Origin of the sequence: Enterococcus sp. CWB-B31 (assembly GCF_020567645.1) — a bacterium.
In the GTDB taxonomy this organism is placed as follows: domain Bacteria; phylum Bacillota; class Bacilli; order Lactobacillales; family Enterococcaceae; genus Enterococcus_L.
In genome coordinates, this window is the sequence record NZ_JAJDJW010000015.1 from 1 (window position 1) to 57,671 (window position 57,671).

The 57,671-nt window shown below is 38.1% G+C and carries 54 protein-coding genes and 2 tRNA genes (1 of these 56 running past the window's edge); 50 read left to right on the top strand and 6 right to left on the bottom strand.

All coding sequences use genetic code 11. The annotated features are described in order from the left end of the window. The first annotated feature begins 403 nt into the window (after positions 1–403). The 4 genes from LI954_RS12350 (at position 404) to LI954_RS12365 (ending at position 6,262) form a co-directional block, all read left to right on the top strand. On the top strand, positions 404–904 hold the full coding sequence (locus LI954_RS12350; RefSeq protein ID WP_202067171.1) for an RNA polymerase sigma factor: 501 nt from the start codon (positions 404–406) through the stop codon (positions 902–904). Further along, positions 901–1,461 (top strand): hypothetical protein, encoded by a 561-nt coding sequence (locus tag LI954_RS12355; protein ID WP_229444630.1) that lies wholly within the window; start codon positions 901–903, stop codon positions 1,459–1,461. The genes LI954_RS12350 and LI954_RS12355 overlap by 4 nt, the downstream gene beginning before the upstream one ends. Positions 1,462–1,531: 70 nt before the next feature. Beyond that, entirely contained in the window at positions 1,532–3,904 is a 2,373-nt protein-coding gene (locus LI954_RS12360) for a transglutaminase domain-containing protein (protein WP_229444631.1), read from the top strand. A 1,050-nt stretch (positions 3,905–4,954) separates the two neighbouring features. Beyond that, complete coding sequence (locus tag LI954_RS12365) at positions 4,955–6,262, top strand: MFS transporter (protein ID WP_229444632.1); 1,308 nt, start codon at positions 4,955–4,957, stop codon at positions 6,260–6,262. 1,488 nt (positions 6,263–7,750) lie between these two features. Here LI954_RS12365 and LI954_RS12370 read toward each other — a convergent pair. Then, the gene (locus LI954_RS12370) at positions 7,751–8,782 is read right to left on the bottom strand and encodes a lactonase family protein (protein ID WP_202067167.1); all 1,032 of its coding nucleotides are present in this window, start codon (positions 8,780–8,782) and stop codon (positions 7,751–7,753) included. Positions 8,783–8,975: 193 nt separating this feature from the next. On the opposite strand from LI954_RS12370, the gene clpX reads away from it, so the two are divergent. Together clpX and yihA are read left to right on the top strand one after the other, a co-directional pair. Beyond that, a complete protein-coding gene (gene clpX, locus LI954_RS12375) occupies positions 8,976–10,226 on the top strand; it encodes an ATP-dependent Clp protease ATP-binding subunit ClpX (RefSeq protein ID WP_202067166.1) in 1,251 nt (416 codons plus the stop codon). Between the two features lie 220 nt (positions 10,227–10,446). Further along, entirely contained in the window at positions 10,447–11,028 is a 582-nt protein-coding gene (gene yihA, locus LI954_RS12380) for a ribosome biogenesis GTP-binding protein YihA/YsxC (protein ID WP_202067165.1), read from the top strand. 51 nt (positions 11,029–11,079) lie between these two features. Here yihA and LI954_RS16125 read toward each other — a convergent pair whose 3' ends face one another. Further along, complete coding sequence (locus LI954_RS16125) at positions 11,080–11,214, bottom strand: SPJ_0845 family protein (protein ID WP_267491492.1); 135 nt, start codon at positions 11,212–11,214, stop codon at positions 11,080–11,082. 186 nt (positions 11,215–11,400) lie between these two features. Between LI954_RS16125 and yidD the strand changes: the two genes are divergently transcribed. From yidD to LI954_RS12455, 15 genes are all read left to right on the top strand, one after another. After that, entirely contained in the window at positions 11,401–11,685 is a 285-nt protein-coding gene (gene yidD / locus LI954_RS12385; protein WP_229441642.1) for a membrane protein insertion efficiency factor YidD, read from the top strand. Between the two features lie 19 nt (positions 11,686–11,704). Beyond that, positions 11,705–12,580 (top strand): ROK family protein, encoded by an 876-nt coding sequence (locus LI954_RS12390; protein WP_229444633.1) that lies wholly within the window; start codon positions 11,705–11,707, stop codon positions 12,578–12,580. A 457-nt stretch (positions 12,581–13,037) separates the two neighbouring features. Continuing rightward, entirely contained in the window at positions 13,038–14,207 is a 1,170-nt protein-coding gene (locus LI954_RS12395; protein ID WP_229444634.1) for an ABC transporter substrate-binding protein, read from the top strand. A 195-nt stretch (positions 14,208–14,402) separates the two neighbouring features. Continuing rightward, positions 14,403–15,281, top strand: coding sequence for a branched-chain amino acid ABC transporter permease (locus LI954_RS12400; RefSeq protein ID WP_202067209.1), 879 nt, complete (start codon positions 14,403–14,405; stop codon positions 15,279–15,281). Positions 15,282–15,290: 9 nt separating this feature from the next. Then, a complete protein-coding gene (locus LI954_RS12405) occupies positions 15,291–16,259 on the top strand; it encodes a branched-chain amino acid ABC transporter permease (RefSeq protein WP_202067161.1) in 969 nt (322 codons plus the stop codon). After that, entirely contained in the window at positions 16,240–17,016 is a 777-nt protein-coding gene (locus LI954_RS12410) for an ABC transporter ATP-binding protein (protein ID WP_202067160.1), read from the top strand. Before LI954_RS12405 ends, LI954_RS12410 begins: the two co-directional genes overlap by 20 nt. Next, a complete protein-coding gene (locus tag LI954_RS12415) occupies positions 17,016–17,717 on the top strand; it encodes an ABC transporter ATP-binding protein (protein WP_202067159.1) in 702 nt (233 codons plus the stop codon). The genes LI954_RS12410 and LI954_RS12415 overlap by 1 nt, the downstream gene beginning before the upstream one ends. A 3-nt stretch (positions 17,718–17,720) precedes the next feature. Beyond that, a complete protein-coding gene (locus LI954_RS12420) occupies positions 17,721–18,377 on the top strand; it encodes a CBS domain-containing protein (RefSeq protein ID WP_202067158.1) in 657 nt (218 codons plus the stop codon). Positions 18,378–18,691: 314 nt separating this feature from the next. After that, positions 18,692–19,270, top strand: coding sequence for a hypothetical protein (locus LI954_RS12425; RefSeq protein WP_202067157.1), 579 nt, complete (start codon positions 18,692–18,694; stop codon positions 19,268–19,270). 34 nt (positions 19,271–19,304) lie between these two features. Further along, complete coding sequence (locus LI954_RS12430; RefSeq protein WP_229444635.1) at positions 19,305–19,952, top strand: class D sortase; 648 nt, start codon at positions 19,305–19,307, stop codon at positions 19,950–19,952. A gap of 1 nt (position 19,953) precedes the next feature. Beyond that, positions 19,954–20,826 carry a hypothetical protein gene (locus LI954_RS12435; protein ID WP_229444636.1) on the top strand — a complete coding sequence of 291 codons (873 nt, stop codon included), beginning with the start codon at positions 19,954–19,956 and terminating at the stop codon, positions 20,824–20,826. Between the two features lie 78 nt (positions 20,827–20,904). After that, on the top strand, positions 20,905–21,138 hold the full coding sequence (locus LI954_RS12440) for a DUF2969 domain-containing protein (RefSeq protein ID WP_202067156.1): 234 nt from the start codon (positions 20,905–20,907) through the stop codon (positions 21,136–21,138). 85 nt (positions 21,139–21,223) lie between these two features. Beyond that, positions 21,224–21,304 (top strand) — tRNA-Tyr (locus LI954_RS12445). Positions 21,305–21,315: 11 nt separating this feature from the next. Then, positions 21,316–21,387, top strand: a tRNA-Gln gene (locus tag LI954_RS12450). A gap of 93 nt (positions 21,388–21,480) precedes the next feature. Beyond that, a complete protein-coding gene (locus LI954_RS12455) occupies positions 21,481–21,633 on the top strand; it encodes a hypothetical protein (protein WP_202067155.1) in 153 nt (50 codons plus the stop codon). A 169-nt stretch (positions 21,634–21,802) separates the two neighbouring features. Here LI954_RS12455 and LI954_RS12460 read toward each other — a convergent pair whose 3' ends face one another. Further along, positions 21,803–22,408 carry a TetR/AcrR family transcriptional regulator gene (locus LI954_RS12460; RefSeq protein WP_202067154.1) on the bottom strand — a complete coding sequence of 202 codons (606 nt, stop codon included), beginning with the start codon at positions 22,406–22,408 and terminating at the stop codon, positions 21,803–21,805. A gap of 195 nt (positions 22,409–22,603) precedes the next feature. Here LI954_RS12460 and LI954_RS12465 point away from each other — a divergent pair, with 195 nt between their 5' ends. The 4 genes from LI954_RS12465 to LI954_RS12475 all read left to right on the top strand — a co-directional run bounded on the left by LI954_RS12465 (position 22,604) and on the right by LI954_RS12475 (position 28,322). Then, positions 22,604–26,851 carry an acyl-CoA dehydratase activase-related protein gene (locus LI954_RS12465; protein ID WP_229444657.1) on the top strand — a complete coding sequence of 1,416 codons (4,248 nt, stop codon included), beginning with the start codon at positions 22,604–22,606 and terminating at the stop codon, positions 26,849–26,851. 243 nt (positions 26,852–27,094) lie between these two features. Beyond that, positions 27,095–27,802, top strand: coding sequence for a GntR family transcriptional regulator (locus LI954_RS12470; protein WP_202067153.1), 708 nt, complete (start codon positions 27,095–27,097; stop codon positions 27,800–27,802). 129 nt (positions 27,803–27,931) lie between these two features. Beyond that, positions 27,932–28,063 carry a hypothetical protein gene (locus tag LI954_RS16130; RefSeq protein WP_267491494.1) on the top strand — a complete coding sequence of 44 codons (132 nt, stop codon included), beginning with the start codon at positions 27,932–27,934 and terminating at the stop codon, positions 28,061–28,063. Further along, positions 28,047–28,322 carry a GNAT family N-acetyltransferase gene (locus tag LI954_RS12475; RefSeq protein ID WP_229441718.1) on the top strand — a complete coding sequence of 92 codons (276 nt, stop codon included), beginning with the start codon at positions 28,047–28,049 and terminating at the stop codon, positions 28,320–28,322. Before LI954_RS16130 ends, LI954_RS12475 begins: the two co-directional genes overlap by 17 nt. Before the next feature lie 123 nt (positions 28,323–28,445). Here the strand turns inward: LI954_RS12475 and LI954_RS12480 are convergent, their stop codons facing one another. Then, complete coding sequence (locus LI954_RS12480; protein WP_229444637.1) at positions 28,446–29,081, bottom strand: YigZ family protein; 636 nt, start codon at positions 29,079–29,081, stop codon at positions 28,446–28,448. Positions 29,082–29,213: 132 nt separating this feature from the next. Here LI954_RS12480 and LI954_RS12485 point away from each other — a divergent pair, with 132 nt between their 5' ends. From LI954_RS12485 to LI954_RS12570, 18 genes are all read left to right on the top strand, one after another. Then, on the top strand, positions 29,214–29,516 hold the full coding sequence (locus tag LI954_RS12485; protein WP_202067150.1) for a DUF7662 domain-containing protein: 303 nt from the start codon (positions 29,214–29,216) through the stop codon (positions 29,514–29,516). Between the two features lie 508 nt (positions 29,517–30,024). Continuing rightward, on the top strand, positions 30,025–31,356 hold the full coding sequence (locus tag LI954_RS12490; protein WP_229444638.1) for a DEAD/DEAH box helicase: 1,332 nt from the start codon (positions 30,025–30,027) through the stop codon (positions 31,354–31,356). 235 nt (positions 31,357–31,591) lie between these two features. Next, entirely contained in the window at positions 31,592–32,023 is a 432-nt protein-coding gene (locus LI954_RS12495) for a ComF family protein (RefSeq protein WP_229441635.1), read from the top strand. A gap of 141 nt (positions 32,024–32,164) precedes the next feature. Continuing rightward, the gene (hpf, locus tag LI954_RS12500; protein WP_202067147.1) at positions 32,165–32,719 is read left to right on the top strand and encodes a ribosome hibernation-promoting factor, HPF/YfiA family; all 555 of its coding nucleotides are present in this window, start codon (positions 32,165–32,167) and stop codon (positions 32,717–32,719) included. Between the two features lie 246 nt (positions 32,720–32,965). Beyond that, on the top strand, positions 32,966–35,497 hold the full coding sequence (gene secA, locus LI954_RS12505; protein WP_229441634.1) for a preprotein translocase subunit SecA: 2,532 nt from the start codon (positions 32,966–32,968) through the stop codon (positions 35,495–35,497). Between the two features lie 444 nt (positions 35,498–35,941). Continuing rightward, a protein-coding gene (gene prfB / locus LI954_RS12510; RefSeq protein ID WP_202067145.1) for a peptide chain release factor 2 occupies positions 35,942–37,043 on the top strand; the annotation gives its coding sequence in 2 pieces (ribosomal slippage) (positions 35,942–36,013 and positions 36,015–37,043; 1,101 coding nt in all). A gap of 105 nt (positions 37,044–37,148) precedes the next feature. Then, positions 37,149–37,835, top strand: coding sequence for a cell division ATP-binding protein FtsE (ftsE, locus tag LI954_RS12515; RefSeq protein WP_202067144.1), 687 nt, complete (start codon positions 37,149–37,151; stop codon positions 37,833–37,835). Then, the gene (gene ftsX / locus LI954_RS12520) at positions 37,828–38,712 is read left to right on the top strand and encodes a permease-like cell division protein FtsX (protein WP_202067143.1); all 885 of its coding nucleotides are present in this window, start codon (positions 37,828–37,830) and stop codon (positions 38,710–38,712) included. The genes ftsE and ftsX overlap by 8 nt, the downstream gene beginning before the upstream one ends. A 125-nt stretch (positions 38,713–38,837) precedes the next feature. Further along, on the top strand, positions 38,838–40,286 hold the full coding sequence (gene cls, locus LI954_RS12525; protein ID WP_202067142.1) for a cardiolipin synthase: 1,449 nt from the start codon (positions 38,838–38,840) through the stop codon (positions 40,284–40,286). A 214-nt stretch (positions 40,287–40,500) separates the two neighbouring features. Beyond that, positions 40,501–41,355, top strand: a complete 855-nt coding sequence (locus tag LI954_RS12530) for a phosphate ABC transporter substrate-binding protein PstS (RefSeq protein ID WP_202067141.1) — start codon at positions 40,501–40,503, stop codon at positions 41,353–41,355. A 114-nt stretch (positions 41,356–41,469) separates the two neighbouring features. Continuing rightward, the gene (pstC, locus tag LI954_RS12535) at positions 41,470–42,390 is read left to right on the top strand and encodes a phosphate ABC transporter permease subunit PstC (protein WP_202067140.1); all 921 of its coding nucleotides are present in this window, start codon (positions 41,470–41,472) and stop codon (positions 42,388–42,390) included. Next, positions 42,390–43,274, top strand: coding sequence for a phosphate ABC transporter permease PstA (gene pstA / locus LI954_RS12540; RefSeq protein WP_229444639.1), 885 nt, complete (start codon positions 42,390–42,392; stop codon positions 43,272–43,274). The genes pstC and pstA overlap by 1 nt, the downstream gene beginning before the upstream one ends. A 16-nt stretch (positions 43,275–43,290) precedes the next feature. Beyond that, on the top strand, positions 43,291–44,100 hold the full coding sequence (gene pstB / locus LI954_RS12545) for a phosphate ABC transporter ATP-binding protein PstB (RefSeq protein WP_229444640.1): 810 nt from the start codon (positions 43,291–43,293) through the stop codon (positions 44,098–44,100). A 10-nt stretch (positions 44,101–44,110) separates the two neighbouring features. Beyond that, positions 44,111–44,869, top strand: a complete 759-nt coding sequence (gene pstB / locus LI954_RS12550) for a phosphate ABC transporter ATP-binding protein PstB (protein WP_229444641.1) — start codon at positions 44,111–44,113, stop codon at positions 44,867–44,869. A gap of 126 nt (positions 44,870–44,995) precedes the next feature. Continuing rightward, positions 44,996–45,667: a phosphate signaling complex protein PhoU gene (phoU, locus tag LI954_RS12555; RefSeq protein ID WP_202067136.1), complete on the top strand. Its 672-nt coding sequence runs from the start codon at positions 44,996–44,998 to the stop codon at positions 45,665–45,667. 1,419 nt (positions 45,668–47,086) lie between these two features. Beyond that, positions 47,087–48,697, top strand: coding sequence for a daptomycin-sensing surface protein LiaX (gene liaX / locus LI954_RS12560; protein ID WP_202067135.1), 1,611 nt, complete (start codon positions 47,087–47,089; stop codon positions 48,695–48,697). A 117-nt stretch (positions 48,698–48,814) separates the two neighbouring features. Beyond that, on the top strand, positions 48,815–49,120 hold the full coding sequence (locus LI954_RS12565; protein WP_202067134.1) for a PspC domain-containing protein: 306 nt from the start codon (positions 48,815–48,817) through the stop codon (positions 49,118–49,120). Further along, the gene (locus LI954_RS12570) at positions 49,120–49,479 is read left to right on the top strand and encodes a phage holin family protein (RefSeq protein ID WP_202067133.1); all 360 of its coding nucleotides are present in this window, start codon (positions 49,120–49,122) and stop codon (positions 49,477–49,479) included. The genes LI954_RS12565 and LI954_RS12570 overlap by 1 nt, the downstream gene beginning before the upstream one ends. A 20-nt stretch (positions 49,480–49,499) precedes the next feature. Here LI954_RS12570 and LI954_RS12575 read toward each other — a convergent pair whose 3' ends face one another. Next, on the bottom strand, positions 49,500–50,477 hold the full coding sequence (locus LI954_RS12575) for a GIY-YIG nuclease family protein (RefSeq protein ID WP_229444642.1): 978 nt from the start codon (positions 50,475–50,477) through the stop codon (positions 49,500–49,502). A gap of 166 nt (positions 50,478–50,643) precedes the next feature. Between LI954_RS12575 and hprK the strand changes: the two genes are divergently transcribed. The 6 genes from hprK (at position 50,644) to LI954_RS12605 (ending at position 55,661) form a co-directional block, all read left to right on the top strand. Then, entirely contained in the window at positions 50,644–51,579 is a 936-nt protein-coding gene (hprK, locus tag LI954_RS12580; protein ID WP_202067131.1) for an HPr(Ser) kinase/phosphatase, read from the top strand. Between the two features lie 11 nt (positions 51,580–51,590). Next, positions 51,591–52,421, top strand: coding sequence for a prolipoprotein diacylglyceryl transferase (gene lgt / locus LI954_RS12585; RefSeq protein WP_202067130.1), 831 nt, complete (start codon positions 51,591–51,593; stop codon positions 52,419–52,421). 58 nt (positions 52,422–52,479) lie between these two features. Next, complete coding sequence (locus LI954_RS12590) at positions 52,480–53,490, top strand: NAD(P)H-dependent glycerol-3-phosphate dehydrogenase (RefSeq protein WP_202067129.1); 1,011 nt, start codon at positions 52,480–52,482, stop codon at positions 53,488–53,490. 20 nt (positions 53,491–53,510) lie between these two features. After that, the gene (galU, locus tag LI954_RS12595; protein WP_202067128.1) at positions 53,511–54,416 is read left to right on the top strand and encodes a UTP--glucose-1-phosphate uridylyltransferase GalU; all 906 of its coding nucleotides are present in this window, start codon (positions 53,511–53,513) and stop codon (positions 54,414–54,416) included. A 216-nt stretch (positions 54,417–54,632) separates the two neighbouring features. After that, the gene (locus LI954_RS12600) at positions 54,633–55,052 is read left to right on the top strand and encodes a DUF948 domain-containing protein (protein WP_229444643.1); all 420 of its coding nucleotides are present in this window, start codon (positions 54,633–54,635) and stop codon (positions 55,050–55,052) included. 33 nt (positions 55,053–55,085) lie between these two features. Then, positions 55,086–55,661: a YtxH domain-containing protein gene (locus LI954_RS12605; RefSeq protein ID WP_229444644.1), complete on the top strand. Its 576-nt coding sequence runs from the start codon at positions 55,086–55,088 to the stop codon at positions 55,659–55,661. Positions 55,662–55,910: 249 nt separating this feature from the next. On the opposite strand, the gene LI954_RS12610 is transcribed toward LI954_RS12605, so the two are convergent. Continuing rightward, positions 55,911–57,011 (bottom strand): M24 family metallopeptidase, encoded by a 1,101-nt coding sequence (locus tag LI954_RS12610; RefSeq protein ID WP_229444645.1) that lies wholly within the window; start codon positions 57,009–57,011, stop codon positions 55,911–55,913. Between the two features lie 209 nt (positions 57,012–57,220). Between LI954_RS12610 and ccpA the strand changes: the two genes are divergently transcribed. After that, on the top strand, positions 57,221–57,671 hold the beginning of the coding sequence (gene ccpA / locus LI954_RS12615; RefSeq protein ID WP_202067124.1) for a catabolite control protein A. The gene runs 551 nt beyond the window's last position; 451 of the gene's 1,002 nt are visible here — the first part of the coding sequence; the start codon lies at positions 57,221–57,223; its stop codon lies beyond the right edge, outside the window.

The following is a 57,671-nucleotide window of genomic DNA, read 5'->3' on the forward strand; positions in this document are numbered from 1 at the left end:
CCTTTCTAGTTGGTTTTGTGGTGATTCTATTCTAGCGGAAATGTTGTGTGTCTTCCTTGTTTTTTAATGAGAAAATAGGACCGATAGATTTTTTTCTATCAGTCCAATAAATTATAGAGCCAATATTATTCAATTAACCATTTTAAAATGTCGAAACAACAATATTACAATAGAGCCCTGAGTGCAGAAAATGTCTTTTGCATTCAAGGGTTATTTGCCCTCAAACTTTCTCAAAAACTCTATTGAAATAAGTAAATATTGGAAATTCCTTTTTAAAGATTGCAGACAACTGCAAGTCTGAGTCTGGTATAATAAATAATTGTTTGGAGTAATATTTAATAAATTTATACTGGAACCGGGTAACTTTTCTACGGTTAAGGGGTATTTATAGTAAGGAGGAAACATGAGAAAGGAAGAAGGAGAGCTGTTGGGTGCTGAAGAACTGCTTGATGAATATGCGGATATGGTTTATCGTATCGCCTTTGTTCAAATGAAGCAATCCAGTGATGCCGATGATATATTTCAGGAAGTATTTTTGCGTCTGGTAGAACATATACATACACTGAAAAGTAAAGAGCATGCGAAGCACTGGCTGATTCGAGTCACCATTAATTGTTGTAAAAAATATTTTGATACTTCATGGAGTAAAAAAAGAGTGGGAATGGATGAGTATTTGCTGGAACAAAAGACGATTTCTCAGGATGAAAATGTTGAGAATCTTTTAGAGGCATGTCTTTCTTTAGGTGAAGATCAACGAACGGTGATTCATTTGTTTTATTTTGAAGGCTATTCTGTCAGAGAAATCAGCCAGTTGCTGGAGCTGTCGGAATCTGCGGTTAAGACCAGATTATCTCGAGCAAGAGATGCATTGCGATTAAAAATGAAGGGAGATTTTTTTGAATGAAAGACGAATATAAAAAACAGTTGAATCAAATTAAAGCTCCCAAAAGTTTAATCGAGAAGACCAGACTTGAGCTGAGAGAACGTGAAGAACAAAAAAAGCAGGAAGTACCTCCAAAAACAGACATAAAAGAACAACCTGTTTCTTTACCTGTAAAAAGAAAGCTCTCACAATCGGTTCGCTTTGCGATATTGGCAGCTGTTCTTGTTATTATAGTTGGTGCAGGCAGTTATGGGTATTATCAATCCCAGCATTCACTTCGCATAGCATTTGTTGAACAGGAGAGCGATACTTTTTCGATAGACAAAAATTTCGGTCAAATTGGTGGAAGTAAAAATGAAAATATTGAAGTCAGTAAAGGCAGAAGCAGCAAAGTAATTCCGGATTTTCTGAGAGAAACAGAGCCAAATAAGCTTAATGAAATAGATGTTTGGCTGGCAAAGAATGAAGAGAATATTTTTTTTGCCGGCTATCAAAAAGACGGAATCTATTACTTTATTCAGGCAAAGGAAATTTCTGAAACAGAATTTTTAGCGTATATAAAAGACAGACTTGAATAAAAAGTGATTTTACCTGTAACCTTTTTTGAGTTTAAAAGGTATTACTGGTAGAAAGGCGGAAAAGAGGAAGATGAAAAATAAAATTTTTGTGGTGTTGGCGGGAATAACTCTAATATTGGGGGGATGTCAGGGGACAAAGAGGGCAGCTGAAAAAGATGAATCAGCAGGAAACGAAATATCTTCGACTAAGCTTGCTTTAGATATCAAGAATAAATACGATGAAGCCTATATCTATTCTGAAGAAAGACTGATGGTTGAACGTGATGAACCGCTCAAAATAGAAATCGGATTTGACCCTGAAGAATTAGGAATGAAGAATTACACTGAAGTTGTTGAAGTGTTCCAGGATCCGGAGTTGACACAATCGCTGGGTACAGGATTTGAAATGGACGAAGAACGGACACAAATTGAAGTGCTGCCGCCGAAAACAGCGCCCGCTTCTATATCTTCTTCTGATTTGGATAAAAATTCCTATGGCTATGATAGTGCCGAGTACACTTTGTTTGATAAAGGGGAATATGGAGATTGGGGAAACTTACAGCAGTATTATATGATCGTCCGTGTAGATTTGGACACTGGCGAAAAGCTTGAGAAACCAATCGTCACACTCTTTTCAGTAATTCATGAAATTCCCGATTCATTGCGTTTGAAGATGAAAATCAATGAAGAGGGAATGCCGGAATATTCTTGGAATGAAGTGGAAGATGCAGAATATTACTATATTTTGGATCTCGATTATACTGAGAAAAATGGATATCGATGGAGCGGTTCTGTCAGAGCGCAGACAGAAGAGACGACCTGGACGCCTGAGAATGTTGCCTATTTACGAACGTATTCAGTTTCTGAGTACGAACGTCGGAAAGATTACAACATTGAAAAATATGGTGAAGGGGATGAACCGATTTATAAGGATCAGACATACCAAAGTAATTATGCTGTGATTGCTGTATCTAAAGACGGAACATCAGCAATCAGTAATGCGATGGATATTGCTTCGATGGCGGAACGTATACCTTCCAATGAAGAAATTGATCTAAGTAATGAAGAAGAAGGTAAATTAAGAGCGGATTCTTATAGTCAGCTGCCTTCTTATCGCTGGGTGACCATGTGCGACGGCTCTCTTGTTCAGAAGCTCGTTACTTATGAAGTATCTAAGGCGAAAGTTGCAACAGAGTCTATTTACTCGTATGAAAAAGAAGATATGTCCGATATGACTGCCGAAAAAGTAGAGGTAGTGGTGATTCCCTATACAATAGATGGAACTGGTTTTTCAGGGAAAGCAAGAGTGGAAACCTTTAAGCAAAAAACGCTAGAGGATAATTTGTCTGCTTTGGAAACTCGGCAGAACTTGTTGCGCAGTCGGGCAGGAACAACTGAAATGGAAGTTGTTCCTGAAGCTGAAGCAGAGACAGAGGATGAAAAAGAATCATCTGACAGTATTCAGGAAACAACCGATAAAATCACTGCAAACAGTGCACTTAGTGAGTACCTGGCGATTCATATGATTTCCGGCAAGACAACGATTGATCTAAAAGATTTTCCCGAAGCACGAGATCAGACTTATTTGGCGGATGCCTGGATGGAAGCAATTTATCAAAACCCATTAATTTTGGGTGCTGAAGGGGCCTCAATTTCAGATGACGGCATGAAAATAATGATTCGTTATAATATGGATACTTCTGCAATGAAGAAGCAGCAAAAAGAATTAAGAGCTGAAGTAAAAAAAGTTGTTAAAGAGATCATTACGGATAAAATGAGTGATCTTGAAAAAGAGTATGCAATCAATCAGTATCTTTGTGAAATTGCTGAATATGACAATGCTGCTTTGGAAAATGCGGAAGAAAATGATTTTGTGACAGTTGATGAAGCGTTTAACGATTCATTTACGCCTTATGGAGTTTTGATTAATAAAGTTGGCGTTTGTGCCAGCTATGCCAGTGCTTTTAAGCTTCTGGCAGATGAAGCCGGGCTTGAAACGATTGTTGTTACTGGTTATCTGGATGGAGATCTTCCACATGCCTGGAACAAGGTCAAAGTAAATGGGGAATGGAATGTTCTGGACAGTACCAATAATGATAATGAATTACTGAATAATGTCTTGCTCAATGTTTCCGGAAAAGCATCAAAGCGAGTATTGGTGGAAGACAGCCTTTATGTCCTTGATAAAAACCTTTTAGATTATGAAATTACGGAAGATGTAGCCGATAAAGAATTTTATCATGTAGAAGAGAAATTTTTTGATGAGGATAAAATTTCTGATAAGCTGGTTGATTCTTTGGAAAAAGAAGGTCTGGCAGTTTTACGTACATCCTATGATTTGGATGATCAGCGATTCGCGGTGATTGCAGAGAAGGTACTCAGTAAAACCAAGAATGAAGAACTGCAGGGCTTTTACTGGATGGGTGTTATTTACATGGATGATGGGAGTCACTCCTTTGAATAATTCTTTATCTATATAAAAAAGGATACAAATAGAAAAATAAAAAAGGTAATGGTTGAAAAGGAACGTTGAATGGTCAAAATCTTGAAAGAGCGAACAGTTTCTGGACAGCTGTCAGCTTTTAAGTTTTGAATATTTTTGAGACAAAAATGAAGGTGACGGAGACTGTTGTTGGTCTGACTCACGCTTTCTTAAGCAGGGGATACTTTAAAAAGGGAAATCTTTTTCCTGCTGATCTCAAAACAGGATTGAAAATTAGGCAGATGAGAGCTGTTTTTCCATAATTGATTTTTTGTGGGAGTAGAAAATCAGTTTGATGGAGAAGCTGCTTCTCTGTCTAAAAAATTTTAAAAGAACTATCCCTCTAACTAAAAAAGCTGTACAGACATTTAGGTTTGTACGGCTTTTTAGTAGATTAAAAAGTTGGTTGTATCTTAATAGGATTGAATTGTTCCGCTTGTCGAAGATCAGAGTGGAAATGATCCAATATTAGTTTTTTTCTTGTCTCTCCCAATACAATAAGGTACGATTAAAGAGGAACAGAATTCGAGGAAAGGGGCCGGCTCTCATGTTATATAAAAAAGCAGGAATTCACTCAATAAGAATGAGAATAACCTAAGTCTCTTCTGATTTTGGAAAACATTCCGATATCAGAAGATTCTTTCGAAGCATAGGGGTATTGAAAAAAGTGATTTTTCAAACTTTCTTTTTGCTTCTCAAGCAGGAGCACGATTGGACTGTGACATAAGTATATCTGAGATCCTAAAACCGAATAAACGGTGTTCCAGAAGCTGTCTCTTCGGAAATAAGTCGAACTATACTGAAAATATGAGTAGCTCCAGGGAGGTATCAATTCACAGCTAGTCATTTTATGACTAGTGTTCCTTGACAATTTTCGTATATTCCGACTTATTGTCATAAATCACTACGATTGACTCGTCAGAGTAGATGATGCATGATACCTACCGGGTTCTTGAGACAGAACACTTCTGTCACAACCTCGATTGCGTTCTATCACTATTTCATGAAAGAATAAATATTAGGAGTGTTTTTATGACTGAGAATATTATGATTCCTCCTCACTGGAGAAAAAATATCTATCTATTTCTTACTGGACAATTTTTATCTGGAATAACCAGCATGATTGTTCAGTATTCAATTATCTGGTATCTGACGAAAGCGACCGGATCGGCAACCATCCTCAGCTTTGCGACATTAGTGGGCATGATTCCAATGGTTTTGTTAAGTCCGTTTGTTGGACCTTTTGTCGATCGGTTGAATAAAAAAACTATTTTAATCGTTACAGATATTATTGTTGCGATTTTCGCACTGATTTTAGCAGTTTCAGGAACTCTTGCTGATGAGTTTCCTCTTTGGCTGGTTTTCGTTTCGTTATTTATGCGTGCTGTAGCTCAAACATTCCAGATGCCGATCATTCAGTCGATTTTACCGACCATGGTTCCTGAAGAAGAGCTGACAAAAGTAAATGGTCAGCTGGGTATGGTTCAATCTGCCAATTTTATCATTGCGCCGGCTCTGGGAGCCTTTCTTTTCACCATTATGCCGATGAATTTGTTGATTATGCTGGATGTACTGGGCGCATTTTTGGGCGTAGGGCTGTTAATTTTTGTAGCTATTCCAAGAATTGTTTCTGAAGGGGAAAAAATACATCTTTTGGCAGATACGAAGTTTGGCCTAAAAAAACTGATGGAAAACAAAGGTCTTTGGTACATCACTATTATTGGTGCTGTATTTATGCTGATTTTCATGCCGGCAGCTAGTCTTTATCCCTTGATGACGATGAATTACTTTGGAGGAACAGTAGGGCAGGCTGGTTTGGTTGAAGTCATCTATGCAGTAGGAATGTTGGCAGGAGGTGCAGTTATAGGTGTTTTTGGAAACTGGAAAGATCGAATGAAGCCTATATTTTTTGCGTATTTTGTGATTGGACTGACGATTGGTGCCAGCGGCTTGCTTCCTGGGACGAATAGAGGATTCATGCTCTTCATCATTTTGAATGCAATTGCCGGTTTCGCAACGCCTTATTTCAATACATTGCTGATGACAATGATCCAGCAAAGCTACGAACCTAAATATCTTGGTCGAGTATTAGGTGTATTGAATTCACTGATGAGTATTACCGGTCCTGTAGGTTTAATTATGGCAGGACCGCTGGCAGATAATATAGGAGTAGAAAAAATGTTTTTAATTGCAGGAATTGGTACACTACTTTGCGGTATTCTTAATTACCTCATTCCTGCTGCGCGGAATTATGATAAAGAGCTGCAAAAACGTTTGAAGAAAAGACATAATAAAGAGGAGATAGCAGAAGAAAATCTCTTAGGCAGAATAGATGAATAATTGTCTGATGTAAGCGACACTAAACTGTTAGAGAATAAAACTAATACAGAATAATTGGTTAAAAGCAGATTAAAGAAGAGCAGAAGAGAATTAGCGTACTGCTTTTAAACAATGAATAGACTTATTCTATATGTCACGATGCCTGATTGGAAAGAAGTCATCCTCTGATAAAAAAGAAACTGTTTTTACAGTGAAACTTGAAAGAGCCTTATAAAGTTTCCTGTAGCTTGAACAGTTTCTTTTTTGATTTATTTTGGAAAGGGAATTAAAATAGAAAAATTTGGAAATAATATCAGTAAAAGAAAAACTAAAAAATAACACACACCGAATAGGTAGTAATTCTTTTAAGGTAGAAAATTAGTTGAAAAGCACTGTTTATAAAAGTGGGGCTTTTGTACCGCCATTTATTCGGGGGTAGATACAAAGAGAGTTTGAATCTCAATGAATAAATCTCAGAGCATGGATTAGCGGTTTTGTGAACGTATGGGATACAGGTTATTAATATCATCTGTTCCTCTCCTTCGGTAATTCTCAATGATTCAACTGTCGTTGGCTTGATCACTTCAATTCCTCATATCTTGTAGGAAAGCTTCTGAATCTAAAATCGACAGAATAAAAATATCTCCTGCTTCCAGTTCCGATAAATTGGTTAAAAATGTATTGCTTAGCAGTCCTCTATGAACTGAAATCACAGAAATATAGTGCATACATGATTAATTCTTATCGATTGGTGGTGCATGGATATCGTGTACTTTAGATAGAAGAAACAGCTAATGAAATCAGATAGGTCGAAACTACTTCTGGAAACAATCAGATTATTATCTTGGCTATTACAGAATTTTCCAATTTATCTTACTTCTTTCTTTTTATATAAAGTCATTAAAAAAAGAATGAGTGTGTCATGAAAAAGAAGAATAGCAGAAAAGAGGGGATGGAAGAATATTCGCGTTCTCTCAAGTTGTTTCTGGGGGATTGAATATAAGCGGATTTTAGAGGAGAAATTGTCTGAAAACCAGTATACTCAAGATATTTCGGAAGTAATGTTTCCCAGGTACGATAATAGCAGTTATTACTGAACAACTCCTGATAAATGACTGATCAAAGGTGCTCCTTTACGTCTGATTTTACAATTTTACGAGTATGCAAAAGAAGATGAACGGTTTTTGGAAGCATTGGTTGCATTGGAAGGAATCATGGAAACTAGGGAGATTGCGGTCATTCGTCAAAGCAAAAATTATCTATCTGTAAAAAGGAACAGCTAAGCAGGCTTGCAACAGAACGTTAACAGAAGATTTTTCAACATTCAAGCAGAAGGTAAACTGAAAAAAGTATCCGTTCAAAAGACAAAAGTGTTATTAAGCAATTAAAAATCGGCAAAAAAAGATGAGCCTTCACAATGTATCGATCGTCAAAAAGCTGCTATATTTGACCAACCTTTTGGAACGATTAGGATACATATATTGAAATTGCTCATCTTTTAGTTATTTTCTATTTAAAGTAGACACAAACACATTCCGGTGCATAGATATCTTTTTGAATTACCGTCAGCAGACCGTTTTCTTTGTCTCTGCGATAAAGTGTTAAATTATCTGTATTCTGATTGGCAGCAACAACAAATTCTTCAGAGCTGTTCAAAGCAAAATCTCTTGGGAAATCTCCTTCTGTCGAAATCAGTTGAATGAGTTCAACTTCATTTCCGCTCTCGTTGACTGCAAAAACAGCGATTGAATTATGCCCTCTGTTTGAAGCGTAAAGGAAGCGTCCATCTTTTGAAATACGAATGGCAGCACCGCCGTTAAAATCAGTGAAATCTTCAGGCAGTGTAGATAATTTCTGTGTTTGGCTGAATGTTCCATCAGCTGCATTATATGCTAATACAGTTACAGTATTGTCTAATTCGCCAAATAAATACGCAAACTGATTATTTGGATGGAAGACTAAATGACGCGGACCTGTTCCAGGTTCTGCAACATATTGAGCAACCTCTGTCAATTTGCCATCATCATCCACATCATAAGTGTACACACGATCTGTTCCTAAATCACAGACAACAAGTCGTTGATCTGGTGTTAAATCTGTATAATGAACATGGGCATTGTTTTGGTTCTTATGTGGACCAGTTTCCTCGTCGTGAGTAACTATGTCTGCCAGTTCCAGTGATCCGTCAGCCAGTATACGATGAGTATAAACCATGCCTCGGTGATAATTGGCACCATAAAGCAGCTGGCGGTTCTCATCAACGGCAACATAGCAGTGAGGGGCTCCTTTTTCTGTTACTGCATTAATCAGTTTAAAGCTCTTTTCTCCATCTTTTTCGAATGCAGCTGCACCGCCTTCCTCACCCAATTCGATTACTGAATACAAGTTTCCTTTCTTGCTCATGGTTACATAAGTCGGACCATTTCCTTCAGCTGCCAGTTCAACCTCTAAAAGCTGTCCTTTATCTGTATCTAATAGAATTTCATGAATTCCCTTACTAGCTCTTCGAGTGTATGTACCTAGTAAAATTTTTTCCAACATGCATTATGCCCTCCATTTATTAAGTTTTATAAGTTAAACGCTACATCCCATAGTATAACATAAAGAAGATTTATTTAAGAATATCTTTATTCTAAAAACTGCTGCTGCAAAATTCGCATTTTTGTCTTATTTGTGATATGATTCCCTAAGACTGTTCTCTCAGTTACTTTTTATTTTTTAAGGAGGAACATACGTGTACGACAACACAAATAATAATGGACCTGTTCGTTGTTCTTTCTGTGGTAAAACACAGGAGGAAGTAAAGAAAATTGTTGCAGGACCGGGTGTCTATATCTGTAATGAATGTATAGATCTGTGCAAAGAGATTATTGATGAAGAATTTTATGATGAAGCTGTACGTGAATTGACTGATGTTCCTAAGCCTCAGGAGATTTTAGATATTTTAGATCAATATGTCATTGGTCAGGAGCAGGCAAAACGTTCTCTTTCAGTGGCCGTTTATAATCACTATAAACGTGTGAACCATACTGAGAATAATACTTCAGACGATGTTGAGCTACAAAAAAGCAATATTTGCCTAATTGGACCAACGGGTTCCGGTAAAACTTTTCTCGCTCAGACTTTGGCAAGAACATTAAATGTACCATTTGCGATTGCTGATGCAACCAGCTTAACAGAAGCAGGGTATGTAGGAGAAGATGTGGAGAACATTCTGTTGAAACTTCTGCAGGCAGCAGATTATAATGTGGAGCGTGCTGAAAAAGGGATTATCTATATTGATGAAATTGATAAGATTGCCCGTAAAAGCGAAAATGTTTCTATTACAAGAGATGTTTCCGGTGAAGGTGTGCAGCAGGCACTGTTAAAAATTTTGGAAGGGACAGTAGCCAGCGTTCCTCCTCAAGGTGGAAGAAAGCACCCTCATCAGGAGTTTATTCAGATTGATACTACCAATATTTTGTTTATTGTCGGTGGAGCATTTGATGGTATTGAAGGTATCGTTAAAAACCGTCTGGGTGACAAGACTATTGGTTTCGGAACAAACAACAGCAAGCTTTCAGAAGATGAAAGTATTATGCAGCAGATTATCCCGGAAGACCTGCTTAAATTTGGTCTGATTCCTGAATTTATTGGTCGGTTGCCGGTTACTGCTGCTTTGGAAAAACTTACGGTTAATGATCTTGTTCGTATTCTAACTGAACCGAAGAATGCTTTGGTGAAACAGTATCAAAAACTGTTGGCCTTGGACAATACGGAGCTGGAATTCGAGGATGATGCATTACGTGGAATTGCCAAGCAGGCAATTGAGCGGAATACAGGAGCGCGCGGATTAAGATCTATTATTGAAGGAATAATGCTGGATGTCATGTTTGATATCCCATCTGATGAAACAATCAAAAAAGTAATTATTACTGAATTGGCTGTTGAAGGAAAAGGAAAACCAGCGATCATTTACAATAAAAAGGATCAAAAGGCCGGTTAAACAATCGGATTAAAATTGCTTCAGTGAATCATTAATATGCAATTCTAAAGCTGGGAGGAAATATCTGATGGAAGGTATGAATCTCAGCTTTTTTCTATGAATTGAAGCAGTTCGAAAGCTGTCCTGCAGCTCATAACACAGATTAATGAAGTATGGAAGCAGAATAAACTGCATTTTTCTAGAGAAAAATGAAATCATTAATACGAATAAGGAGCTCACCATGAATGTACATAACGCTGAAATTGTAATTAGTGCAGTGTCACCTGCACAATATCCGGATACACAGCTGCCGGAAATAGCATTGGCCGGACGATCCAATGTTGGAAAATCATCATTTATCAATACGTTGATTAATAGAAAAAATCTGGCTAGAACCTCAGGAAAACCTGGGAAGACACAGACACTGAATTTTTATTTGATTGAAGATGCGTTGCATTTTGTCGATGTTCCCGGCTATGGCTATGCAAAAGTGTCAAAAACGGAACGGGCTAAATGGGGGAAAATGATTGAGACGTACATGACACAAAGAGAGCAGTTGAAAGCGGTTGTTTCATTGGTGGATTTACGTCATGCCCCTTCTCAGGAAGATGTTCAAATGTATGAGTTCCTAAAATATTATGATATCCCTGTAATAATTGTTGCAACAAAAGCAGATAAAATACCACGAAGCAAATGGAATAAACACGAAAGTATGGTTAAAAAAACATTGAATTTTGATCCGTCTGATGATTTTATCCTCTTTTCTTCAGAAACAAAACAAGGGAAACAGGAAGCCTGGAAAGCAATCGAACAATATTTATAATCTGATTTGCTTGAGTGAATCAAAAAACAGAACAACAACCAGATTTTCTGATTATTGTTCTGTTTCTTTTTGGTCTTCCTTTTTCTCAGCAAGTTCTTCTTGCGGCTTTTCCTTTTTCTTAGGATCAACAGCGAAAGATTCAAATAATCTATCTAAATCATCCACTCGTTCAAATTTTAAACCCATGTTTATTCCTCCATTCACTATGTCATAGTTTAGCACGATTTCGGGTGTTTGAATAGTCCTCGGTACAAGGGGAGGATAAATTTTTAGATTACTTAAACTTATTAATCTATGCAATGATTGAGGACTTGCATAAGTGTGGGAAAAGCGATATAGTTTTTGCGAGCGGGGAAGAAGGGGGAGTAAAAGATGTTTGGAAAAATGATCATTTCTGTCGTTGGTTTCTATCAACGATTTATTTCCCCGGCTTTGGGACCTAGATGCCGCTACCATCCTACTTGTTCAGAATACATGGTGGATGCTGTTCATACACATGGCGGAATCAAGGGCGGTGTTATGGGGATAGCACGAATTTTACGCTGTCACCCATTTGTAAAAGGCGGAATTGATTATGTTCCATTAAAATTCAGTCTGCGTAGAAATCCTGACAAAGAATATCATGGTCCCTATAATTACAGAAAACACAAAAAATAAAGATAGAGGGTGGAGAACAATGGCAATCTTGGCATTTGATTTGGGCGGTTCAGCAGTGAAATATGGTGTGTGGGAGAAGAATGAACTTCATGAAACTGGGAGTTTTGTCACACCTAAAACGTGGAAAGAGATGAAAGCATCCCTTTCCAAAGTGATCAAAGCTGCAACGTACTCTATTGAAGGAATTGGAATGAGTGCTCCGGGAGCTGTTGATGAAGAAAAACGACAAATTCTTGGGATTTCCGCTATTCCCTATATTCATCATTTTGACATTTATGATGAGCTGGAAGAGCTTTTTCAATTACCTGTAACGATCGAGAATGATGCTAATTGTGCGGGTATCGCTGAAATCGCTGAGGGGGCTGCCAAAGGTAAAAAGGAAGTTGCTTTCGTTGTAATCGGTACAGGTATTGGCGGAGCTGTTTTTCATGATGGCAGAATTGTTAAAGGCGCTCATTTATATGGAGGCGAGTTTGGTCTGATGTATTTGAATAATGGAAAGACCTTCAGCTCTCTGGGAACTGCGGTTCAAATGGCTTGGCGTTATTGCGATAGAAAGGGCCTTGACCGTGAAACAGTTTCTGGCAAGGAAGTGTTTCAACTGGCTGAACAGGGAGACGATGTGGCAGCAGAAGAAGTAGAAAATTTCTATGAATATCTGACACAGGGACTTTTCAGTATTCAATTTTCATTAGATCCGGAAATAATTGTTTTAGGCGGCGGGATTTCAGCGAAAGAAGGGCTGCTGGACGAGATCAATGGAAGAATGAAGAAAAAACTGGAACATTTTGAGTTGAAGGATTTTGTTCCGGAAATAGTCATCTGTGATTATCGAAATGATGCAAATTTAGTTGGTGCAGCAGCAAATTTTTTGGAAAAACAAAAACAAAAATAAGAATAGGGGCGTGGAATAAAATCCTGCGCCTTTATTTTTTTAATAAAGAAAGAGTAAACCCATGTTTCAAAAGAATCATTCAAAATGATTTTTCTTGCATTGACTTGTAGCTCCTAATTATTTTTTTGAGCTGATTCGAAAAAAATGCTTAATCAGGATGACTTTTTTCCTAATTGAACAAAGAAATCAGATAATCCAATGCTTTTTGAAGTAGGGAAAACCAAGAAGCAATCATTTTTCATCCCGCTATTATATGCCTGATTTTTCTTCCAAAATATGCATATAATATTTAAAAAAAGCAAGTTATTTTCTGCTCAGATTTTTCCATAGTTCCTTTAATAATTTGAATTATAGAAATTTTCTGAAAATTCGTTGACAAGAATCTTCTTTTTTATTATATTTGTATACATACTCTTTAATAATTATTATTTGCAGAGTGAAACGAGGGGGTAATCGGATGAAAAAATTTAGTTATTTATTTGCCAGCCTATTTTTACTGGCAGCATGCGGACCAGCTGCAACAAGCGGCGGGGGAGACTCAGCCGGAAATACATCAGACGGTGATACAATTAAAATCGGGATGAACATGGAACTTTCCGGGGGAGTATCTGCTTACGGAAATGCCGAAAAAGAAGGCATTGAATTAGCAGTCGAAGAGATTAATGAAGCCGGCGGAGTACTAGGTAAGAAATTAGAATTAGTTTCAAAGGACAACAAATCAGAAAATAGTGAAGCGGCATCGGTTGCTTCTAATCTGACAAATGAAGACAAAGTCGTTGCAGTAGTTGGACCAGCAACATCAGGAGCGGTGAAAGCGACTATTCCAAATATGACAAAAGCGGGTGTACCGTTGATTACACCTTCAGGAACAGATGATAGTATTACAACTGCCAATGATACAGTGCAGGAATATGTATTCAGATCTTGTTTCCAGGATACATTCCAGGGGGTTATTTTAGCTAATTTTGCTCAAGATAATCTTGAAGCTGATAAAGTCGTGATTCTTGGAGATAAATCAAGTGATTATGCAATTGGCTTGGCTGATTCATTCAAAGATACTTATAAAGGCGAAATCGTGAGGGAAGAAAATTTTACTGCCGGAGATAAAGATTTTCAGGCATTATTGACTAAAATTAAAGCCCTTGATTATGATGTAATTTATGTTCCCGGCTACTATACTGAAGCTGGTTTGATTATCAAACAAGCTAGAGAAATGGGGATTGATAAACCAATTATTGGTGCAGATGGATTTGGCGACGAAAAACTGGTTGAAATTGCAGGAAGTCAGAACGTAAGTAATGTCTATTATACGGGTCACTTCTCTGAAAATGCACCGGCAACAGATAAAGTTACACCATTTGTTGAAGCATTTAAAGAAAAATACGGCAAACAACCTTCAGCATTTAATGCTCTTGCTTACGATTCAGTATACATGCTGAAGCAGGCAATAGAAGATCAGGATTCAGCGGACTCTGCAAGTATTACTAAAGGATTGTCTGAATTGAAAGATTTTGAAGGCGTAACTGGAATTATGACAATGGATAAAAACCATAACCCGGAAAAATCTGCGGTTGTACTTGGACTGACTGATGGAAAAGAAACATCGGCAGAGCCTGTTAATCCTTAATAATTTTAGAATGATGGGGACTGGGATTTGTTTGTATCCCAGTCTCTAAATATATTCTGAATTGAATAAACAACAGAATGAAGCTGAATTAATAAAAACAGTTTTGCTGGAGGAATTGACTCTTCATACTGTTCATAAAAAACAACTGCTTCTTTTGTTACTGAAAAACCAAAAACTGGATGTGATTAAATGGCAATAGAAATGCTGATTCAACAGCTGATAAACGGACTGTTTCTTGGCAGTATATATGCATTGTTGGCTTTAGGCTATACAATGGTTTACGGTATTATAAAATTAATTAATTTTGCCCATGGAGAAGTTTATATGCTGGGTGCATTTATGGGATATTTTTTTATTAACAGCTTTAATCTTGGATTTTTCCCAGCGCTGATTCTATCAATGATCTGTGCAGCTGTGATTGGTGTAATCATTGAGTTTTTAGCTTATCGTCCTTTAAGGAAATCAACCAGAATCGCCGCATTAATCACTGCGATTGGTGTATCTTTCCTGCTTCAGAATGTGATGATTCAAATGGTTAAATCGGATCCTCGTGCTTTTCCTCAGGCAATTAAACTGGAAACATACAAAATCGGATTTATTGAAGTTTCCAATATTCAGCTGATTATCTTATTTACGTCTCTGTTCCTAATGATTTTGCTGCAGGTGATTGTTAAAAAGAGTAAGATGGGGAAAGCTATGCGTGCAGTGAGTGTAGATTCTGATGCTGCTCAGCTGATGGGGATCAATGTTAATCGAACCATTTCATTTACCTTTGCTTTGGGTTCTGCTCTGGCAGCTGCAGCTGGTATGCTGATCGGGCTGTACTACAATTCCATTGATCCGATGATGGGGGTTGTTCCCGGACTGAAATCATTTGTAGCAGCAGTTGTCGGTGGAATTGGTATTATTCCCGGCGCGGCAATCGGCGGTTTTGTTATCGGCTTGCTGGAAACAGCGGCAGTGGCTTTTGGCTTCTCCGATTATAAAGATGCTGTTGTATATGCCTTGCTGATAGTTATTTTGCTGATTCGTCCTGCAGGTATATTAGGGAAAAATATTAAAGAGAAAGTGTAGGCGATATGTATGAAGAAAAATATGAAATATATCCTAATCTGGTCGCTGATTGCTTTAGCTGTTTATGGTGCAATTTATGCAGCTTATGTTCTTGGTGCGGTAAATCTGTATTTAGAAAATACGCTTATCACCATTGGAATGAATATAATTTTAGCTTTGGGATTAAATTTGATTATCGGGTTTTCCGGACAGTTTTCATTGGGACATGCCGGCTTTATGGCAATCGGTGCATATGCAACGGCAATTATGTCTGTAAAAAATCCTACTTTAGCCGGCTTTTTCACAGGTTTGCTTTTAGGTATCCTCCTTTCAGGGATAGTTGCGGTTGTGGTTGGTATTCCTACACTGCGATTGAAAGGAGATTATCTGGCTATTGCGACATTAGGTGTATCGGAAATTATTCGGATTGTCATTATTAATATGAGAGATATTACAAATGGACCGGCTGGAATTTTCGGTATTCCGCCATTCGTTAACTGGTCTATGGTTTTTGGTTTTGTTGTGGTAACTATTTTGATTGTTGTCAATTATATTCACAGCGGTTCCGGAAGAGCTACAATGGCTATTCGCGAAGATGAAATTGCTGCAGAATCAATGGGAGTTAATACAACAAAATATAAAGTTATTGCTTTCGTAGTTGGAGCGATGACTGCCAGTGTTGCCGGAGGAATTTATGCAAGTTATATCCAAACAATTGCACCAAAAGATTTTGGGTTTATGAAATCCATAGATATTCTGATTATCGTGGTATTTGGTGGAATTGGAAGTGTGACTGGAACCGTTATTGCTGCAATAGCATTAGGGGTTATGAATATGTATCTGCAAAACTTTGGGGAACTGCGTATGATTATTTATGCACTGGCGTTAATTATTATTATGATTTTCAAACCGGGCGGCTTATTGGGTACGTGGGAATTTTCAGTAAAACGCTTATTTAATAAAAAGGGGGACGATTCAAATGCCTCTATTGGAAGTTAAAAATCTGACTAAAAACTTTGGCGGTTTGGCGGCTGTTTCTGATGTAAATCTTTCTTTGGAAACCAACGAATTAATTGGACTTATTGGTCCGAATGGTGCCGGCAAAACAACGCTGTTCAATTTGCTAACAGGGGTTTATGAGCCAAGTGAAGGAACCGTTGAATTGTCTCTGCTGGGGAAAAAGCATATACTAAATGGGATGAAACCTTATAAAATTGCAGATATGGGACTTAGCAGAACTTTTCAGAATATTCGCCTGTTCAAAGAACTGACTGTGATGGATAATGTATTGATTGCAATGAACAGTAAAAATAAAGAAGGCATTTTTTCCAGTATTTTGCGCCTGCCGATGTTTTATAAAAAGGAAGAAGAGTTGGAGAAAAAAGTCAGAGAACTGCTTATGATTTTTGGACTGGAAAGGAAAGCAGATCATCTAGCTAAAAACCTTCCTTATGGAGAACAGCGCAGATTGGAAATCGTTCGTGCTTTAGCGACAAATCCGCAGGTTCTATTTCTGGATGAGCCGGCTGCTGGAATGAATCCACAGGAGACAGCTGAACTGACAGAACTGATTAGAAAAATACAAAAAGAGTTTCAAATTACAATTTTGCTGATTGAACATGATATGAGTCTGGTGATGGAAGTGTGTCAGAGGATTTATGTTCTTGAGTATGGACGGGTCATTGCTGAAGGAGAACCGGAAGAAATTCGGAATAACCCTCAGGTAATAGAAGCTTATCTTGGAGGTGAGCTGTAATGCTGTCGATTGAAAATTTATCTGTTCATTATGGTATGATTCAAGCAGTAAGAGAAGTCAGCTTTAATGTGGAGCAGGGAGAGATCGTTTCTCTGATTGGTGCAAACGGCGCTGGAAAAACGACAATTCTTCGAACGATTTCAGGACTGACCCGCTCATCAGGCGGGAAAATTCTTTTTGAAGGAAACGAGATACAAAAAATGGTACCGCAGAAAATTGTCGCCTCTGGATTATGTCAGGTGCCGGAAGGAAGACATGTATTTCCTGGATTGACTGTGCAGGAAAATCTTGAAATGGGTGCGTTTTTACGTAAATCAAATGAGTTTAAAAAAGAGTATGACATGATTTTCGATCGCTTCCCAATTTTGAAAGAAAGAAGAAATCAGGATGCAGCTACACTTTCAGGAGGCGAACAGCAGATGTTGGCAATGGGACGTGCTCTAATGTCAAAACCGAAACTGCTGTTGCTGGATGAACCATCAATGGGACTTGCACCGATTTTTATTCAGGAAATTTTTAACATCATTCAGGAAATCAATAAGCAGGGAACTACTGTTTTACTGATTGAACAAAATGCTAAAATGGCACTGTCAATCGCTGATCGAGGGTATGTACTTGAAACCGGAAAGATTGTTTTAAGCGGAACTGGGAAAGAACTGATTGATGATGAAGAAGTGAAAAAAGCATATTTAGGAGGCTAATTAATGAGTATAAGAGATTTTATGACGAAAAATCTGATCGTTGTACAGCCTGATGTGAAAATTTTTGATGCTGTAGATTTGATGAAGAAAAACGATATTCACCGACTGCCGGTTGTTAAGAATGAACGATTGGTGGGACTGCTGACAGAAGGAACAATTCAATCGGCAATGCCCTCTCAGGCAACCAGCCTGAGCGTGTATGAGGTAAACTATCTTTTAAACAAAACAACAGTTGCTGATATTATGATTAAAGATGTTCTGACTGTTGATCCTGATGCTTTACTTGAAGATGGTATTTATCAAATGAGAGTCAACAATATAGGTGTATTGCCTGTTGTTGATAAAAATAATGATTTGGTTGGTATTATTACAAACAATGATATTTTTGATGCTTTCCTAAAAATAACAGGCTATAATGATGGGGGAACAAGAATTCAGATTCGTATTCCTGAGGATCATAAAGGAATTCTTGCACGAATGACAGAACTTCTTGCGGAAAATGATTTCAGTATTATGACGGTAGTAGTAAATCGTAAAGAGCTGGAGACGATTATTGAAATGCAGGTAGAAAGTCGGGAAACTGAGAAAATTCAACGTATTTTAACAGATGCCGGATACGATGTTTTTGAAGTAGCCCTTGTTACCAAAAAGAATGTCTAGAATATTTTTCTAATTGAAGTCTTTGAAAAGCATTGACTAATAAATATCCATATGATAACTTTAATTTAGAATTTCATTAATTGTAGTGAGTAAACGCATTATCGAATGAAGAGAAATTTCCATTTCAGACCTTACCAGGGCTTTGGAAATTTCACTTTTTTCTTAAAAAACATTCGGATATCAGTAAATAGTCTTTTTTTGTGTAAGGGGAGAATATGTTACTCACCCCGTTGTTTGTTGGTATAATTAATTCTGGCTAACTGCAAAGTTTGCCGGTAATTTTTTATAAATAATTAAAGATAGGAGGAGATTACATGAAAAAAATCTTGGGATTATTAGTTGTAGTTTTTGTTGCTCTAGGCTTGGCTATGCCAGCTTCAGCAGATGGCGCGATTGCAGCCAATGAGCAAAAAATCCTAAATGAGTTGAATGCAGGTGCAACGATTGGCGGAAAGAAATTCTACTTTGAAGCAGCAGAAATTAATGCTGCTGAGAATCATTTGAAACGTGTAGCATTAACAGATGCACAGGTTGAAGAAGTTCTTACAAACATTCGTGCAGCTGTTGCTTTAGTTGGAGCTCAAAATGTAGATACAACAAATGCAACAACTCTGGGAGATGCATTACGCTTGTTGCCGACAAGTGTACTTGATCAGCTGAAGAACTATGTTATTGCTGCTGGTAATGCAGTAGGTGTGAAAATCACTTTCGGCAGCGGAGGTTCTTATACCGCTGTTACTGTAACAGATGCTGCTGGAAATCCAGTATACAGCTCTGGCAGTGCGGTTAAAAACACTGGAAACAGCTATGTTCTTAGCGGAATCACTTTTGGTTCTTTACTGGCAGCTGCTGCAGGTGCGGCATTTGTAAGTAGAAAACGTAAACTTGCGTAAAAAAACGTTCAAAAGGGTGGGGGCATATTTTTATGTGCCCTTTCTCTTTATGATTTTTGGCTATCTTATCATTTATATTATCGGTGCACCTGTCATTAATTTTGCTTCATCAGCTGTTGAGTTGATTTTATTAAGCGATGCTCCGGATTTTGAAAGTGAAAAAAATAATCTTTTTGCTGAAGCTGAGCAGACTGAAAAAGAACAGTCTATTAATTCTGAAGGAAAATTAGCCTCATCGACATTGATTTATCCGGATGGAGGAGATCAGTTCGGCAAGGTGATTATTGATAAAGTTGGAATTAATGAACCTTTATTTTATGGAGATAGCGAAGATATTTTAAGCCTGGGCGCTGGTCAATATATTGGGAGTATGATCCCGGGAGATATTGGGACAACATTGATTGGTGGGCATAACGCACCTTCTTTTGGTAAGATTTACTATTTGGAGCCGGGTGATTCAATTTCCATCAGTACACATTATGGAGATTATACTTATCAGGTTACAGAAAAGAAGATTGCACACTATACAGACCCGGTTATTAAAGAAAGACTTGGAGATAAAACAAAGCATTCTCTGATTTTATATACTTGTTACCCGCTGGATGCCATAGGGTTAACGTCGGAACGGGCGTTTGTTTTTGCAGACTATGTTTCGGGACCGTTAATAGATGGGGATGTCTAAAATGAGGAGCGAAGTAGAAATGCAACACTCAACACCATTAAGTAAAACGATTGCAAGACAATTTCTGGCTTTTCTTTCAATGGTATTTTTATTTGGTTTTCTGATTCTGCTAAGTCTATACCTCACACTTTTTAGTGGAAAATATTTGGAAAGGCAAGCGGAGAAATCAGATTATTACACCAATTTATCTGAAGAAATTAATAAGCAGATAGAAAATACCGCATTAGGCAGCAATATTCCGGCCGGAGTTTTAGAAATAGCTGTAACAGAAGCTTTTGTAAAGGAAGATGTAAAGTCTTATCTCACTGCAATGTATAACAGAGGAAAAGATTTTGAACTAAAAAATCAGAAAAATGTCCATAATTCTGTAACTGAGAAAATCAAGAGATATGCAGCGGATAAGGGTATAGATGTTACTAAGGATACGGAAAATTCAATCCTTCTTTTGGCTGATCGCTCTGTTGAAATATATGATGGGTATATTGAGCTGCCTTTTCTGGTTTCTTTTACAAATCGAATGATTGGTTATAAATCAAAGCTTTTATTATTCATGATTGTTTGCGGTATTCTTTGGGCAATCTTAAGTGCTGTTCTTTTCAGCTCATTAAGAGGATATTTTCACCGACTGGTGAGATTTTGGGGCTATATTTTTACAGGCGGCGGTTTGATGATGATCGTTCTGCCGGCATTTTTCCTGCTGACAGGCGTATTGAAGCGTCTGGGAATACAATCTAAAGCAATGTATGGATTTGTACAAACTTATTTAGCCAGCTTTCTTCAAATGTTTATTGTAATGGGGATTATATCCGTTGCCATCGGCGTATTCTTTGCCCTTTTCAGTGAATTTCAAAGAAAACGAATGCTTAGGCAATAAGTGTAAAAGTGTCTATTTGAAAAGAAATAGATGCTTTTTTTTCTGATTATGGTATGATTTATTTCGGGAGGGATAAGAATGTCAAAAAAGAATAAAGATATAGAGGTAAGAATTGAGGAAGAAAAACAAACGCTTGCCGGCGTACAGATAACTGTAACAAAGTTATTAATCGGAAAGAAAGAAATCGGACGGATTATTCCAAAAGATGAAAAGCGTTTTACGATTGAAATGAATGGCGGTACACAGGCAACAGTTAAGACAGTTGATGAAGGAATTGAGAGCATTATTCGTCAATGGAATCTTGCGGAATAAATGCTGAAAAAAAATTATAAATAACACTTGCATTTACAGATGAAATTATGTATTATGAATAAGTCAGGTTTTTAAGAAACCTTTTGGAGGAGTAGCGAAGTGGCTAAACGCGACGGACTGTAAATCCGTTCCTTAGGGTTCAGTGGTTCGAATCCACTCTCCTCCATTTTTTATTTTTGGGGTATAGCCAAGCGGTAAGGCAACGGACTTTGACTCCGTCACTCGTTGGTTCGAATCCAGCTACCCCAGTCTTTGGAGCTGCTCATAATTCTTGAGCAGCTCTGTTTTTTATTCTATAATGAAAGTGTATAAGTTGATGAACAGGTAAAGGAGAGTAAACAGATGAATCTTAAAGAAAAAATTACAGATACAGCTGAAAGATTGTATGATTTAAGCAAACAAAAAAAGTATCAGATAAAAGCTGGTTTTCCCGGTAAAATAACTTCGGACAGAAAAACAGCCCATAACAAAAAATGGCGGGCTAAAAACAGATAAGAGCCATTAATTCTTCTGATACAACAAAAGAAGCAAGTACCTTCACCTGATCCGCAGGAAGGAGGCTTGCTTCTTTTGTTTGATATAAGTAGAAGAGAATTGTAATTTTATACTGAAGTCATTACAGAACTTCAACCAACTTTTTTTCAAAGAACAGCAATCTAACCTCTTACTTCTCAATCTCTATCCCTAAAACGGTCAGATGTCCATTGCCAACTAATTTAATCACCAAACGTGCCAGATGGTTTGGCGTCATATCTGTTTCACTGCTGACCCACCAGTGAAGTGTTCCTACAAATATGGATGTCATATATTCAATGATGAAATCAACAGGAACTTCAATATCATTTTCGGTGATTTTTAACTGTGAAAAAATACAGGAATATTTTTCATAGAGAATATCAGCCAGCTTTCTTCTCAACACTTCATTAGAGCTGCCATCCATAATTGTCAGAAAGAAATTCTTATTTTTATGAATATTGTTATAAATTCTTGTTAACAGCAATTCAATTTTTTTTACTTCCAATTTGTTCTGTTGAATAGTGGTATCTGCATCAAGAACGGAGGTAAACGCCTGAACAGCAAAATCAAAAATCTGCTCGTAAAGATCCTGCTTATCTTTAAAGTGTGCATAAAAGGTGGCTCTGTTAATCATTGCTCGGTCGGCAATTTCCTGAATCGTGATTGCATCCAAGCTTTTCTCTTCAACTAAATGAAAAAAAGCTTCAATAATCATCTTGTGAGTTCTCATTACTCGAAGATCTTTTTTTTTCATTACAAAAATTCCTTTCAAAAAGACAACATTACATCCAACTTTGTTGCTTATCTCACAAAAACCAACATTTTGCTTATTGCAAAAAAAAGCAATCATTTCTAAAATAGACATAAGTATTATATCAGACAACACGTAAGTTAATCAACAAACTGTTGCTTATTGTGATTTTTTTCTCTTGGAAGGAGTGGTTGCATGATAAAATTAAGAGCAGGAATCGATGTGGGATCAACCACTGTTAAATTAGTTATTATTGATGGTGAAAATCAAACAAAATTTGCGAAATATGAACGGCATTATTCAGATGTAAAAGCTGCAACGGAACGTGTATTAAGCGACGCTCGGGAAATTTTAGGCGGAGAACAGCCAATAAGCATGATGATTACAGGATCAGGCGGGATGGGTTTGGCAGATGTGCTGGAAATTCCTTTTGTACAGGAAGTAATTGCTTGCACAAAGACGGTTGAAGAAATTATACCTGAAACGGATGTAGCGATAGAGCTTGGTGGGGAAGATGCTAAAATTACCTTTTTTGAGGGTGCTTTGGAGCAGCGCATGAATGGAAGCTGTGCAGGCGGAACGGGAGCCTTTATTGATCAAATGGCAGTATTGCTGAAAACGGATGCCAACGGTGTCAATGAACTGGCTAAGGATTATCAGACTATCTATCCGATTGCTTCCCGATGTGGTGTTTTTGCCAAGACAGATGTTCAGCCGCTAATCAATGAAGGGGCTGCAAAAGAAGATATCGCTGCAAGTATTTTTCAGGCAGTTGTGAATCAGACGATCGCCGGTTTAGCAGCAGGTCGAAAAATAAAAGGGAAGATTGCTTTTCTTGGTGGACCTTTGTTCTTTATGTCTGAACTGCGCAGAAGATTTATTGAAACATTGGATATTAAGCCGGAAGATGTAATTTTTCCTGAACATCCACAGTTATTTGTTGCAATGGGAGCAGCGATTTATTCACAGGAAGTTGAACCGACGCAGCTGAATCGGCTGATTGAAAGACTGACAGGCGGTGATAAAGATCAGCTGAAGCCTACAGATACTTTGGAGCCGTTGTTTAAAGATGAAGAGGATCTGAGAAAATTCAGGAAACGTCACAGTCAGTCGAATACGGTGGAAAAAGTGCTGTCCAAGCACAAAGGGGCAGCTTTTCTGGGGTTGGATGCCGGCTCCACAACAACCAAAGTTACCTTAATTGACGAGGAAGGTAACTTACTTTTTTCTTATTATGGCAACAATCAGGGACAGCCGTTGGAAACAACAATGACTGTTTTGAAGGATCTTTATGCTCAACTGCCGGAAGGAGCGTTTATTGGCAAGGCTGCAGTTACAGGGTACGGTGAACATCTGATAAAAAATGCCCTGAAAGTAGATATTGGCGAAGTAGAGACAATGGCTCACTACAAAGCGGCAGAGCATTTTCAACCCGGTGTTGACTTTATTTTAGATATTGGCGGTCAGGATATGAAAGCGATGACGATAAAAGAAGGTGTTCTGTCTTCTATTCAACTGAATGAAGCTTGTTCTTCCGGATGCGGTTCATTTATCGAAACTTTTGCGAAATCACTGAATTATAATGTGAAAGATTTTGCTTTGGCAGCATTGGAGTCAAAAGGGCCTGTTGATTTAGGTTCTCGCTGTACTGTCTTTATGAATTCCAAAGTGAAGCAGGTGCAAAAAGAAGGTGCCTCTATTGGAGATATTTCAGCAGGGCTCTCCTATTCTGTTATCAAAAATGCCATTTACAAAGTAATTAAAGTGAGAAGACCTGAAGAACTTGGGAGAAAGATTGTTTGTCAGGGAGGAACCTTTTACAATGAAGCTGTTTTAAGGGCTTTTGAAATGATCAGCGGTCGTGAAGTTATACGTCCTTCCATATCTGGATTGATGGGGGCATACGGTGCCGCATTAATTGCACTGGAGAACTATGAACTCGGGGATGAAACAACTCTGCTATCACAAGAAGAAATGGAAACTTTTACTGCAGATAAAGAATTTACGAATTGTGGTCTCTGTGAAAACAATTGTATGATGACTGTGACTATTTTCTCAGATGGCCGCAAGTTTATCACAGGTAATCGCTGTGAACGAGGAGCAAGGATTAAAGTAAAACGTGAAGACCGAAAAGTAAATTTAATCGATTATAAATATCGCAGACTGTTCAAGTATCGTCCTCTGAAAGAAAAAGATGCTGTCAGAGGAACTGTCGGTATTCCACGTGTGCTGAATATGTATGAAAATTATCCTTTGTGGTTTACTTTCTTTAATGATTTAGGATTTAGAGTGGAGTTGTCTCCACGATCCAGCAAGGAATTATATGAACAGGGAATGGAAAGCATCCCAAGTGATACGGCTTGCTATCCGGCTAAAATAACTCACGGGCACATTCAGGCGATGATCGATAAAGGAATTCGAATGATTTTTTATCCAGGAGTGATTTTTGAACGTCAGGAAGACCTGAAAGCGGATAATCATTTTAATTGTCCCATTGTACAAAGTTATCCGGATGTTATCAGAAATAATGTGGATGATATTCGTGATGGAAAAGTGGATTATCGGAATCCTTATATAAATTTGGCAAACGAAGCCTCAGTGGCAGAGGTGCTGGCAGCAGCATTTGAAGATCTGGACATTACAAAGGAAGAAATTACAGCAGCTCTTCATCACGGGTATAAAGAATTGGAGCAGTTTAAAGAAGATGTCCGTAATAAAGGCGAGGAAACACTGTTAATGTTAAATCAAAAAGGGCAGAAAGGGATTGTACTGTCAGGAAGACCGTATCATCTAGATCCTGAAATCAATCATGGTATTGCTGATGTGATTACCCAGGAAGGCTTCCATGTGTTAACAGAGGACAGCATTTCTCATTTGGGCGATATTGGAAATTTAAGAGTGGTCAATCAATGGGTTTACCATTCCAGACTATATGCTGCAGCCAAGGTTGTTGCAAAATCTAAAAATCTTGAGCTGGTTCAGTTGAATTCCTTCGGCTGTGGACTGGACGCTGTGACGACCGATCAGGTGGAAGAAATTATGGAGCAGCATGGCAAAATTTATACAGTGCTTAAAATTGATGAAGGATCAAATCTGGGAGCTATTCGAATTCGGCTGCGCTCATTGAAAGCTGCTGTAGGAGAAAGAGACAAACGTGGGTTTGAACCTCAACAACGTGAAGAAAGTCAGGAGAAAATCATCTTTACGAAGCAAATGAAGAAGAATCATACACTGCTTTTGCCGATGCTTAGTCCTATTCATCAAAACGGACTTGTGGATGTGGCGTTGAAAGCTTCTGGATATAATGTGGTCTGTCTTCCCTCTGAAGATAATGAAGCAATTAATGTTGGACTGAAATATGTTAACAATGATTCTTGTTATCCTGCAATTATTTCAATTGGTCAGCTAGTAGAGGCTCTGCAGAGTGGAGACTATGATATTAACAATGTCAGTGTGATGATGACGCAGACCGGCGGCGGGTGCCGGGCTACCAATTATATTCCGTTGCTGAGAAAAGCATTGAATGATGCAGGCTTTTCACAGGTTCCTGTGGTATCTATTTCAATGGGGAATAAAGGTGTTGAATCAAATCCAGGCTTTAAATTTACTTTACCTATGCTAAAACGAGTGGCTGTTTCTTTCCTGTACGGTGATTTATTTGAACGTGTGGTTTACCGAACACGTCCTTATGAGGTTGAGCCGGGTATGATTGACCGCATGCATGAGGAATGGTTGAAGAAAATCGAGAAAAATGTTCGAAATGGTTCACTGACTCAGTTTAATCGAAATATGAAGAAAATTATTCAGGATTTTGACACTGTTCCTTTGCTGGATATCGAAAAGCCTAAAGTAGGAGTTGTTGGAGAAATACTGGTTAAGTATTCTCCAACTGCAAATAACGATATCGTCCGGCTTTTAGAAGCAGAAGGTGCAGAGGCTGTTGTACCAGATATCGTTGGGTTTATGAATTATTCACTCTATAATCAGATTTTTAAATATGAGAATCTGGGAATGTCGAAAAGGAGTAAAATGATTGCAGAATTTGCAATTAAGATGATTGAATTAGTAGAAAAACCAATGGACAAAGCTCTGAGAAATTCTCATAGATTTGAAGGGATTGCTTCAATCTATGAATTAGCTGAAGATGCAGGTAAGGTGCTGTCAATCGGTAACCATACGGGAGAGGGCTGGTTCCTGACAGGGGAAATGATCGAATTACTGAAAGAAGGCGTAAACAATATTGTTTGCATGCAGCCGTTTGGCTGCCTGCCAAATCATGTGGTTGGGAAGGGAGTTATCAAAGAGCTTAGATACCAGTATCCAAAAGCAAATATCGCTGCCATTGATTATGATCCAGGCGTCTCACTGGTAAATCAGTTGAACCGTATCCGATTGATGATGGCAACAGCTCACAAGATGTTGAAAGAAGAGAAGAGCCATTTATAATATGAGCGTGTGCGCATCGCAGAGTTCGGGATAAACATTCATAAGCGTTTGTCCCGCCGTTTATTCGGGGGTAGATACGAAGAGAGTTTGGAACTTTTTTCTGTCCCACTCTCTGTTTTCTTATTATTCAGTTATACCAAATAAGCGTATTAAGGATAAAAATGCCTTTATATTAAAAATCTGGTTGTTTATTAGGTATATACCAGTTATACTTGGAATATAAGAATAAGAGGGGGAGATCGCATGAGTTCTTCTTTACCAATCTATTTGCAGATACACGATAAGCTAAAAGAAGATATAGAAAAGGGTCGCTGGGCAATTGGAGATCGTCTGCCGTCTGAACGTGAGCTGGCAGTACATTTTAATGTAAGCAGAATGACACTCCGTCAGGCAATTCAAACGCTGGCTGATGAAGGGATATTGGAAAGAAAAATTGGTTCCGGAACATATGTAGCCAGGAAAAAAGTACAGGAAAAAATGATTGGGACAACTAGTTTTACCCAAATTATGGTTTCTCAAAATCGAACACCTTCAAGCAAAACGGTGTCTTATTTTATTGCCAAACCAAACTCCAGTGAGCAGGCTAAACTACAGCTTTCAGAAGAGGATTCCATTTTGAGGATGGAGCGAATTCGCTATGCTGATGGCATACCTATCTGTTTTGAGGTGGCAAGTATTCCTTATTTCCTTGTAGAAAAGTACAGCAAATCTGAAATTAGTACTTCGTTGTATCAGATGCTGGAAGAAAAAGGCGGGTATAAGATTGGTCATGCCAATCAGACCATTTCAGCTATGCTGGCATCTGAGCAGATTTCCGAGTACTTGGAAATCAAACGTGGAGATGCTATTTTAAGACTGCGGCAGATCTCTTATCTGGAGGATGGCCGCCCATTTGAATATGTACGTACACAATATGCCGGAAACCGCTTTGAATTTTATCTGGAAAAATAAATAGGTCAGAAGGGAAAAGTTATATTTATAAGCCCCTTGTTAAGCTGATCATGAGCTGCAGATTCATGCTCCTTTGTTTTTACTTGAATGGTTCGTAGATAAAGTAAAACACTTGGAGGAGCGAAAAAAATGAATGCCCAACTAAGAGAACTGAATGATAAGGATATACCTTTAATGGAAAGCTGGCTTCAAAAAGAAGCATGTCGCTTGTTGGTATCACGAACCAGAGGACTGGCTGCTGGAGATCAGAAAACGAAATGATGCATTTAAGTTTCTGCACCACTTTATTGTTTTAATGGAGGGTCAGGCAATTGGATTTGGACAATACTATTGTTGTGCTGATGCTGAAGAAGAATGGTATGGAGAAGTACAGCTGAACGAAATATACAGTATTGACTATTTAATCGGTGAAGAAGCTCAACTTGGAAAAGGATTTGGAACAGGGATTGTGGGTTTGCTGACAGAAGCTGTTTTTCAGAAGAACAACAGTAAGAGGATTATTTGTTCAGCCGGAACTTGAAAATCAAGCTTCCTGCGGTGCACTGAGATCACACGGTTATTATTTTGATAAGGCAAATAGCTGCTATATCAAAAATAGAAGCTAAATAAGAATGTGCGGCACAGCCGCACATTCTTATTTGATTTATTTACAGAGAACCTCATGATAACTGCATTCGCCCTCAATAAAACTAAACTGTCCATTTAATACATCTGTTACTTCGCTGAGAAACTGCTTTGTCTTTTCTTCATCCACTAAACAGATTAAGGTAATAGTTTCACTAAAAAGTGTCTCCTTTGTTGTACAATCACTGCCTTCCAAAAATTTTTGGAGTTTTCCCAGCTGGGAATAAGCAATCGTCAGACGGAGCTCCTGCTGCAGCTTTCCTTCAACAACACCAATTTCATCAATTGCCTGAGAAACAGCATGACTGTATGTGCGAATTAATCCTCCGGTACCTAGTTTAGTTCCTCCAAAATAACGTGTAACTACTGCAGCAACATTGATCAGCTCACGTTTTTTTAAGACCTCCAGCATGGGCACCCCGGCTGTTCCGCTAGGTTCTCCGTCATCACTGCTTCGCTGTATTTCGCCTTTTGAACCAACAACAAATGCACTGCAATTATGGTTTGCTTTCCAATGTTCTTTTTTTATCTCGGCAATAAACGCTTTTGCCTCTTCTTCAGTGTGAACACGCTTCATATAGCAAATAAAACGAGATTTTTTAATTTCCTGTTCACTTTGTCCATCCTGCAAAATTGTAAAATAATGATCGATCATCGTATCTTCCTTTACACAGTTATAATACTACCAGTATAGAAAAAAACAACAGGTTAAGCAACTATGGAAAACATTGAGCTTTCAGGGTGCCAATAGTTGAAACTTCAACGATTTGTGAGATAATAATAACAGATGGGAGGAGATCGCGTGGCCAAAGAACGATCAAAGAAATATGATCATATTACTCAGTACCTTAAAGAAAATGGCGGCTCACAGGTAACACTGACATTTACTCAATTTGACGAACTTCTTTTTCCGTATTCGGGCCTCCCAAAAACTGCCAGAGATGATCCGGACTGGTGGGCTAATGACTATAAACATCCTGAAAAAGGAGCCTATGGTTGGCTCAACGCAGGGTACCAGGTTGCGCAGGTGAACCTGGAAAAAGAATATATTGTATTTAACAAGCTGCTGAAATCGAAGTGGTTGATTTAAAAAATAATTAGAAAACAAAACGAGTCTGTGATAATCTTTGCTCGTCTCAAGCTGCCAATGCTTTTCCAAATAGATGCGTTTGTATCGAGGATCGAAACGAAGTCCTTCAATTCTTAGTGGCTTTACCATTTAGAAATTGATGAGATCGAAACGAAGTCCTTCAATTCTTAGTGGCTTTGCCATTTAGAAATTGATGAGATCGAAACGAAGTGTAGTGTTGTGTAGTGAGATTCGTAGATACAAGGATTTTCTCGTAGTAGAAAATCAGTTATCAGAATTTCCAGTCCCATTAAGATAATTATACTAGTAAAAGGGTATGCAACACGATGATCTCATAAACAAGTAGATATTTAATCTTAAATAGGAGATAACTGATCGCAGCGGTATATAAAGACTGGAATACTGTTTGTTCGATTATAGAGAGATGAGGCATACTAATGTCGCATCTCCATTTTGTTTTTTGACAATAATTCTCTCTTTTTGCGAATACTAAGACAGGAGGAAAGAAATGAACGAATTAATCGGACGAAAAGTAATGAAAAAGGAGCTGAATACTGATATAGATATCTCTTCAGCGATTCAATTGCCTGCCATGAAAGAATATGGAGATAAAATTGAATGCGGCAGATGTGGGATGAAACATCTGAAAGCTTTTGTTCAGCTGTCTCAAAATTTCTATTTTTGCCCAAGCTGTATTCAGTTTGGCAGAGTTGACAGCCAAGAGATTTTTTATCATCTCCCAGAGACTCAAATTGTTCCTAGAGAAGTTCTCTTTATCTGGCAGGGGCAGCTGACGGACGGTCAACAAGAGGTTTCACAAAATTTGCGGACCATTATCACAAAGAACAGAAACGGCATGATCTGGGCAGTTACAGGAGCAGGAAAAACGGAAATGCTCTTTCATGCGATTTATGAAGCACTGGAAGAGGGGAAACGTGTTGGACTGGCATCTCCCAGAGTGGATGTTTGTTTGGAGCTTTATCCTAGAATTCAGGAGGTTTTTCCAGAAGAGCCAATTGCTTTGCTGCATGGAAAGTCTGAAATTCCCTATAATTATACAAAATTAGTTATTTGCACCACACATCAGCTGCTGCGTTTTTATCAGGCTTTTGACTTGCTTATCATTGATGAAGTCGATGCATTTCCGTATGTGAACGAACAAATACTGCATATCGGTGCTCAAAATGCATTAAAAGAGACGGCTAGCTTGATTTATCTCACTGCTACTCCAACAAAAGAGCTTCTTCAAAAACAGAAGATAAATGAATTGGAAACAATTATATTACCAGCGAGATATCACCGCCGGAAACTTCCGGTCCCAAAACTAAAGTGGTGCTTTCAATGGCGCAAAGCGATTAATCAGGGAAAGATTCCAAAGCAGATGCTCAGCCTTCTTCATTTACTGATGAAAAAGAACAATGTACTTCTGTTTTGTCCAAGTATTATTGTTTTGGAGAAACTGTATACTTTGATGAAAAAGCAGCTGCCTGATGGAATGGTAGCTGCTGTTCATTCCAAAGATGAGGAGCGGGCAGAGAAAGTAATGAGGATGAGAAAAAATGAGTTCCGTCTATTTTTAACAACAACAATTCTTGAAAGGGGCGTGACCTTTGATCAGGTTTCAGTCATGGTACTGGGAGCGGAGCATCGGGTATTCACCGAATCTGCTCTGGTTCAGATCGCAGGAAGGGTGGATCGTAAAATGATCCACACAAACGGTGAAGTCTGGTTTGTCCATGATGGACAAACTAGAGAAGTAAAGAACAGTATTCGACAAATACAGCAAATGAATAAGCTGGCGGAGGAGCAAGGACTGGTAGATGAACTGTGTTTATTGTGAGCATCCTTTTATTAAAGTTCCTTCCATTACAGAACTTCTGCTGTTTAAACCCATTTCTGATCATGAGCTTTGCCTTCAGTGTCAGAAAAAATTTCATTTGATTGATAAAAGCTCAGTTTGTTCAGGCTGCTGCAGGGAATACCCTGGAAATCTTTGTGAAGACTGCAAAAGGTGGCAAAGTAAATATCCTGCATACCCTTTTAGTCATACTGCATTATTTCATTATGACAGTGAAATGAAACAGTGGTTTGAGGAATATAAGTTCAAAGGCAACTACACTCTGAGTCATACTTTTTCAAAAGAAATTTCAAATTTTTTTAAGCAGAAGAAAAATTCTTTGATTATTCCGCTTCCTTTATCGCAAAAAAGACTGGCGATTCGGGGATTTAATCAGGTGGAAGGTATTCTGGCAAGTGCCGGTGTATCCTATTCAGATTATCTATTGAGAATCAGAGAAGATAAACCACAGGCGCAAAAAAGCCGTTTGGAGCGATTGTCAGGTGAACAGCCCTTTGTATTGAAACCCGAATATGAATCCTGTTTGACGAATCAAGCTGTTTTTTTAGTTGATGATATATATACTACAGGAAGAACGCTTTTCTATGCCTCGGAAATTATCTTAAAGTATCCTGTAAAAAAGCTTGAAACTTTTTCTTTAGCTCGATAACTTAAATGATTTTCATAAAATTTGAATGGCAATTTTGTTGGCAAATAGTTAATAGTTAGCTATAATAGAGAATAAGAAGAGAGAAGGAAAGAGTGGTCCTTTGAATTCTCTCTTTAGTGGTAGATGAAAGGGGCAATTGTTATGTTTAGATATAATGTACGTGGAGAAAACATTGAAGTAACAGAAGCAATCCGTGATTACGTAGAGAAGAAAGTTAAGAAACTGGAAAGATATTTCAGTGATTCACCAGAAGCAACTGTTTACGTTAATTTGAAAGTTTACACTGAAAAAACTGCTAAAGTTGAAGTAACTATCCCTCTTCCGTATCTAGTTTTAAGAGCTGAAGAAACTTCTCCTGATTTATATGCGAGCATTGATTTAGTTGTAGATAAACTGGAACGTCAAATCCGTAAATTTAAAACAAAAATCAATCGCAAATCACGCGAAACCGGTACAGAAATTATGAAGGAAGCTGTCTTCTTTACTGAAGATGACAATAATTCAGAAGAAAATTCAGAACTTGATATCGTACGTACAAAACGCCTTTCACTAAAACCAATGGATAGTGAAGAAGCTGTTTTACAAATGAACATGCTTGGACATAATTTCTTCATCTTTGAAGATTCTGACACTAATGGCACAAGCATTGTTTATCGTCGTAAAGACGGTAAATATGGATTGATTGAAACAGACTGAGTTTGAATCATTCCAAAGGTGGAAATATTAATAGTCGACTGGAGTAAGGCAGTTGCTTTTCTCCAGTTTTTATTGTAAATATAGTTGCAAGTACATAGAAATATTTAGGGAATTCTTTTTAGTAAGTTATTTCCTTTCTTAAGAAGTAATGATAAAATAAGAAGGATGATTGTACATTCTTGTAAAAATGACTGTGTAATTCGAAGAAAAAAATAAATAGAGTTAATTGAAAGGAACACTTAAAAAATGGCAAATTTTCTGAGACAGATGATTGAAAATGATAAAAAGGAACTGAAGCGGCTGGAAGCTATCGCAGATAAAATTGACAGCTTTGCTTCAACCATGGAACAATTAAAAGATGAAGACTTTGCAGGAAAAACTGAAGAATTGAAAGGACGCTATCAAAAAGGAGAAACTCTTGATCAGCTGCTTCCGGAAGCTTTTGCTGTTGTTCGTGAAGGGGCAAAAAGAGTCTTGGGACTGTATCCTTACCGAGTTCAGCTTATGGGAGGGATTGTCCTGCATGATGGCAATATTCCTGAAATGAGAACCGGTGAAGGGAAAACCCTGACAGCAACAATGCCGGTTTATTTAAATGCACTCTCAGGAGAAGGTGTTCACGTTGTAACCGTGAATGAATATCTGGCAACACGTGACTCCAATGAAATGGGTGAATTGTATAATTTTCTTGGTCTAAGTGTTGGACTGAATATCAACTCAAAATCAGCAGAAGAAAAACGTGCAGCCTATGCAGCAGATATTACTTACAGTACAAATAATGAGCTTGGTTTTGATTACCTCAGAGATAACATGGTAGTTTATAAAAACCAAATGGTTCAACGTCCGCTGAACTATGCGATTGTGGATGAAGTTGACTCGATTTTAGTCGATGAAGCACGTACACCTTTGATTATTTCAGGGCAAGCTGAAAAATCAACTGGCTTGTATACTCGTGCAGATAATCTGGTAAAACGCTTGAAAGAAGAAGACGATTATAAGATTGATGTTCAGTCAAAAACGATTAATCTGACAGAAGCCGGTATGGAAAAAGCCGAAGAAACTTTTGGTCTGGAAAATCTTTATGAAATTGAAAATACAGCTTTAACTCATCACTTGGAGCAGGCACTTCGCGCCAACTATATCATGATTCGCGACATTGACTATGTTGTGCAGGAAGGCAAAGTGCTGATTGTTGACCAGTTTACTGGACGTATTATGGATGGTCGTCGCTACTCTGACGGACTGCATCAGGCGATTGAAGCCAAAGAAGGCGTGGAAATCGAAGATGAAACAAAAACAATGGCAACAATCACGTTCCAAAACTATTTCCGGATGTATAAAAAGTTGTCTGGTATGACAGGGACTGCGAAAACGGAAGAAGAAGAATTCCGTGAAATTTATAATATGCAGGTTATCCAGATTCCAACAAACAAACCAATTATTCGTGATGATCGTGCAGATTTGCTTTATCCAACACTGAAAAGTAAATTTATAGCGGTAGTTAATGATATTAAAGAACGTTATCATAATGGGCAGCCAGTCTTGGTTGGTACTGTTGCTGTAGAAACATCTGAGTTGCTTTCTGATATGCTGAATAAGGAAAAAGTACCGCATGAAGTATTAAATGCAAAAAATCACTTTAAAGAAGCGGAAATCATTATGAATGCTGGTCAAAAAGGTGCTGTTACTATTGCAACCAACATGGCTGGTCGTGGTACCGACATTAAGTTGGGACTTGGTGTGATTGAATTAGGCGGTTTGGCTGTAATTGGTACTGAACGTCATGAATCACGACGTATCGACAATCAGCTGCGCGGACGTTCGGGCCGGCAGGGAGACCCGGGTGTTTCTCAATTCTACCTTTCTTTAGAGGATGATTTGATGAAACGTTTTGGTACAGATCGTATCAAAGTATTCCTTGATCGGATGAAGATTGATGAAGAAGATGCGGTTATTCAAAGTAAAATGCTGACAAAACAGGTTGAATCTGCACAGAAACGAGTGGAAGGAAACAACTATGATACTCGTAAAAATGTCTTGCAGTATGATGATGTCATGCGCGAACAGCGTGAAGTTATTTATGCACAGCGCCAGCAAGTTATTATGGAAGAAAATGATCTGACAGAAATTTTGCTGAATATGGTGAAACGTACTATCGGACGTGTTGTTGACAGCCATACCCAACTGGAAAAAGAAAATTGGAACATTGAAGGTATTGTTGATTTTGCCGGCTCTGCTCTTTTACATGAAGATGAAGTTTCTGCGGAAGATATTAAAGATAAAACACCTGAACAAATCAAAGAATATTTGTATGAGGCTGCCCATAAAGTTTATGAAACAAAAGCAGGACAGCTGAATGGACCGGAACAAATGCTTGAATTCCAAAAAGTGGTTATTCTGCGTGTTGTAGATACAAAATGGACGGATCATATCGATGCGATGGATCAGCTGCGTCAATCAGTGGGATTGCGTGCATATGGACAAAATAATCCATTAGTGGAATACCAGACTGAAGGATACCAAATGTTTGAAGATATGGTTGGAGCGATCGAGTTTGAAGTAACCCGTCTGTTTATGAAATCAGAGATTCGCCAAAATGTTCAAAGAGAACAGGTTGCTAAAGGTGAAGCAAGTCATCCAGGCGAAACAGCAGAAGAACAAAGTAATACTTCTGCTAAAAAGAAACCTGTTAAAGTGGATAAAAAAGTTGGAAGAAATGATCCATGTCCATGCGGCAGTGGAAAAAAATACAAAAACTGTCATGGTAAAAATGCGTAATATGTGAAGAAATCGGGACGGAAGTATTCAACTTCAAAGAATGAACAGAAATTGATAACTGAATGGCAGGTTGACTGCGACTGTTTATTTGCAGAAAGCGGAGCATTCAATTTTGCAGAGAAACTGTTTAGTACTGCTTAGTAGGAAATGGTTCTCAGTTAAATCAAATTCTGATTCATTTTATAGGAGTGACTTCTGTCCCGCTGTTTTATTGAGCTGAAAAAAGTTGATGCAGATCATCTGTTTTCAGAACTGAAATAATCATACAGTCAAATGTTTTAGTTTGGCTGGCTGCATCCATAAAAATTAAAGAATTGCTAAAGATGAATAAGTCAGCAGTTGATATTTCTTTTTTTCTCCTGTAGTCTTTAGTATCTATTAATTCTATGGGCAAAAACAGCAAAATTCCATTTAGTATATGAAAAGAAAGGAATGTTTCAATTTATGGAAAATGCAGAAATTCGCCGTTCTTTAGATGAAATGAATGAAAAAATCAACAGCTATAGGGGGTCTCTTTGACTTAGATCAGTTAGAGGAAGACATTGCTGAGGCTGAACATAGAATGGCAGAACCGGGCTTTTGGGATAATACAGAAGAAGCGCAAAAGCTGATTAATGAAACCAATATTTACAAAGAGAAATTTCAGCAGTTTAATCAGTTGTCTGAGGAACTTGAAGAATTGGAGATCATGAATGAACTGCAGCAGGAAGAGTATGACCAGGAGACACAGGATGAGTTGGTGGAAAGAATTCAAAAGCTAACTGAAAAGCTGGCTGTTTATGAACTTTCTCTTCTGTTAAATGAACCGTATGATAAGAATAATGCAATCATTGAACTGCATCCGGGAGCTGGCGGTACTGAATCACAGGATTGGGGGAGTATGCTCCTTAGAATGTATACACGCTGGGCAGAAAGCCATGGCTTTCAAGTTGCGACACTGGATTACCTTGCAGGAGATGAAGCGGGGATCAAGAGTGTTACACTGGAAATAAAAGGGTATAATGCTTACGGCTATTTAAAATCCGAAAAAGGCGTTCATCGTCTGGTTAGAATTTCTCCGTTTGATTCAGCCAAGCGCCGACATACTTCATTTTGTTCTGTCGATGTAATGCCTGAACTGGATGATACGGTAGAAATAGATATTAATACAGATGATTTGAAAGTTGATACGTATCGTGCCAGCGGGGCCGGAGGACAGCATATCAATAAGACAGAGTCGGCAGTTCGGATTACTCATATTCCAACCGGGACGGTAGTTGCCAGCCAGGCTCAGCGCTCTCAGCTGAAGAACAGGGAGCAGGCAATGTCTATGCTGAAAGCAAAACTTTATCAGCTGGAACTTGAGAAAAAGGAACAGGAAGCAGCAAGCCTGCGTGGCGAGCAGCTCGAAATTGGCTGGGGCTCTCAGATTCGTTCCTATGTTTTTCATCCATACTCCATGGTTAAGGATCACCGGACGAATCATGAAACTGGAAATGTACAAGCTGTGATGGATGGAGATCTTGATGGATTTATTGATGCGTATTTAAAAATGCAGATTAATTAGCTTTAGTTTGTAAATGAAATATAACTGTAAAGTCTTGCAAGAGGATTGAAACAAATTAATGCTATAATAAGCAATGATTTTATACAGAGATGGAGAGAAAACATCATGATTGAAATGAAAGATATAATGAAGAAGTATTCTAATGGAACAACAGCTATTAGAAATCTTTCAATAGAAATAAAACCTGGTGAGTTTGTCTACGTTGTAGGACCTTCAGGTGCTGGTAAATCAACGTTTATCAAACTGATGTACCGAGAGGAAAAAGCAACAAAAGGCAAATTAAAAGTTGCCGGACACGACTTGATAAAGATCAAGAACACTGAGGTTCCTTATCTGAGAAGAGAAATTGGAATTGTTTTCCAGGACTATAAACTGTTAAGCAAAAAGACTGTTTATGAGAATGTTGCCTACGCAATGCAGGTAATTGGAAGAAAACCGCGTGAGGTGAAAAAACGTGTAATGGAAGTGTTAGATTTAGTTGGTTTGAAACATAAAGTACGTGTTTTCCCAAGCGAACTATCTGGAGGAGAACAACAGCGTGTTTCTATTGCCCGTGCAATTGTTAATACACCAAAAGTTCTTATTGCCGATGAGCCTACCGGAAATCTTGATCCGGAAAATTCCTGGGAAATCATGAAATTATTGGATCGAATCAATGCCCAGGGAACAACGGTTGTGATGGCAACGCATAACAGCACGATCGTAAACACCATCCGTCACAGAGTTATTGCGATAGAAAATGGACGGATCATTCGAGATCAAGCGGAAGGGGATTACGGTTACGATGATTAGAACATTTTTTACTCATATGCTTGAGAGTATGAAAAGTTTGAAGCGAAACGGTTGGATGACCATTGCTTCAACCAGTGCTGTGACGATTACACTGATACTTGTTGGTATTTTCATGGCAATTATTTTTAATGCTACAAAGCTTTCAAGAGATATTTCACAAAACGTAACAGTTTCAGTATTTGTTGATATTGGAACAACTGCGGAGGAGATGCAGAATTTAGAAGCTGAACTGGGACAGATTAAAAATGTTGAGAGCATTTCTTATTCAAATAAAGATCAGCAGCTGAAGAAAATACAAGATCAAATGGGAGACGCCTGGAATTTATTTGAAGGCGACAGCAACCCGCTTTATGATGTGTATTATCTAAGTGCAAAAGAACCTGAACAGACAAAGAAAATATCAGAGGATGCCGGAAAACTTCAAAATGTTTTTAAAGCCGATTACGGCGGTGTTTCATCAGATAAGATTATTCAACTGGCAAAAACAGTTCAAACCTGGGGACTTGCTGCTGCAGCGTTGTTGCTGTTTGTTGCAGTTTTCCTAATTTCCAATACTATACGTATTACTATCCTTTCCAGACAAAGAGAAATCCAAATTATGCGTCTGGTTGGTGCTAAAAATGGATATATCCGTTGGCCGTTCTTTCTTGAAGGAGCGTGGATTGGGTTATTGGGAGCTATTGTTCCAATTTTGTTACTGACATTTGGTTATACACAAGCATATAATATTTTGAATTTGCAGCTGCTGCGTTCAAACTATTCCATGCTTAAGCCTGAAAGCTTTTTATGGCAGTTAAATCTGCTGATGGTAGGAACAGGTATGATTATCGGATCAGTAGGATCAATTATTTCAATGCGTCGTTTCTTAAAGATATAAGAATTTAGGCGGAGGTTGTGCTAAACACTCATGAGTGTTTAGCACAACCTCGCTTTTTTTCTTTACTTATTTTAATAAGTTCGCTATTCTTACTATTATGGGAAAGTTAGGGTTGAGGTGAACAGATGAGTTTTGTCATTAATAATTTTTTTGTTATTATTTTTATTGCAAATATTTTACTGTCATTGATTATTGTCTTCTGGGAAAGGAAACAGACTGCACAAACTTGGGCATGGCTGCTGGTTCTGTTGTTTGTTCCAGTTGTTGGATTTATACTCTATATCTTTTTAGGAAGAGGAATTTCCAAAGATAAGATATTTGATATGAAGATGCAGGTTAAGCTTGGCTTGAATGTAGAGATAGAAGTTGAAAAGCAATCGTTAAAGCGGGGACTGTTTCCTCATCCGCCTACGGGTGAGGTAGAATCGAAGCAGCTGATTTATATGCTGACCATTTTTGAAAGCTCTATGTATTCCACAAACAATGATATTGTTTTATATACGGATGGGCGGGAGAAATTTGACGCTCTAATTGATGATATCAAAAATGCAAAAAATCACATTCATATGGAGTACTATATATACCGTTCAGATGAATTGGGTCAGGAAATACGAAGTGAATTAATAGCTGCAGCTAAACGAGGGGTTAAAGTTCGTCTGCTTTTGGATGCATGGGGTTCTACTCAGGTAAATATGAAGTTTTTTGAAGGATTAACGAAAGAAGGAGGGGAAGTTGCTTTCTTCTTTCCATTATTTGTCCCCTATTTAAATCCAAGAATTAATTACCGGAATCACAGGAAAATTGTTGTCATTGACGGAATAATCGGATACACTGGAGGATTCAATGTCGGAAACGAGTATCTGGGACTTGTTGATAAATTTGGGTACTGGAGGGATAATCATCTACGGATATATGGTGATGCTGTGTACAGTATGCAGAACCGGTTCCTGATGGACTGGAATTCTCAGCATACTGAGGAAGTAAGTTACGATGATGCTTATTTCCCATCTATTACTTCTTTAGGGAAACGAGCTGTTCAGGTGGTAACGAGCGGACCTGATTCTGAACATGAACAGATTAAAATGACTTATTTGAAGATGATTTCCATTGCAAAGAAAGAAATTCTAATTCAGACTCCTTACTATATTCCCGACGAATCTATCCATGAGGCAATTAAGCTTGCATTGCTGTCTGGTGTGAAAGTAAGAATTCAAATCCCCAATAAACCAGATCATATGCTGGTTTACTGGGCAACCTATTCGTTTGCTGCTGAACTGCTTGAGTATGGTGCAATTATTGAAACCTATGAAAATGGTTTTATACATGCTAAAACGATGATTATAGATGGAGGAATTGTATCTGTGGGATCAGCAAACATCGATGTTCGTTCATTCCGACTGGATTTTGAAGTCAATACGATTATTTATGATCAGGAATTTTCAGAAAAAGTCAGAGATTCATTCTATGAAGATTCGCAAGTATCTGAGCTCCTGACTCAGGAAAAGTACAATGCACGCGGCTTTTGGATTAAACTCAAAGAAGGGTTGGCTAGACTAATTTCACCTTTGCTGTGAACTAAACAGAATGAGTAGAGTAAGAACTGGCATTTGATTTTTAAGATACCAGCCCATAAGATAGTATTGCTGAAATCGGAGAGAATCTCCGATTTTTTGTTATTTTATTATGATAATGCAGTGGGTTTGAGAAAAAGTAAAGAAATTTAATTTTCAAGTTCCAATGTTAATGTTAAAATGAACTGAATGAAAGTATTTGGAGGATTGTTGAAAAATGAAAACGAAATTATTCATTCTTTTTAGCTTTATTAGTTTGGTCGGACTTTCAGGCTGTGCCAGCTGGATTGATCGTGGAGAATCAATTACTGCTGTCGGCTCATCTGCGTTGCAGCCTTTGGTGGAAACCGCAAGTGAAGCCTACCAAAACAGTAACCCTGGAAGGTTCATCAATGTTCAGGGCGGCGGAAGCGGAACTGGGCTGAGCCAGGTTCAGGCCGGTGCTGTAGAAATAGGAAATTCTGATCTGTTTGCAGAAGAGAAAAAAGGGATTGATGCCGATAAACTGGTTGATCATAAAGTAGCAGTTGCCGGAATTACCCCAATTGTAAACAAAAATATCGGCGTGACTGATATCTCATTGGAAAATCTGAGAAAGATCTTTCTTGGAGAAATAAAGAACTGGAGCGAACTGGGCGGTACCGATGTAGAAGTGGTTATATTAAATCGTGCTTCAGGAAGCGGTACACGTGCAACTTTTGAACAATGGGTTCTTGACGGTCAGACAGCTGTAAAGGCACAAGAACAGGATTCCAGCGGGATGGTTCGATCTATTGTTTCAGATACGCCTGGAGCAATCAGCTATACGGCTTTTTCATATGTAAATGATCAGGTTGCGACATTAAGCGTTGATGGCATAGAACCAACGGATGAAAATGTAACAACAAACGCCTGGAAAATCTGGTCCTATGAACATATGTATACATTGGGCGAACCGCAAGAATTAACAAAGGATTTTCTTGAATTTATGCTGTCGGATCAGGTGCAGGGAGAGATTGTTGAACAGCTGGGGTATATTCCTGTTTCCAAAATGAAAGTTGAACGGGACTGGGAAGGAAATTTAATCAATTAATCATCTTTACACAAAATTTACAAACTTAACATAAGATTTACATGTTATTAAATGCAAATTGATATTCAACGCGTAGACTTGAATTTATCTTATAGTGCTCAAGGAGGGGTTTTCTTGGAAGATGTGCAGAAGCAATTACTGACAAAATCAAAACGGTCAAGAATGGAGCAGCGGGGAAAATTTATCAGTTTCTTATGTATTGCTCTAATTGTACTCGTGGTACTTTCAATTTTTTATTTCGTAGCAAGCAAAGGTATGGCAACCTTTTTTGTAGATAAAATAAATGTTTTTGATTTTATATTTGGAACAGATTGGAATCCCAGTGCGACTGGACCTGGCGGACAGCCAATGGTTGGTGCGCTTCCAATGATTACGGGGTCATTCATAGTGACATTTCTATCAGCCATTATTGCAACACCTTTTGCTATTGGTGCAGCAGTATTTATGACGGAAATTTCCCCGAAAAAAGGCTCAAAAATTCTGCAGCCGGTTATTGAATTATTAGTGGGTATTCCTTCTGTGGTTTACGGTTTTATCGGACTGACAGTGATTGTACCCTTTATCCGCTCGATCTTTGGAGGAACTGGTTTTGGTATTTTGGCTGGGACATTTGTTCTGTTTGTTATGATTTTACCTACGGTTACTACGATGACTGTCGATGCCTTAAAAGCTGTTCCACGTCACTACCGGGAAGCGTCTCTGGCTTTAGGGGGAACACGTTGGCAGACAATCTATAAAGTAGTTTTAAGAGCGGCTGTTCCAGGAATTCTGACAGCTGTTGTGTTTGGAATGGCTCGGGCGTTTGGTGAAGCGTTGGCTATTCAAATGGTTATTGGTAATGCTGCTGTCATGCCAAATGGATTCACAACACCGGCATCAACATTGACAAGTATCTTAACGATGGGAATCGGTAATACAATTATGGGCACAGTTGAGAACAATGTTCTCTGGTCACTGGCTCTGATTTTACTCCTAATGTCCTTATTATTTAATATTATCATTCGAATTATTGGCAGGAAGGGAGCGTTGAAATAATGAATGCTAAAAAAGCTGATAAAATAGCAACAGGTGTTCTTTATACCGTTTCCGGAGTCATCGTCCTGTTATTGGCAGCGTTGCTGCTGTTCATTCTATTTAGAGGACTCCCTCATATTTCCTGGAGCTTCCTGACAACACCATCTAAAGCTTATCAGGCAGGCGGAGGAATTGGGATTCAATTATTTAACTCTCTTTATCTGCTATTAATAACAATGCTTATCAGTATGCCGATTTCTCTGGGAGCAGGAATATATTTATCGGAATATGCAAAAAAGAATTGGCTGACAGATGTGATTCGAACCTCTATTGAAATTTTGAGCTCATTACCGTCAGTCGTAGTAGGTCTTTTTGGTTTTTTAGTTTTCGTTGTTCAAATCGGTTACGGGTTTTCAATTATTTCTGGTGCACTTGCACTGACGTTCTTTAATCTGCCTTTACTGACAAGAAATGTGGAAGAATCGCTTAAAGCTGTACATTACACACAGCGTGAGGCGGGACTTGCTCTAGGCTTGTCTCGCTGGGAGACACTGAGAAAGGTCATTATACCTGAAGCAATGCCGGGAATTCTGACAGGACTGATTTTGAGCTCAGGACGGATATTTGGCGAAGCAGCCGCCTTGATTTATACAGCTGGACAAAGCGCACCTGCTTTGGATTTCAGTAATTGGAATCCATTGAGTATTTCCAGTCCAATCAGTATTTTCAGACAGGCGGAAACATTAGCTGTTCATATCTGGAAAATCAATTCAGAAGGAACCATGCCGGATGGTCCGGCAGTATCAGCAGGAGCCTCTGCAGTTTTAATCATCGTTGTTTTGTTATTCAACTTTGGTGCCCGGTTTATCGGAAATAAACTGCACAAGCGATTGACATCAGCGTAATGTTAGGGGTAGACAAATGAAAGAATATAATTTGAATGAAACAAATATTATCCAGTTAAATCCTGAAGAGACGCCCATTGCTCTTTATACAGAGGACTTGCATGTTTGGTATGGTGACAATGAAGCGATTAAGGGCGTAGACCTTCAATTTGAAAAGAGCAAGATTACTGCGCTTATCGGGCCGTCCGGCTGTGGAAAATCCACTTATCTGCGTTCGTTGAATCGAATGAACGATGGAATTGCAAACACCAGGATTACAGGGAAAATTATGTATAAAGGTGTGGATGTGAACAGTAAGAAGGTTGATGTCTATGAAATGCGTAAGCGAATCGGTATGGTGTTTCAGCGTCCAAATCCGTTCAGCAAATCAATCTACGAAAATATTACTTTTGCATTGAAACAGCATGGGGAAAAAGATAAAAATAAACTTGATGAAATTGTTGAAACAAGCTTGAAGCAGGCTGCATTGTGGGATCAGGTAAAAGATAATTTGAATAAGAGTGCGCTGGCTTTATCCGGAGGTCAGCAGCAACGTTTGTGTATTGCACGGGCAATTGCAATGAAACCGGATATTCTTTTATTAGATGAGCCGGCAAGTGCATTGGACCCTATTTCAACAGGAACTGTGGAAGAAACACTGGTCAGCCTGAAAGACAATTATACAATTATTATTGTAACGCACAATATGCAGCAGGCAGCACGTATCAGTGATCAAACAGCATTTTTCTATTTAGGAAAAGTTATTGAATACGACGAAACACGTAAAATCTTTACGCGACCAAAAATACAGGCAACAGAAGATTATGTTTCCGGACATTTTGGTTAGGAGGAAAAAGATGACAAAAGAAATTATTTCATCCAAGGATCTGCATTTATATTACGGGAAAAAAGAAGCCCTGAAGGGAATCGATCTTTCGATTAATCAGGGAGAAATTACGGCAATGATCGGTCCGTCCGGCTGTGGGAAATCCACTTATCTGCGGTCGTTAAATCGAATGAATGATCTGATTCTGGGGGTAACGATAACTGGCAGTGTTATGTATAAAGGAAAAGATATCTACGGACCTAAAACAGATACTGTAGAGCTTCGTAAAGAAATCGGCATGGTATTTCAACAGCCTAATCCTTTTCCGTTTTCCGTATATGAAAATGTCATATATGGATTGCGTTTAAAAGGTGAAAAGGATAAACAGGTACTGGACGAAGTGGTGGAAACAAGCCTGAAAGCTGCTTCTGTTTGGGATGATGTGAAAGATAAACTGCATAAAAGTGCGTTATCTTTATCTGGAGGACAGCAGCAGAGAGTCTGTATTGCCAGAGTATTAGCAGTAAATCCTGAAATTATTTTGCTTGATGAGCCGACCAGTGCTCTGGATCCTGTATCGAGCGGGAAGATTGAAAGTATGCTGCTGACATTGAAAGAACAATATACGATGATTATGGTTACACACAATATGTCTCAGGCTTCTCGTATTTCTGATAAGACAGCTTTCTTTTTGCAGGGAGAACTGATAGAATTTAACGATACGAAAAAAATCTTTTTGAATCCGAAGAAAAAAGAAACAGAAGATTATATATCAGGGAAATTTGGATAAGTCTGAATCACAGATTTATTTAGAAGGCTGCAGGGAATTAATATTATTGAAAGAGAAAAAAGAAGAAAGTAGTCGAAAAATTTTAGACGATTACTTTACATACAGAGAATGTAAGGAGGAAGGTATATGCTGCGCAGCCAGTTTGAAGAAGAATTATTAAATCTGCATAATCAATTTTATGAAATGGGAATGATGGTGAGCAATGCAGTTCATAAGTCTGTTCGTGCCTATATTGACCACAATAAGGAACTTGCTCAGGAAGTGATTGATTATGATACTGAAATCAATGACATGGAAGTAAAGCTGGAAAAGAAAAGTTTTGAAATGATTGCTTTACAGCAGCCGGTGACAACTGATTTACGAATGATCATTACAGTGATGAAAGCCAGCTCTGATTTGGAAAGAATGGCAGATCATGCTGTTTCCATCGCAAAATCAGCAATCCGCTTAAAAGGAGAAACACGAATTCCTGAAATTGAGAAAGAAATATCCGATATGTCTGATTTTGTGAAAAAAATGGTGGACAATGTATTGATCGCCTATGTGAAAACAGATGAAAAGGATGCACGTATGATTGCTACAATGGACGATACTGTGAATGACTACTTTAACAGTATCTACAAAAATTCGGTTAGAAGCATGCAGGAAAATCCCGAAACAGTAATCAGCGGAACAGACTATCTTCATGTGGCAACATATTTGGAGAGAATTGGTGACTATGTAACGAATATCTGTGAATGGATTGTCTATCTTGCAACAGGAAAAATTACTGAATTAAACACCAATCACGATGAATAATTAAATGAATAGTACGACGAAGTTGTGACAAAGCGTCTCCATGCGACGAGTAATCGCAGGAGCACTTGCACGAACTTAATTGCGACGAGTAACCGCAGGAGCAGAAGTGTTCTAGCTCAAGAACCAAGCAGGTATCATCTACTCTGACAAGTCAATCGTAGTGATTTATGACACCAAGAAGGATAATCCGAAAATTGTCATGGAACACTATTTATGAAATGAATAGCTGTGGATTGATATCTACTTGGAGCTGTCTATATTTTTGAGAGTATTCGGCTTATTTCCGAGATGTTGCCTGCGATTAATCGGCACAGATTAGGACCGACAAGTGCTAGTTCTACTTTGCCGCTTCTGCTTATATTCGCACTTTAGCAGAATGGTATGCGTAGTTTCGATAAGTATTTCTTGAATGAAACTAGCTCACTTGATGTAGTAGAACGGTATGCGGAGCAGAGCTGCTGTCTCTACGAGTCCAACGATTCTCTAGACAAAACATTACACTGTATCCATTTTTCTTCGTCTACGGTTCTCACTACACTACACTTCGTTTCGATCTCATCAATTTCTAAATGGCAAAGCCACTAAGAATTGAAGGACTTCGTTTCGATCTCATCAATTTCTAAATGGCAGAGCCACTAAGAATTGAGGGTCTTCGTTCTGATCCTCGAAGCATGGAGAGGATTTGTAACACCATTTATTCGGTTTTAAGGGTTCTGGACATATTAATGTCACAGACCTATTTTTTTTGAAGAAAAGCAACTCGATTACAAAAAATTTTTATTTTTTAATTTTCCGCTGATAAAATGAAGTATCCAGCAGAAAACCAGCGTACTGACCGAATTAAAAAAGGTTATACTTTTAATCCAAGAAACGTGGAGCCAGAACGGGAGCAACTCGGCAGAAAATGCTGATTTTATCCCTAACTGGAGTCAAACTAGCTGTAAAAGTTATAGAAACAGCTTAAAATTTTCTAAGAACATCATGTATAGACTATTTTTTAGTACAATTTATAATTTGGTCAGAGTATTAGGGTTTGTCTGAAAACTATTGAGGGAATGGTTTTTTCAGGAATTTAAGCGATAGTCATGGGGAGAAATACAGTTTATGTGATTCATAAGCGAGGGTTTATAACGGCGATATCTGTAGAAATTATGAAAAGACTCGCCGCTAGAGTATTCATACCGATTCTAAATTGTTTTCTTTCTATATAAAATAATCAGTAATAATTGACCATCCATTATGAAATGTTTTATGATTAAACCAGATAAGAAAGCGGAGAATTGCTGTGTTTTTTGAATGTCCTTAAGAATGAGGGAAAATTCATTCTTAAGTCCTATGACAAAGAAATGAAAAAAAGGCATAATAATACATGTAAGGAAGACACCTTAGGGTGAAAAATTTGCTAAGGAGGCAATTTCCATGAAAGAAAGAGAAAGAGTACTGGATTTAGTAAAAAAAGGAATCCTGTCATCTGAGGAAGCCTTGGTCTTATTAGAAAACCTGGCAACTGAAAAAGATGAAAAACAGATAAAAAAAGCTGCAGATGAAGTAGATGTAACAACTACGAATGTTGATTCAAAAGAAAGTGACCAAGTTGCTGATTTATTAGATGAGTTAGAATCTGAAAAAGAAACAGTGGAAGACGAGAAAAGCGCTGCTGATTCTTTTGAAGAACAAACAAAAGCGAGTATAGAAGCAGATCGAAAAAATTTGGAAAAGATTTTAGATGAGCTGGCAACTAAAGCAAATCAGGCTTCTGTGGAACTGGATGAAGTAAATGCTGAGATTGCGGGAATCAAAGAAGAAATTAAAGAAACGCAAGAAGCTCTGATGGAGCTGAACACCAAGGAAGAACTAGGTGAGCTTTCTGAAGAAGATCTGAAAATAAGAGCTGATTTGGAAGAAGAGCTTAAAAAGCTAGAAGATTCTCTGGCTGATAGCAGTCAGGAAAAGATTGCATTGGAAGCAGAACTGAAAAATATACGTAAAGAACAATGGACTGAAACGAAGGATCGTGTAACTTCAAAATTTGATATTCCGGATGACTGGAAAGAGCAGGCAACTGATACAATAAATCAGGTTGGCGAAAAAATGAGTGAAGCCGGTTCTCAATTAGGTTCATTCCTAAAGAAAACATTCAGTACAGTAGCTGAAACGGTTAACGAAAACGTTGAATGGAAAGATATTAATTTCCGTGTACCGGGTGTGGCTACAACGAAATTTGACCATGAGTTTAATTATCCTGCTGTTGAAGCAAGCTTGATTGATGTGAAAGTGGCCAACGGAAATGTTGTTTTCAAAACATGGGATCAGGATGATGTAAAAGTGGAAGGAAAGATCAAACTCTATGGTAAAATGGACGGAGACACACCTTTGGAAGCCTTCCTTGAAAGAAGTCAGATTGATGTGGATGATGAAGTCATTTCATTCCAAATTCCAAATAAACGCGTAAGAGCTGACCTTGTATTCTATCTACCTGCACGTACATATGATCATGTATCTGTTAAATTACTGAATGGTAATATCACGGTGGAAGAATTAAAAGCAAAAGATGTTTATACGAAGTCTACAAACGGCTCAATTACTTTTAACGACATCAATGCAACGATGTTGGAAGTAGAAGGAGTAAATGGCGATATTAAAGTCCTTAAAGGAGAAATTCTGGATAATATTATCGAAACAGTAAACGGTACTGTTACAGTTGCAGCAACTCCTCAAACGATTGCAATCTCTTTAATCAACGGGGATATTCGAATTACTGTAAAGGAAAATACGTTGAAAAAAATTGAAGCAAGTTCAGTGAACGGGAATGTAAAAATTGCTTTACCGCTGATGCTTGGTATTGAAGGAACTGTTAAAACAAGCTTAGGCAGTATTAACAGTCGATTGTCAGACTATGAAGTGATCCGTAAGAAAAAAGAACGTACGAATCAGCTGCTTCAATTCAGACGTGTTTCCGATGAGCAAATGGCTCAAATCAATGCTTCTACAACAACAGGAAATATTTATTTGAAAGATACAGACAAATAAATATATAAGTAATTAACCAATAAAGTTATAGTAGAGCGTGGGACAACGTTTAACAGGAACTTTGTCCCGGCTTTTTGAAAAATAATCAACTTATCAGGAATAAGAGGTGAGATTAAAATGAGAAAAAGATTGACGAAATCTTCTAATAACGTAGTTTTTACTGGAACTTTAGCCGGTATCGGCGAGTGGCTGGGTATCGATCCGACAATTGTGCGTGTACTATTTGTGATTATCAGTTTCTTTTCAGCAGCTTTCCCTGGAATTTTTGTGTACATCATTTTAGCGATTGTCATTCCTTCTCCACGTAAAGGAAGCAGTAACCCATATAACTACAATAGAAACGTAAGAAATGAAAATCCTTATAAAAGGCATGAAAGAAAACAAGCTGAAAAAATGGATGATGATGACTGGAGTGACTTTTAATGACCTATTTCCAACGTTTGGTCGTTAATACTTTGATATTTGTTTCGCTGGCAGTTGTTTTTCCAAACATGATTCATGTTAGAAGCTTGGGAATAGCTGTAATTGCGGCATTTGTTTTATCCATATTGAATATGTTCGTCAAACCAATTTTGACAATTTTGTCACTGCCATTTACGTTGCTGACATTTGGATTATTTAGTTTTGTTGTAAATGCGGTAATTTTAAAGATGACCTCCTACTTTGTGGGAGAGATGAATTTTGGCTTTTCGAGTTTCGGTGCTGCGCTATTGATGGCAGTCATTATGTCACTCGTAAATGCCGTTGTCAGTGAGCATAATTTAAATAAAGAAAAAGAATAGACGAGGGCCTTAAGGCACGTCTATTCTTTTTCTATAGGAAATAACTGGTATTCTTCAATACGTTTAAGATAGAGGTGGAGGATCGCCACAAAGTCGATCTGTTTTTTGGAATAGGTACTAAGAGAATCTGGATACTCTGTGATGTTTAAAAGCAATGTTTGGGCAGCTTGCTGCATATTTTGACTACTGCTGGTAATTTTTTCTGGAAACACTTTTTCAGTAACGATTAGACCTTGATAAATCAGGTAGCATTTTACTGTATGATCCATTGGGAGCCACAGTGCATGCCATTCTTTTTGATTAATTGGAGATAAGAGAAGCTGTTTGTTTTTATAGAAGAAAGTCCGGATGAATTTTCTATCATCCCGCCAGCGAGCAGCCTGAATGAACTGCATTTGCTCGGAGGCTTCCAGCATTTTTTCTTCGATACGTTTTTCTATATCCTGTGAATCGCCGGAAAACGCTTGTAAAAGTTCTTTTAAGACAAGGTATTTTAATGGTTTTGTCTCATCTGATCGATGGAATAAACGTTGCCATGCATCATTGGGGTTTAGCTGATAGAGTTTTTCCAGTATTGCTATTACTTCAGGGATTTTTTGATAGCCTGCATAAGGACCAAAAGAGTACTTTGCCTCAGGATAAGGAGACTTGTGAAGACGAATAGATGTTTCGCCTTCATGAATTTCCAAATAGCTGTATCTTTCAAAAGCATTCATTTGCCGATTATACATGGGTCGATAATGTTGAATTAAACGACATTCAAGCAATAAGGCATCGAGTTCGGTATCAACATGAATGACATCAAAAGAAGACAGCTGAACAAGCATTCGTTTAACTTTGTTGGAATGCTGATTGTTCTTAATAAAATAACTGCTGACACGTTCTTTTAACTTTTTTGCTTTTCCTATATAAATAATTGTTCCAGATTTATCTTTCATTAAATAAACACCGGGAGAAAGAGGCAGTTTCTTTGCTTCCTTTTTGAGTTGCTCGTTCATATATCAATACCTGACCTTATTTTAAAATCAGTTTAAGTATACTGCGGCTGACAAAATAGTCAAGAGCAATCGTTCCTTGAACAATAGGCTAAATTAATATAGGTAGAAAGTTATTGATTGAAATGATAAAATAGATCGAAGAGAAGAAAGGAATGAGTCGTATTTTATGACAGAAACTGTAAAAATTCGTCAATTAGTGGAAAAGCTTTCTTTAGAAATTGTTTTTGGTTCTGAAGAAGCACTGGATAAAATAATTACAACAGGAGATATCTCGCGTCCCGGTTTAGAGTTAACGGGCTACTTTAATTATTATTCTCATGATCGGCTGCAACTTTTTGGAAATAAAGAGATTGCTTTTGCGGAAAGAATGATTCCAGAAGAACGACTGCTTGTGTTACGGCGAATGTGCTCAGAAGATACACCGGGCTTTATCATTTCCAGAGGATTGGACGTTCCTGAAGAGATGATTCAGGCGGCAAAAGAAAAAGATATGGCTGTTCTTCGCTCACCGATTTCTACTTCACGTTTGTTGGGGGAGCTATCCAGCTTTCTTGATGGCGAACTGGCAAGTCGTACAAGTGTTCATGGGGTATTAGTGGATGTCTATGGCTTGGGAGTGCTGATTCAGGGGGATAGTGGAATTGGGAAAAGCGAAACAGCATTAGAGCTGATAAAGCGCGGGCATCGTTTGATTGCAGATGATCGTGTTGATGTTCATCAGCAGGATGAACTGACATTGGTTGGCGAACCGCCAAAAATTTTGCAACATTTGATAGAAATTAGAGGAATTGGTATTATTGATGTAATGAATCTTTTTGGTGCAAGTGCAGTCAGAGGATCTATGCAGGTTCAATTGGTTGTATATCTTGAAGCTTGGGCAAAAGATAAGCAATATGACCGTTTAGGCAGTAATGATGCAGTGATTGAGATTGGCAACGTGGATGTTCCTCAAATACGTATACCAGTGAAGACGGGGCGAAATGTGGCTATTATTATAGAAGTTGCTGCAATGAATTTTCGTGCTAAAACTATGGGGTATGATGCTACGAAGGAATTTGAAAATAGATTGACAAGCTTAATTGAAGAAAATTCGGGGATGTAGGGGGAATTCACATGTTGGCTCAACTCAGTCCGGTGGCTTTCCGTATTCTGGGAGTTGAAATTTACTGGTATGCAATAATTATTGTGTCCGGGATTATTCTTGCTGTCTGGCTAAGCAGCAGAGAAGCAGTTCGAGTTGGAATGCAATCAGATGATGTGGTTGATTTCATGATCTGGGGGCTTCCCAGTGCAATCATCGGAGCCAGATTCTATTATGTTATTTTTGAATGGCAGGATTACCTGAAGAATCCAATTGATATCTTTTTAATTAGAAATGGAGGTCTTGCTGTTTATGGCGGATTGATTGGCGGCGGACTTGCATTGTTTTTCTTTGCAAGAAATCGTTTTATATCTACCTGGCTGTTTTTAGATATTGCAGCACCAAGTGTCATTCTGGCGCAGGGAATCGGCAGATGGGGGAATTTTATGAACCATGAGGCCTATGGACCTGATACAACTAGAAGTTTTTTGGAAAGTCTGCATTTACCAAATTTCCTCATAGAGAATATGAATATAGATGGCATTTACCGTCAGCCGACATTTCTCTATGAATCAATTTGGAGTGTTTTGGGCTTTATCGTGCTTATTTTATTACGCAGGAAAAAGAACTTTTTAAAAGAAGGAGAGATATTTCTTCTTTATGTAATTTGGTATTCTTTTGGCCGTTTCTTTATAGAAGGTCTGCGAACAGACAGTTTGTATGTATTTGACTTAATCAGAGTGTCTCAGCTTTTATCGATTATATTATTTGTTGGTGCGATTGTTTTACTTGCCGTTCGCAGAAGAAATGCAAAACTGCCTTTTTATAATCGAGAGCAACAGCTTTCTCAAAAAAGCGAATAGGGAATCAGAGAATAGATTCAGGCAATGAACAGATTCCATTTTAGGAGGAAAATATACGATGAAACAAAAGATAGCTGTTTTAGGCCCCGGTTCATGGGGAACAGCATTAGCACAAGTATTGGCTGAAAATGGTCATGATGTGCGAATATGGGGAAATAATCCAAAACAGATTGATGAAATTAATGAATATCATACAAATAAGCACTATCTGCCGGATTTAGTGATTCCTGAGTCTATTAAAGGAACGAAAACAATGGCCGAATGTATCAAAGACGTTGATGCAGTACTGTTTGTTGTTCCAACTAAGGCAATGCGCGCAGTGGCAAGAGAATTTGCTGCAGCAGCTGAAAACCAGCCTTTGATTATTCATGCAAGTAAAGGCTTGGAGCAAGGAACACATAAGCGGATTTCTGAAGTGCTGATGGAAGAAATACCAGCTGATAAACGCAAAGGAATTGTTGTTCTTTCAGGACCAAGTCATGCTGAAGAAGTAGCCGTTCATGATATTACGACAATTACTGCAGCAAGTGAAATTATAGAAAATGCAGTATATGTACAGAAATTGTTTATGAACAGCTATTTTAGGATTTACACGAATAAGGATGTTATTGGTGTCGAAACTGGTGCTGCTTTAAAAAATATTATTGCATTAGGTGCCGGTGCCATTCATGGTTTAGGCTTTGGAGACAATGCAAAGGCTGCAATTATGACACGAGGGTTAGCAGAAATCAGCCGTTTGGGTGTTGCAATGGGGGCGAATCCAATGACTTTTATTGGTTTAAGCGGTGTTGGAGATCTGATTGTCACTTGTACCAGTATTCATTCCCGGAATTGGCGGGCAGGCAACCTTTTAGGAAAAGGGCATAGTTTGGATGAAATTCTGGAAAATATGGGGATGATTGTCGAAGGAGTTTCCACGACTAAGGCAGCCTATGAATTGGCTGAACAAATGAATATCGATATGCCGATTACTACGGCTATATATCAGGTATTATACGAACAAAAAGAGGTAAAACAGGCAGCAAAAGAAATCATGCTGCGTGATGGAAAAACGGAAAGTGAATTCTAATAAAGGGGGAACTATTGAAAATGAATGTAAAAAAAGCAGTTATTCCAGCAGCTGGATTGGGAACAAGATTCTTGCCGGCAACAAAGGCAATGGCGAAAGAAATGTTGCCGATTGTCGATAAACCGACAATTCAGTTTATTGTAGAAGAAGCTTTGGCTTCAGGAATTGAAGATATTTTGATTGTCACAGGAAAAGCAAAGCGTCCAATTGAAGATCATTTTGATTCGAATGTTGAATTAGAAACAAATTTGAAAGAAAAAAATAAAACAGAATTATTAAAACTGGTTGAAGAAACGACAGATGTGAATCTTCATTTTATTCGCCAGTCGCATCCTAAAGGATTGGGACATGCGGTCTTACAGGCAAAAGCTTTTGTTGGCAATGAACCGTTTGTGGTTATGCTTGGTGATGATATTATGGATGATGAAATTCCATTGACGAAACAACTGATCAATGACTACGAGGAAACACATGCGTCAACACTTGCTGTTATGGAAGTACCTCATAAAGATACTTCTAAATACGGAATTATTAATCCGGAAACAGAAGTATCAAAGGGCTTGTATAATGTAAAAAACTTTGTTGAAAAACCAGCTCCAAAAGAAGCACCAAGTAATTTAGCCATTATTGGACGTTATCTGCTTACACCGGAAATCTTTCAGGTATTGGAAAATCAAAAACCAGGAGCCGGCGGTGAAATTCAATTAACGGATGCTATTGATACCTTAAATAAAACGCAACGTGTCTTTGCCAGAGCATTTACGGGGAAACGTTATGATGTCGGGGATAAATTCGGCTTTATGAAAACAAGTATTGAATACGGTCTGACACATCCTGAGGTAAAAGATAATTTAAGACAGTATTTGCTTGAGCTGGGGCAGGAATTGCTGAAAGAAGAAAAAGCAAGCAACCCTAAAGAAAAATAGTATTGTATGGACAGAAGCCGGAGACAGATAGGATCTCCGCTTCTGTTTTTTTGATAATCATTGAAATAAATTTTTTTGAGGAACTTGTGATATTTTATTATGGAGTGAACAGAAAGAAATTGGTATAATAAATAAGGGAAAAGTCATTTAATGATTTGTAGAAAAGTATAGCAAATGTTATGCTAAGTAAAATGGATGTTTGAAAGGAGTAAAATTATGACAGGTGGAGAAATTGCAGGACTGATAGCTGCTTCAGCATTTGCTGTTTTAGTATTGTTTATCGGGTTTCTACTGGTAAAAATATCAAAAACAGTGGACCAGGTAACAAAAACGGTAGATGAGGCAAATAAAACAATTTCGGTTGTCACAAATGATGTGGACATTTTATCAAAGCAAGTGGAGGGACTGCTCGTAAAAAGCAATGATCTTCTAAATGATGTCAATCAGAAGGTAGCGACGATTGATCCTTTGTTTCAAGCCGTTGCTGATCTGAGTGAAAGTGTTTCTGAATTGAATCTTTCAAGCAGAAATCTAATCAGTAAAGTTGGAGCTGCTGGGAAAACAACGGCAAAAGCAGGCGTTGTCAGCAAAGTTGGGGGAGCAGCGTTTCGAGCGATGCGATCAAAAAAGAAGTAAGTAGTAATTAATAATAGATGGAGGAATAGAGATATGGCTAAAAAAGGCGGATTTTTATTGGGTGCAGTAATTGGTGGAACAGCAGCTGCGATTGCGGCGTTACTGCTTGCACCGAAATCTGGAAAAGAGCTGCGCAGGGATTTATCTGAACAGGCAGATGATTTAAAAGAAAAAGCATCTGATTATACAGAATATGCAAAACAAAAAAGTAATGAACTTGGATCAATAGCCAAAGAAAAAGCAGATTCTTTAGGGGATCAGGCAAATGATCTTGCAGGAAATATTAAAGAAAAATCTAAAGATTCTTTTGAAAAGGCTCAAGGAGTTTCTGATTCAGTTTTAGAAACACTAAAGAAACAGACAAATGATTTATCCAGCCGTTTTAAAAAGACTGCGGATGAATTAAATGATGACCTGAGTGAGTTAGAGAGTATTGCAGAAGACACTTCTGATGATATTTATATTGATGTAAAAGACTCTGCAAAGAAAGCAAAAGAGATTGTTTCTGATGGAAAAGATGAAGCAAAAGCCGCAGCTGCTGATATTCCTGAAAAAGCAGAGGAAGCTAAAGAAGATATTAAAGAGGTTGTAGATAAAACAGTGAATTAGGAACTGAATACTAAAAATATTGTATACGAATAAAGCTGGAACACTCTCAGGGAGGAAGTTCCAGCTTTATTTTGAATTCACAGTCAAATACAGAGAGCATAGCGTAATTTAATCACCTGTTTATACTCTTGAGCATGGAAGGTATCAGCAGCTTACTTTAATTAAGAAAGAGCTTTCCTTCAATAATTGAAGATGAATTGCTGAAAGTTTAGCCTGAAATGCTGCTTATATGACAAAAGTTCAAAAAGATCATTCGAGAATCTGTAATTCTTTAGGCGTTTTTGTAAAGGGTACGCAGCCGTTCTCAGTCACGTAGACACAATCTTCAATGCGAACACCAACATTATTTGGAATATAAATTCCAGGTTCCAAAGAGAAACACATTCCTTCTTCAATAACTAAATTATTGCCGGTAATTAAAGATGGGTATTCATGGACAGTGGTTCCGATTCCATGCCCCAGTCTGTGGTTGAAATAGGTACCGTAGCCTTGTTCCTCAATGACTAAACGCGCAACAGTATCAAGCTCGCCTGCAGTTATACCCGGTTTCACCGCTTCTGCAGCTGCTAGTTGAGCTTTAAGTACAAGTTCATAGATTTCTCTTTGAAAGGCAGTAGGCTCTTTAAAAGAGATTGTACGTGTGACGTCACTGCAATAGCCTTTCCAGACCACGCCTAAATCAAATAGAACAAAGTCGCCATTTTTGACCGTTGTTTTTCCTGGAGTGCCATGCGGGCTGGCAGCATTTTTTCCTGTCAATACAAGCGTGTCGAAGCTCATGGCACGAACGCCTCTCCGCTTTAACTGATACTCAATTTCAGCGATTATTTCCTGTTCTGCTGCTCCTTCTTTTACGGCTTGAAAGCCGATTTCCAATGCAACATCTGCCCAATTTCCTGCTTCCATTAAGAGATTGATTTCTTCCTTCGTTTTAATCAATTGAAGTTTTTCAATAACAGGTACGGCATTTGCTGATAAGTCAGCTTCAGGGAAAAATGCCTTTAGCTGGTCAAAGCGGGCAACAGACAAAAATTCTTTTTCAGTTGCTATTTTCTTTGGAAGCCCAGTTTTCTTTATCAATTGAGCAATCTTTTCCCATGGATTTTCACTATCCAAGTAGCCGTGGACAGGATAAGCCCAGCTGCTGTTTTCTGCGTCCTCAACTTCCAGTGCCGGGGTGAAGAGGAAAGGCTCGTCTTCCAAGGCGATGAATAATGCCAAGATACGTTCATGCGGATCACTTGTATAGCCGGAAAAATAAGCAATATGGTGAGGATCGCTGATATAGGTTAAATCGATCTGTTCGGATGCCATCCAACTTTTTAATTCATTCATTTTATTCTGATTCATAAAAGGCCTTCTCTCTATTGTTTATGTAAAATCGTTTTATTTATCATACCATGAAAGTCTGTTTTTTTCTTTTTGAAATAAAGAAATTAAATTTCATGAAAATGGCATAAAAACGGTTGCAAAATGAAAATAAGTCTGATATTCTAAATAAGAAATGTAAATGAAGTTTTCTGAAAATGAAAACTAATATAAATTTAGGAGAAAAGAACATGGAAAAACAAACGATTACAATTTATGATGTGGCTCGTGAAGCAGATGTATCGATGGCAACCGTTTCCCGCGTAGTGAATGGTAATCCTAACGTTAAGCCGGCAACCAGAAAGAAAGTACTGGAAGTTATTGACCGCTTGGATTATCGTCCAAATGCTGTAGCACGTGGACTGGCTAGTAAAAAAACAACAACAGTAGGGGTTATTATACCGGATGTCAGCAATATCTTTTTCTCTTCTTTAGCTAGAGGGATTGATGATGTAGCGACAATGTATAAATATAATATTATTTTAGCTAATTCTGACGGAAATGATCAGAAGGAAGTGAATGTGTTAAACAATCTGCTTGCAAAACAAGTAGATGGGATTATTTTTATGGGTCATCATATTACAGATGAAATTCGCGGTGAATTTTCACGATCTAAAACACCTGTTGTGTTGGCTGGTTCGA

Coding starts and splice junctions, on each gene's coding strand:
- LI954_RS12480 (WP_229444637.1), bottom strand. CDS start 29,081: ATGATCGATCATTATTTTACAATTTTGCAGGATGGACAAAGTGAACAG.
- LI954_RS12355 (WP_229444630.1), top strand. CDS start 901: ATGAAAGACGAATATAAAAAACAGTTGAATCAAATTAAAGCTCCCAAA.
- pstB (WP_229444641.1), top strand. CDS start 44,111: ATGACAAAAGAAATTATTTCATCCAAGGATCTGCATTTATATTACGGG.
- LI954_RS12370 (WP_202067167.1), bottom strand. CDS start 8,782: ATGTTGGAAAAAATTTTACTAGGTACATACACTCGAAGAGCTAGTAAG.
- LI954_RS12490 (WP_229444638.1), top strand. CDS start 30,025: ATGAACGAATTAATCGGACGAAAAGTAATGAAAAAGGAGCTGAATACT.
- ftsX (WP_202067143.1), top strand. CDS start 37,828: ATGATTAGAACATTTTTTACTCATATGCTTGAGAGTATGAAAAGTTTG.
- LI954_RS12455 (WP_202067155.1), top strand. CDS start 21,481: ATGAATCTTAAAGAAAAAATTACAGATACAGCTGAAAGATTGTATGAT.
- phoU (WP_202067136.1), top strand. CDS start 44,996: ATGCTGCGCAGCCAGTTTGAAGAAGAATTATTAAATCTGCATAATCAA.
- secA (WP_229441634.1), top strand. CDS start 32,966: ATGGCAAATTTTCTGAGACAGATGATTGAAAATGATAAAAAGGAACTG.
- LI954_RS12415 (WP_202067159.1), top strand. CDS start 17,016: ATGCTGTCGATTGAAAATTTATCTGTTCATTATGGTATGATTCAAGCA.
- LI954_RS12360 (WP_229444631.1), top strand. CDS start 1,532: ATGAAAAATAAAATTTTTGTGGTGTTGGCGGGAATAACTCTAATATTG.
- yidD (WP_229441642.1), top strand. CDS start 11,401: ATGTTTGGAAAAATGATCATTTCTGTCGTTGGTTTCTATCAACGATTT.
- LI954_RS12485 (WP_202067150.1), top strand. CDS start 29,214: ATGGGAGGAGATCGCGTGGCCAAAGAACGATCAAAGAAATATGATCAT.
- LI954_RS12575 (WP_229444642.1), bottom strand. CDS start 50,477: ATGAACGAGCAACTCAAAAAGGAAGCAAAGAAACTGCCTCTTTCTCCC.
- yihA (WP_202067165.1), top strand. CDS start 10,447: ATGAATGTACATAACGCTGAAATTGTAATTAGTGCAGTGTCACCTGCA.
- LI954_RS12470 (WP_202067153.1), top strand. CDS start 27,095: ATGAGTTCTTCTTTACCAATCTATTTGCAGATACACGATAAGCTAAAA.
- cls (WP_202067142.1), top strand. CDS start 38,838: ATGAGTTTTGTCATTAATAATTTTTTTGTTATTATTTTTATTGCAAAT.
- LI954_RS12440 (WP_202067156.1), top strand. CDS start 20,905: ATGTCAAAAAAGAATAAAGATATAGAGGTAAGAATTGAGGAAGAAAAA.
- LI954_RS16125 (WP_267491492.1), bottom strand. CDS start 11,214: ATGGGTTTAAAATTTGAACGAGTGGATGATTTAGATAGATTATTTGAA.
- LI954_RS12610 (WP_229444645.1), bottom strand. CDS start 57,011: ATGAATCAGAATAAAATGAATGAATTAAAAAGTTGGATGGCATCCGAA.
- hpf (WP_202067147.1), top strand. CDS start 32,165: ATGTTTAGATATAATGTACGTGGAGAAAACATTGAAGTAACAGAAGCA.
- LI954_RS16130 (WP_267491494.1), top strand. CDS start 27,932: ATGAATGCCCAACTAAGAGAACTGAATGATAAGGATATACCTTTAATG.
- LI954_RS12605 (WP_229444644.1), top strand. CDS start 55,086: ATGGCTAAAAAAGGCGGATTTTTATTGGGTGCAGTAATTGGTGGAACA.
- lgt (WP_202067130.1), top strand. CDS start 51,591: ATGTTGGCTCAACTCAGTCCGGTGGCTTTCCGTATTCTGGGAGTTGAA.
- LI954_RS12460 (WP_202067154.1), bottom strand. CDS start 22,408: ATGAAAAAAAAAGATCTTCGAGTAATGAGAACTCACAAGATGATTATT.
- LI954_RS12365 (WP_229444632.1), top strand. CDS start 4,955: ATGACTGAGAATATTATGATTCCTCCTCACTGGAGAAAAAATATCTAT.
- LI954_RS12530 (WP_202067141.1), top strand. CDS start 40,501: ATGAAAACGAAATTATTCATTCTTTTTAGCTTTATTAGTTTGGTCGGA.
- LI954_RS12350 (WP_202067171.1), top strand. CDS start 404: ATGAGAAAGGAAGAAGGAGAGCTGTTGGGTGCTGAAGAACTGCTTGAT.
- LI954_RS12410 (WP_202067160.1), top strand. CDS start 16,240: ATGCCTCTATTGGAAGTTAAAAATCTGACTAAAAACTTTGGCGGTTTG.
- LI954_RS12420 (WP_202067158.1), top strand. CDS start 17,721: ATGAGTATAAGAGATTTTATGACGAAAAATCTGATCGTTGTACAGCCT.
- LI954_RS12435 (WP_229444636.1), top strand. CDS start 19,954: ATGAGGAGCGAAGTAGAAATGCAACACTCAACACCATTAAGTAAAACG.
- liaX (WP_202067135.1), top strand. CDS start 47,087: ATGAAAGAAAGAGAAAGAGTACTGGATTTAGTAAAAAAAGGAATCCTG.
- LI954_RS12395 (WP_229444634.1), top strand. CDS start 13,038: ATGAAAAAATTTAGTTATTTATTTGCCAGCCTATTTTTACTGGCAGCA.
- LI954_RS12565 (WP_202067134.1), top strand. CDS start 48,815: ATGAGAAAAAGATTGACGAAATCTTCTAATAACGTAGTTTTTACTGGA.
- LI954_RS12570 (WP_202067133.1), top strand. CDS start 49,120: ATGACCTATTTCCAACGTTTGGTCGTTAATACTTTGATATTTGTTTCG.
- LI954_RS12390 (WP_229444633.1), top strand. CDS start 11,705: ATGGCAATCTTGGCATTTGATTTGGGCGGTTCAGCAGTGAAATATGGT.
- LI954_RS12590 (WP_202067129.1), top strand. CDS start 52,480: ATGAAACAAAAGATAGCTGTTTTAGGCCCCGGTTCATGGGGAACAGCA.
- LI954_RS12425 (WP_202067157.1), top strand. CDS start 18,692: ATGAAAAAAATCTTGGGATTATTAGTTGTAGTTTTTGTTGCTCTAGGC.
- pstB (WP_229444640.1), top strand. CDS start 43,291: ATGAAAGAATATAATTTGAATGAAACAAATATTATCCAGTTAAATCCT.
- pstA (WP_229444639.1), top strand. CDS start 42,390: ATGAATGCTAAAAAAGCTGATAAAATAGCAACAGGTGTTCTTTATACC.
- ftsE (WP_202067144.1), top strand. CDS start 37,149: ATGATTGAAATGAAAGATATAATGAAGAAGTATTCTAATGGAACAACA.
- hprK (WP_202067131.1), top strand. CDS start 50,644: ATGACAGAAACTGTAAAAATTCGTCAATTAGTGGAAAAGCTTTCTTTA.
- LI954_RS12495 (WP_229441635.1), top strand. CDS start 31,592: ATGAAACAGTGGTTTGAGGAATATAAGTTCAAAGGCAACTACACTCTG.
- LI954_RS12600 (WP_229444643.1), top strand. CDS start 54,633: ATGACAGGTGGAGAAATTGCAGGACTGATAGCTGCTTCAGCATTTGCT.
- LI954_RS12405 (WP_202067161.1), top strand. CDS start 15,291: ATGAAGAAAAATATGAAATATATCCTAATCTGGTCGCTGATTGCTTTA.
- galU (WP_202067128.1), top strand. CDS start 53,511: ATGAATGTAAAAAAAGCAGTTATTCCAGCAGCTGGATTGGGAACAAGA.